Genomic DNA, 57,671 nt, shown 5'->3' with positions numbered 1-57,671 from the left:
CATTTTCTTAAAATACCTATACTTAACCTAGAAAGAAATTCACTGGATTCACGATGAACCCTGAAGAGTCGGTTCGAGTAATATTGGCAGGTGATGTCATGCTTGGCCGTTTGGTCAGGGAAGCCATTCTGCTAAAAGGCAAGGATTACCCGCTGGGAATGCTTCTGCCTCTAATGCGGCAAGGTGATTTAGTATTGGCCAATTTGGAATGCGCCATTACTAATTATTCTTGCGTTTGGTCAGGAATGCAGAAGGCCTTTTACTTTCAGGCGCCTCCAGAAGCTGCGCAAATATTGTCAAGTTGCGGCATTCGTGTAGTGAGTCTTGCCAATAATCATATTCTTGATTTTGACATTCAAGGCTTGCTTGACACGGTAGCTTACTTGGAAAAGGAAAACATTGCTTTTGCTGGCGCAGGTGAGACTCTTGCGCAAGCGAGATCCCCAGTTTATTTTGAAATCAAAAACTGCACATTTGCCATGGTTGCATTTTGCGACCATCACGCCGATTTTGCGGCCAGTAAACAACATCCAGGTATGGCCTATCTTAATTTGAGAGACAGGGATCGGGCTTTACAGCAATTGGAGGGTAGTTTATTTGAGATGCGAGATAAAGGAGTGGATTGGCCAATTTTATCTCTTCACTGGGGGCCAAATATGGTTTTCCGGCCAGCAAAAGCTTTCATTGAGCTAGCGCATGATGCGATAGAAATGGGATATAAATTAATATTCGGCCATAGTGCCCATGTATTTCAAGGCATTGAAGTGTACAAGGGTTGTCCAATTGTTTATGCTGCTGGTGATTTAGTGGACGATTATTACGTTGATCCAAAATATAAGAATGATCATCAGCTGCTTATTGAATTGGATATGTCTAAAACCCGGGTTAAAGAAATTAAAATTCATCCTATTTTTATTGCAATGGTGCAAACAAAACCCAATGATAAGCAATTTGAATACATTGCTTTACAAGTCCAAACACTGAGCGCTGAGTTAGGCACTTTGTTTGAGCGAGGCTATAAAGTACTACGCTGTTTGCTTGGCTAAGCGTTAATTCTTATGGTTGTGAGGATGTTTCGCGGGTTTCGGTGGACAATGAAATTCAGCGGTAATTTGATTGCTGCTATCCACTGCCTGAATAGAAACTGGAAATTTCCATAGGGTAAATAAATGCTTTAACACCTCATTTGTGCTTTCCCCTAAGGGAACTCGATTATTTTGCATGTATCTTAAGGTTAGGGAGCGATCGCCTTCCAAATCCACCGAGTACACTTGAATATCTGGCTCCAGATAACCAAGATTATACTGTCTTGCTAAAGCTTCACGAATGGCCTGATAACCCTGCTCATTGTGTATGGCTCCCACTAGCAAGTCAGGTTGCCTGTCGTCATCAATAATGTGAAACAATTTAAGCTCACGAATCAATCGGGGGGATAAAAATTGGGCAATGAAGCTTTCATCTTTAAAATTTCGCATGGCTGAATCAAGACTTTTTAACCAATCGGTATGGGCTAAATAAGGGAACCATTGCTCGTCTTCTGGGCTTGGTTTTTCACAAATTCGCTTAATGTCTTGCATCATGTGATAGCCTAAAGTGTAGGGATTTATGCCACTAAAATAAGGGCTATTAAAGGCAGGCTGCATGATCACATTGGTATGACTTTGCAAAATTTCGAGCATAAATTCATCGGTGACTAATCCTTCGTCATAAAGGGCATTCAAAAGGGTATAATGCCAAAAGCAAGCCCAGCCTTCGTTCATGACCTTGGTTTGGCCTTGGGGATAGAAATATTGCGCAATTTTGCGAACAATGCGAACAATTTCGCGCTGCCAAGGGTGCAGCAAGGGGGCATTTTTTTCAATGAAATAAAGTATATTTTCCTGAGGCTCCTCTGGAAAACGTTTTTTTTGGCCATGGCCATCCATTTGTTTTCTCTGGGGGATGGTGCGCCATAATTCATTCACTTGAGATTGCAGATAAATTTCCCGGTTTTGTTGGCGGATTTTTTCTTCTTGAATGGAGAGTGTGGCAGGATGTTTGTAGCGGTCTACCCCATAGTTCATCAAGGCATGGCAGGCATCAAGCACCGCTTCGACTTCATCAATGCCATAACGCTCCTCACATTCACTGATGTAATTTTTGGCAAAAACGAGATAATCAATAATGGCATCGGCCGCTGTCCACATCTTAAAGAGATAATTGTTTTTAAAGAAGGAGTTATGGCCATAACATGCATGAGCAATGACCAGCGCCTGCATGGCTATGGTATTTTCTTCCATTAAATAGGAGATGCATGGATTGGAGTTAATCACCAATTCATAAGCCAAACCCATTTGGCCGCGCTTATAGCTTTTTTCGACACCTACGAAATGTTTCCCAAAAGACCAATGATGATAACCAATAGGCATGCCAACGGCTGCATAGGCATCCATCATTTGCTCGGCAGAAATAATCTCAATTTGATTCGGGTATGTATCTAAGCCAAATTCCTTGGCAAGACGACCAATTTCTCTATCGTAATCCTTAATTAAGTCGAAGGTCCATTCAGCCCCTCTTGATAAAGGCTTTCTTTTCCTCATGTCGTCTTCCTTTTAAATAATTCACGAAAAACTGGGTAAATATCGGCCACATTATCAATATTTTCCATGGCAAAATTGGAAAAATTTCTCCGGACTTGCTGGTAAACCTCCCAAAGGCTTTGATGATGTCTCGGCATGATTTCAATATAGGCGAAATACTGCAGCAGAGGCATTATTTTTTCCTGCAACAGTTCCTGACAATAGGGGGAGTCTGCATTCCAGTTATCGCCGTCAGAGGCTTGGGCGACATATATATTCCAGGCTGAGGGTGGGAAACGCGTTTCAATGATGGTGGATAACAATTCTAATGCGCTGGAAACAACGGTACCGCCGGTTTCACGAGAATAAAAAAATTCTTCTTCATTGACTTCTTTCGCGGAAGTGTGATGGCGAATAAAAACCAATTCAATTCGCTCATAATTCTTAGTCAGGAACAGATAGAGCAAAATAAAAAAGCGTTTGGCGATGTCTTTTTTAGCTTCATCCATTGAGCCTGAGACATCCATGACACAAAACATTACAGCCTGTGTTGAGGGACTTGGCACTCGAACGCGATTATTGTAACGCAAGTCAATTGTATCGATGAAAGGGACTGCCCTGATCTTCTTTTTGAAAAATTCGATGTCTCGTTTCACACGTAAGATGTCAATTTTTTGTGCATTAGGATTCTTCTCCAATTGCTCCAACTCTTCTTCGGCCAATCGCAATCGCCGTTTGTAAGGTGAGGCTAAAGCCATTCGTCGACCTGTAGCCTGCTTCATTGAGCGAATGACATTGATGTTCGTTGGAATACCGCTGGTGGTTACGCCAGCACGAATCGTTTTGTACGTGGTCATTCTGGCCAATTCTTTTTTGACCAAATCGGGCAATTCTAAATCTTCAAAATACAAATCTAAAAATTCTTCTCGCGATAATTGGAAAACGAATTCATCTTCCCCTTCACCACTATCGCTGGCTTGGCTGCCGCCTCCGCCGGAGCCTGCGCCGCCGGATGGGCGTTTTATGCGATCACCGCTTAAAAATTGATCATTGCCAGGCAGTATGCGTTCAATGCGGCCGCCATGGCCGCGATGGAAGCGCGGTTCAGAAATGTCTCTGGCTGGTATGCTGATTTCCTCGCCCTGATCAATTTCAGTAATACTTCGTCTACCCACCGCATCGGATACGGCACGTTTGATTTGGTTTTTATAGCGACGAAGAAATCGCTGGCGGTTTACCGTGCTTTTTTTACCGGCGTTAAGTCGTCTATCAATAATTTGCGCCATAGAAACAATCCTTCTCATCGCTCATCTAAATCAGCTTAGTAAAGATCCCCAATTTTAAGACAAGCTGATACTTCATTATTGTGACTTGCGCACTCGCAAATACCATTCACACAGTAATCTGACTTGTTTACGGGTGTACCCTTTATCCACCATACGGGCAATAAACTCTTCATGTTTTTTCTTATCGTCTTCTGAAGCTTTCGCATTGAAGGAAATTACAGGAAGTAGATCCTCGGTATTGGTAAACATTTTCTTTTCAATCACTGTTTTTAGCTTCTCATAGCTGTTCCAAACCGGATTTTTCCCATGATTATTGGCTCGTGCCCGCAGAACAAAATTAACCACCTCATTACGAAAGTCTTTAGGGTTTGAAATTCCAGCGGGCTTCTCAATTTTTTCCAACTCGGCGTTTAATGAGCCTCGGTCGAAAATTTCGCCCGTATCGGGATCGCGATAATCCTGATCTTGAATCCAGAAATCGGCATAAGTAATGTAGCGGTCAAAGATATTTTGACCATACTCTGAATAGGATTCGAGATAAGCCGTTTGAATCTCCTTACCAATAAATTCGACGTATTTTGGCGTCAGGAATTCTTTTATAAAAGTTAAATACTTCTCATGCATTTCTTGAGGAAATTGCTCTTGTTCAATTTGTCGTTCCAGTACGTAAAGCAAGTGCACGGGGTTGGCCGCTATTTCGCTGTGATCAAAATTAAAGACTTTGGACAATATCTTGAAAGCAAAGCGGGTTGAAATACCACTCATCCCCTCATCAACACCAGCGAAATCGCGATATTCCTGATAAGATTTTGCTTTCGGATCCGTGTCTTTCAAACTTTCGCCATTATAAACGCGCATTTTTGAATAAATACTGGAATTTTGCGGTTCTTTCAGGCGGGTCAGAACTGAAAATTGCGCCAACATGTCCAAAGTTCCTGGTGCGCAAGGCGAATCTTTCAATGAACTGTTATCCACCAGTTTCTTGTAAATCTTGACTTCCTCAGATACTCGTAAGCAATAAGGAACTTTGACAATATTAATGCGGTCGATGAAGGCTTCATTATTTTTATTGTTGCGAAAGGTTTGCCACTCGGCTTCGTTTGAGTGAGCGAGAATAATTCCCTCAAAAGGAATGGCTGATAACCCTTCGGTGGCATTGTAATTCCCTTCCTGTGTGGCGGTCAGTAAGGGATGAAGCACCTTAATCGGTGCCTTAAACATTTCCACAAACTCAAGCAGGCCACGGTTGGCTCGACATAATCCGCCAGAGTAGCTGTAAGCATCGGGATCATCTTGCGAAAATTCTTCCAATTTTCGAATGTCTACTTTACCCACTAAAGAGGAAATATCCTGATTGTTTTCATCGCCTGGTTCTGTTTTTGCAATGGCTATTTGTTTTAAGCGAGAGGGTTTTAACTTAATCACTTTAAACTGATTGATGTCGCCGTTAAATTCGTGCAAGCGTTTAACTGCCCAGGGGGACATGACATAGCGCAAGTGGCGTGATGGTATGCCAAATCGCTCATACAGCAATTCGGCATCCTCTGCCGGATCAAATAAAGATAAGGGGGAATCAAATACGGGTGAGCCTTTAATGGCATAAAAAGGAACTTTTTGCATTAAATCTTTTAACTTCTCTGCCAAAGACGATTTACCGCCACCGACTGGACCTAGGAGATACAGTACTTGTTTGGTTTCTTCCAGCCCTTGAGCGGCGTGCTTTAGGAAGCCTACTATCTGTTCAATAGGTTCTTCCATGCCAAAAAATTCTCTAAAAACAGGGTATTGGTTAATGACCTTATTGGAAAACAAGCGGGAAAGCACAGGATCGTGCCGGGTATCAATCCGCTCGGGTTCACCGATGGCCATTAGCAACCGTTCGGCTGGATTGGCATAGGCAGAAGGATCCGTGCGGCATAATTCCAAATATTCATGCAGGGTTAATTCTTCTTCCTTATTTTCTACATAGCGTTGGGTGTAGCTGGTTAAAAAATCTTGTGTGTTCATAAAGTCATCCCCTTTTACTAATCCCCTGCCTGCTGGGAACAGCTTGTCTATACTTCAACTTATTTTGCATTTCGCCCGTAAAAGCGAGACACTATCTAAATTTAGTATAGGTCAAAACTGTTGTACTGAAGCTAAATTTTAATAGGAAATTCAAACTATTATTTAAATATTTTTTAACTGTTATCAAGAGTCGGAGCAAAGTCCATGCCAGAGACCACTGTTTATTTGAAAGATTATCAACCTCCTGTTTTTGAAGTAAAAAATGCTGAGCTAAATTTTGACTTGTACGATGACCACGCCCTGATTACAAGCCAACTTAAATTTCAGCGTCAACATCCAGGTCCGCTCTATTTGTATGGCGATGAGTTGGAACTTGTTAGTTTACACATGAATGGCGAGGAACTTAAAGACAATTATCGACTTGAGGAAGGAAATATTATCCTCGATGATTGCCCTCATGAATTCGATTTAACCATAGTGACTCTTGTACGCCCGCAGGAGAACACGCAATTATCCGGGCTTTACCGTTCCAATCATTTATTTTGCACACAATGTGAAGCCGAAGGTTTCAGGCGAATTACCTTCTTCCCAGACCGCCCAGATGTATTAGCACCTTACACCACGCGCATTACTGCAGATAAAAAACAGTATCCAGTATTGCTTTCCAACGGTAATTTAATCGGTTCTGGAGACTTGGAGCAGGGCCGTCACTGGGTGAAATGGCAGGACCCTTTTAAAAAACCCTCTTACCTGTTTGCTTTGGTTGCTGGTGATTTAGCCTGCATCAAAGATACTTTTCAGACGCAGTCCCAGCGCGAAGTTGAGTTAAGAATTTACGTTGAGCATGGTAATGAAGACAAGTGCTCACACGCCATGACCTCGCTTAAGAATGCGATGCGCTGGGATGAAGTGGAGTATGGTCGTGAATACGATTTAGATATTTTCATGATCGTTGCTGTCAGCGATTTCAACATGGGTGCCATGGAGAATAAAGGTCTAAATATCTTCAATTCCAAATACATCCTCGCTCGTCCAGATACTGCAACTGATCAGGATTTTGCTGATATTGAAGGGGTTGTGGGCCATGAATATTTTCACAATTGGACTGGGAATCGCGTCACTTGTCGAGACTGGTTTCAATTAAGTTTGAAAGAAGGTTTAACCGTATTTCGTGATCAAGAGTTTTCTCGTGACATGAATTCGAGGGATTTAAATCGCATTATCGACGTTCGTGTCCTTCGCAACAGCCAGTTTCCTGAAGATGCTGGAGCAATGGCCCATCCGGTAAGGCCTGAGTCTTACCAGGAAATCAATAATTTTTACACATCAACCATTTATAACAAGGGAGCTGAGGTCATCCGCATGCAACAGACTCTTCTTGGAAAAGAAGGTTTCCGCCGAGGCATGGATTTATATTTTCAGCGACATGATGGCCAAGCGGTAACCATAGATGATTTCGTTGCTGCCATGGAAGATGCTAATGGCGTTAACTTAAGCCAATTTAAGCGCTGGTACAGTCAGGCAGGCACACCTGAAGTTCATGTGGTTAAGAATTTTAGCGGTGATAATTTGACACTTACCATGAATCAATCTTGTCCGCCAACGCCAGAATGTCAGGATAAAAAACCCTTTCATATCCCTATCCGATTTGCATTGTTTGATAAAACAGGGGCAATGATTCCGATGGAAAATGATGTGCTCGAACTCCGCGAAGGCAAAGAATGTTTTAGTTTTACCGGATTAGCCGAAGAGCCAATTGTCTCGTTACTGCGAGATTTTTCTGCTCCTGTCAAACTGTATATGCAAAATTCCGATGAGGAATTGCTTGCCTTGTTGCGATTTGAAACGAATGGCTTTGCCAAGTGGGAAGCTGCACAGCGTCTTTCTCTGTCGTGCATCAAGGAGTGTTTGTCGGCAGCTAATAATCATTGGCAAATATCAGAACGCCTACTGACTGCTTATCAGCATGTGTTGCTGGACGACAACCTTGACCCTGCCTTGCGGGCAGAAATTTTAATTCCTCCAGCATTTGAGGATGTGGCAACAGAACTCAGCTCTGTCGATGTGGATTTGGTCGAGTCAGTAAGGGATTTTTTCAGGGCCACTCTAGGACAAGAACTGTATCAATCTCTTTATGCCACTTATGAAAAGCTGTGGCAAAACGAGGATCACAGCATGAATGCACAAGCCTACGCGCGTCGGCAATTGCGTAATACCTGCTTGTATCTGATGATGAAAGCGGATGAAGCCCGAAGTTTGCCGCTTTGTGAACAACAATTTGACCAATCAAAAACAATGACTGATCAAATTGCAAGTTTTGCTTTACTCAGCAATTGTAATCAACCTGTTTTAAGAGACAAAGCCATTGAGGGTTTTTATAAGCAATGGTCCCAGGATGATCTGGTGATGGACAAATGGTTTGCCGTTCAGGCGAGCACGGAACTGCCAGATGCCTTGAGCCGGGTGAAAATTTTACTGGAGCATCCTGCCTTTAACATCAAAAATCCAAATAAGGTTAGGGCTGTTCTCGGGGCATTTTCACAGGCTAATCCGCGTAACTTCCACAGCAAAGATGGCAGCGGTTATCGCTTTCTTGCCGAAATGATTGCCAAGCTCGATAAAATTAATCCGCAAATTACTGCTCGTCTGGCCACCCCATTTACGCGTTGGCGCCGTTATGACGTAAATCGACAGAATTTGATGAAGGCTGAATTGCGGCATTTAACCAGTCTTGATTTATCTCGCGACTTAAGGGAAGTGGTTGCTAAGAGCCTTGCTTAATCCGATTTTGCGGTCAACTGGGCGCTCGTTGCAGTGCCCTGCCTAGCCCAGGTCAGTTTGCTAATCTCTGCTTCAAGTCCTAAACTTTTAATCACCATCAGAGGAAAGGAGGCGATATGAATCAGAGGTATTTGGAGCAATGGACGAAAATAGCCAAAAATATCCAACGCCCTTTTCAAGCCATGCTTGAATTGAATCTGGAAATGATGGAGAAGGTTAAATATCTTAAGGTTGAGGATTTTATCAACATCAAAAATCCAGAAGAATTACTTGAGAAGCAAGTCAATTTTGCAATTGAGAATGGTCACAGAACCCTTGATTATTTTCAAAGGTCATTTGAAATTTTTGAGCAAGTGCTAGGTCCCATCACTGAGTCGGTTAAGCAATCGACTACCTCAACCATGGAAACAGCGAAATCCTTAAAAACTTTACTTCACCCGGCAAAATTGGGCATGGCTCCCACTAAGGCGGCAATCAATTTGGCTAAACCGTTATTGGACCCAACTCTTTCAATCAGTGATCCTATGAAAATCATGGAAGAACTGAGTAATGCAGACCTAAGCCCGAAAGAGGCAAAGAGAGAGACGCAAGCAAAATCTGGAACCAGTAAAAAGGCTAAAGCAAAAAAAGCAAAACAATTAAAATCCTAAGATAAAGGAAAAGAGCCTATTTCCTTAATAATTTGCCCTTGTGCATCGGCAATACCAATGCCAATAGCAGTGGCAATGGTGTTTACCGCAATCGACTTTTTGACGGCAAATCGCTGAATTAAGCGGTTCAATTGCGCATGCCAATAAGACTCTTGTTCATCAATGACCATTAGGGATAAGTGTGGGGAAAAATTCCTGAAAACATTCGGACTGCCATAATGTTGAAAGGATTCTACTCTGGCAGGATTTTGCAATGCCCATATAGGTATAGGCGCTTTCTTGTCTCTCAAGGACATTAATTTTAATACAAGGTGGTCACTGAGTTTTTGCAACTCTTGATTTTTCCTGATTGACAGTAAAACATAGCCGCTTGAGCTTACTTCAATGTCTTTGCTTTGCAGCCTGATTTTTTTATTTTGAGCAGCGATTAGAGGCAGGTCATGCATGATAACTGACAAGTTTCTTTGAGGATAATGCGTCAAATATAAGGTAATATGCAGAGGATGGGTCGGGAAGAATGGCGTTATTTGATATTGGCTTAAAAATCCCTGCTGATTTAGGTAAGCATTAAAGTCTCCTATCAGTTTTTCAACAGTATTATTCGGCTCCAATTTTAAATAGACATTCATAAAAAGAGATGAATTTTTTGTTGCAAAAACTTTATGCATGTACAGTGTAAACAAAACAATGAGAATGCCATGGCCGATAAGTTTGCTGTAATGGGTAATCCTATAGCCCACAGTTTGTCTCCCTTAATTCATCAGCGTTTCGCAAAACAAACAGACAGGAGTTTAATTTACGAAAAATTATGCATTGATGAAACAGCATTTGAATCCGCAGTCGCGAATTTTTTTACCGGCGGTGGTAAGGGATTGAACATCACATTACCTTTTAAACAAAAAGCATTTTCCATGGCAAAGATAAGATCTACCAGGTGCATCCAAGCCAAGGCGGCGAATACCTTATGGATGAAAGACCAGCGCCTCTGTGCAGATAATACCGATGGCATTGGTTTACTAAGGGATTTGGCAAATCTCATGGACTTAAGGGGCAAAAAAGTCTTGATTCTGGGAGCTGGAGGAGCAGCTCGTGGCATTATTGGACCTTTACTCAACTCAGAAATTTCGTCGCTTATTTTAACCAATCGGACTTTTACCAAAGCCCAAGCCTTACAAGATGAATTTAAAAATCTTCATTGCTGTGAGTTTCAGCAATTAAATGAAAGCTTTGATTTGATAATTAATGCCACCTCCACAGGCATTGCTGGTCAATCCCTCAACTTACCCCTTTCCTTACTGAAGGCGAATAGCTACTGTTATGATTTGTCTTACCAGGCGCAAGGGCTTACTCCCTTTGTTCAATGGGCTAAAAACCATGGCTGCCAAGCCAGTGATGGTTTGGGAATGTTGGTTGAACAGGCAGCCGAAGCATTTTTTATTTGGCATGGAGTGATGCCTGATGCTCAAGCGGTTTTAAGTGAATTGCGTCAATCTGCTGACTTGAACAATTAACTGAAAAATTTCTCAACATCTTCGGCAACGGATAAAGTATCTTGAAAGCCTAATTCAATCAGTTCGCGCGTAAATTCTTTCTCAAATAATAAAAAACTTAATAAGTCACCCGAATGATCTTTAGCACCAAGTACATTGAGAAGAAAACGAAGCAGTGCGGGCATATTATTATACTGTGCCTGAGCCATTTGTGAGAGGTCGACGCTGGGACGAAGATGAAGTGTGTCTATTGGCCGCCAGGGTGATCGCCTTTTCTTCCACATTGACAGCAAACGTGCAATGTCATTCATGTGGTTAACCATTTCGATGTCTCTATCCAGATTGTCAAGAAAAATCCCATTCAGCATGCCGCCAAGAATCCTCGCAAAACCAATGTCGCCATTTTTTAAGTGCTCTGGATTAGTGAAAATAGGTAATTGTCGGGTTCCTAAAATTAATATTTTTTCAACCTGGAAGCGGATTGCACCTCTTAACGGCGAGACTAGACCCATGCTGCCATCACCGTAGTGGAAACCATCAAGATGAACGGTCGGAAAGAATAGGGGGAGTGCACTGGAGGCAAGAATGTGCTCCATGCCCAAACTGGCCCTTTGACTGATATGTCGGGGATAATGCCAATCTACAAAGTCATCATTGCGGCAATGCTGATAAAAGGAAATCGTTTGCTGGGTTTCATAACATTGACTAATGACTTCCATGGTTTCGAAATGGTTGCAAGCGATGTTGATGCGAATTAAATCGAAATCAATATTATCGGTGATATATTCCCGCAGGGGTGTCGTATCAAGCAAATGTCCAGTCTGGCGCTGTTTAATAATCAGATTACTAAGATTGCGTAATACCGATTTGCTTAATTCATAATTGCTGGCGTTAAAAATCTGTTGGCAACTGATTTCAGACCACATGTTCTCCATTTTTTCAACAGCGGCGCGGAAATCGTGGGCATTTTCAGCCAAAACAGCAGCATTGATGCTGCCTACACTCACCCCGCTTATCATTTCAAAGGGGATGGTTTTAGTTTGCAGAATGTGATGAATGGCCTTTAATACTCCAGCCTGGTAAGCGCCACGCGCGCCGCCACCAGCCAAATAGACCCCTTTTTTTGCCATAAGTACTTATTTTTTTTAAAGATATAAAAATATAGTTGACTACTGCCTTCTCTGGCAAGCATAGCAGAAGAAAGTCGCTAAGGTTAACCTGAATTTGCCGAAATTGGTTGAGGATTAACTAATTGGGTTTTTTTCAAATGATAAAGGATGAAATCCAATTGTCGGGACGCAGGAGGATTAGCCTGGGAAGCTCAATGGATTCAACATTCAGTTTTTAATTGCAGACAAAGAATTGATAATAAATAAATCCCAAGACGCCTGGGTGGATTTGAAGACGAAATTTTTCAATGGAAATTTCTCATGGAGAAAGAATGCAATGCATTCAAAATTTATATGACAGGCAATTGCATGTGCAGCAAAATTGCATTGAATTCTTGTTCTACAGTCCAAACCTTTCATTGCTTTTTGCGAACGATTCAAGGTATACCACAGAATGATTGCTTTTAATGTTGGAAGACAAGGGCAGGCCCGGGGTGAAGCAAGCAATTTCAGCATGCTTGGTTTATACAGCAAAGAGGATTCAGAACTCGTTTTAGTGTGGCGAGTTGATTGCCAGAAGAAAGAAGGTAAAGCCGCTCTTCTAGAGACACAACAATCCCATTAGTCAGCATTTTTTGATACTCATTATGATGAGGGGAAACCAATAAAAAATGAAATAAATCAAAAGCAATACCCTAATTCCACTTGATTGCATTTATCTCTGAAGTATTATAGCGTGTTCTTATGTCATCCAAGGAATTCAAGGCCATGCTTGCACTGCTTCGTTCCCAACCTCGTGCCTTTCATATGATTTTTATGTTGGAAATTTGGGAAAGGTTTGGTTTCTATACCGTGCAAGGCATTTTAACTTTGTACTTCATTCGTTTCCTGGGTTTCGATGATGCGGCTGCTTATTATACCTTTGGCGCCTTTTCAGCGCTGGTGTATGGTATGGTTTCAATTGGCGGCTATTTGGGTGATAGCGTTTTAGGGACCAAACGTACAATTGTTCTTGGCTTATTCATCTTGGCTCTTGGCTATTTCTCACTGGCAATTACCGATAAAGAGCATGTTTTTTGGGCTCTTGGGTTGGTTTGCGTAGGCAATGGTTTGTTTAAGGCTAACCCATCAAGTCTTCTTGCCAAGTGTTATGAAGCAGATGACCCAAGGCTGCATTCCGGTTTTACCCTCTATTATATGGCCATCAACCTAGGATCGACCTTTGCCCTTTTTATAGGTCCTTTCCTGGCCAGTAACTATGGCTATTCCTATGCCTATTTTATGAGCTTTATAGGATTAAGCCTTGGTTTGGCCAATTACTGGTTCCAGCGTCGTCATGTCGCTCATATTCATACCTTGTCTGATCAAAGAACCATAAAATTCTGGCAATGGCTTCTGATTGCAATTGCAATTGCTGTGGTTACGGCAGTGGCCGCCTACTTATTACAAAATGTCATGATTGCCAAAAATTTAGTTTGGTTAATTACGGCAGTGGTTGTGTTGATTTATTTTTTTTATATGCGCAACGAGAATCAAATTTCTTTCATGAAGATGTTGGCCGCTTTTATTTTAATGCTAGAAGCCGTTCTATTCTTTACTTTGTATCAGCAAATGCCCACTTCTTTAAATTTATTTGCGGTTAACAACGTCGTACCCAATTTAATGGGTATTCCTATTGATCCGCAAAGTTTTCAGGCTTTAAATCCAATCTGGATTATTACCATGAGCCCTGTTTTAGCATGGACTTATAGTAAGTTCTACCAGCGCGGTATATCTTTTCCAATCCCCTATAAATTTGCCCTTGGCATGATTTGCTGTGGGTTAAGTTTTTCCCTTTTGTATTTTGCCAGATTTTTACATGATGAAAGCGGAATGGTTTCATCATGGTGGCTGGTTGTAAGTTATTTTTTTCAGAGTACTGGTGAGCTGCTGGTTTCAGCGCTTGGAGTAGCCATGATTGCTGAATTGGTTCCTGATAAAATTACCGGTTTTGTCATGGGAATGTGGTTCCTCACATCAGCCGTTTCAGGGTTCATTGGCGCGAAAGTGGCTTCATTTACTGCCTTGCCTCAGAACATTACTCCGGGAATAGGCTCCTTAATGATTTATACGCAAGTGTTTTTATACGTAGGCCTTGTGACTCTGGGCATCGGCTTAGTGATGTGGTTTGGTTCTGCAACGCTTACGCGCTACATAAGGCCGGTAGTAAGCGTGAAAAATTAATTTTATCTTAAACAAACATGTATGATCTTCGTGCAGATATGATTCACCTGGTATCTGCATGAGAATTCTCGCCAGCAGCATTTTTTTAAGATGAGTGATTCTTTGAGGCAAACATCATTTTTTTACAGAGGCCATAAAAATATGACCCCTGAATTTTTATATGAAAAAACTAAAGCCAGCCCCCAGAAAACGAATTAAAATGAAATCTGACAAGCAATGCAAGCATCAACAGTTCATGTTGTGCAGAAAAAACCCACTCCTATGCAAGTTGAGAGAAAAGCAGGCGCTCATCAAAACATAGTTTTGCGAATGGGGAAGTCTGAAGTGAAAGTTTAGAGGAGTGCTCGTTAATCACTTGCTCTTTTTCTTGGCCTCTTGCCACAACTTCATGAGCATGGATGGAGGCTGTCCCTTTAAATGCTTGAGGCCGTTTTGATAGGCATCTTCTTTTAAAGCCTGCATCCTCGCTTTAAATTTGCTAGCAATTTTAGCCATGGTATCTTCCGGGTGAAAACCTGCAAACAAGCAAAGGGATATGGCTGTATGCAGCAAATCACCCATTTCTTCTTGAATGCGCTTCTGCGACTCCCCGTTTTCCAAGGCTTCTTTGATTTCTGCACATTCGCTTAGAGCTTGATCAAGGATCATTTCCTCATTGGGCCATTCAAAACCAAAAGAACGTGCCTCTTGTTCAAGAGCAATTAATTCATCCATGGCATTGTCGAGTCTTTTTATCATGCAAACCATAGGAGGGTGGGAGCATTCAGGAATAAGGTTAATTAGGGGGGAAAATTGCTGGTTGCAATAAAAATTAAACCGCCTTAGCGCTTCTGGTCCAGCCTCAGCAGCTAAAATTTGGACAGTGATCATGCTTGCTTTTTTTTTGGCGTACTGCTCAGCTTTTTGCAATAGCAAATTCTCCAAGCCCTCACTCTGATACGGTTTAACAATCTCTAAGCAATCTATTTTGGCACTCAGTGGATAAGGAAAGGACAAACTCAAAATCCCAACTGTGCGATCATCAATAATCGCTGCGAGATGAACATTAGAATCTCCATTAAGCCCGGAAATATTATGTGTTTTCACATCGCTGTCAGAAGCATTGGGCATTAGTTTTTCAAAAAATTCTTGCGCAACGGCATTTGAAACCATTTGAATGCTAGTCATGTTTTTCGCATCAGCGGATTATTTATGCTAATGCTAAGGCTGTATGGAATATTTTGAAAGCCAATTATGAATGTATTTGTTTTTAAACTCCTATCGGATGTACAGCCAATGCTGAGCATTTCGGTATTTATTTCCTAATAGTGGTTAATACAGTATCGAATCTATGCTTTTTAATGAATTTAGGAAAAAGTTTTCCACAGATTCTGTGAATAACCTTGTGAACAATAGCGGATAAGTCGAAATGGTGCTGTCAGATACGGATGTATTCTCAATAGCTTTTCTTGAAAATGATCACTCTCTGTCACATACTCACTCATTTAAGACGAATGATTGTATAGTTATGAACACCGTAGAAAAAATTGTCTGCCCGACCTGCGCCAGCCCCAATACCTGGCAGAAGGAAAATTCCTTCAGGCCTTTTTGCTCAGAGCGCTGTAAGCTCATTGATTTAGGTGAATGGGCAAGCGAATCACGAAAAATTCCAGGGAGCTCGATGACTGATGCGCAAGCTCCAGATGTAGATTGAGCAATTCAAAAGAAAAGGACCTAGGCTACTATGTTCAGGCATAACCATCAGTAGTAGCCCCTATGCGCTTATGCCATTTATAATCGGGCTGTATAAAAAACTGGCTCTTCTGATTCTAGCTCATCTTTAGGTGGGCAACCTGAAGAAAAATCAAGGGCAAATTCAAAATTGACTGTTCCTGATAAGCCGCATTTCGGCATCTTATCAGCCATATCTGAAGCTGGAAAAAAAGGATGATTTTTGTTCCAGGGATCAATGACTACGCAAACATCACCAAATTCATCAGTAGCACTTAAGTAGTCCTCACAAGGAATATCTGCCAAAGGTTGGGGCAAACTTGCAAATTGTTTAACTTTGGATTTATCGAGCAATAGATAACTATGGCCTCCCAAACGATTTTCAACGTCCACCCGCTCAATACGCTTAAAAGGCGCGGGTTTGTTTTCTCGAATTTCATCCATTACCATCAGATACAGGTATACAAACGCTGCATTGGTTTGTTCCGTACAATTTGCCAACTTTTCTGTATTAGAGGGGTGGTGGGCATCTCGATACCACATGCTGATGTTATAACCAGTCCCTTTTCGATAGGCTTCTTGTTCAAAAAGATCTTGAGGAGACTCGAATTTTTTTCGTTTAGCGTGCAAGGTTGCGAAAATTTTTGTTAAATCCCTTTCATTCAATTTACTGCGCTTTTGTTCTAGAAGAAGCTGTTTTTCAGGATCATAAGGATTATTTGTAGCCTGCATCTGCAAAATTTTTTGTATGTAATGAACCGTGTTTTCTCCCAATTCGAGATTTTTGAGCAGGCAAGAAGCCGCTTCTAAAGTTTGCATTAGGTCGCTGTACTCTTCTGCTCTGAGTCGCCCTATTTTTTCACTATAGCGTTTTAATTTCTGGACCAAAGGGTTTTTGGTTTCGGGGGCTAAACGATTAATGCGGTTTAGCAGCAGCGTGATTTGAGGTTTGAGCTGATTTAAACTTTTCTGGTCAAAAAGCATAATTAATGCCTATTATGTGCAAAATTGGTAGAAAGATAACATTTTTTTTTTAGATCCGACAAGTAAATTAATCCTTGAATTAAACAAGCAGAAAATTATTTTAACTAAACACGATGATTCATTTATAATCAAAAGCTAATTAATAATGAGCAAATTAAAGCTCTCTAGTTTTTCAAATTGACACTGTGATTTTATTGCGAGCTGAAGTTTGATGCGAGGCAATCTCTTTCCAGCTGATCCATCACCCTGCTAATTCAAAAGGATTGGCAAGTGAATTTAAAGCGACTTGGGTTGTCATAGGAAATTCATTTTTTTTCTTGTTTCTTAATATTTGGTTAATAAATCTACAGTAAGATAGGCGATATGCCTGAATCTAGATCACTTTGGGCTTTTACCAACATCGGGGTGTAATGGAACTATGACAATTCAAATTAGTCAAGAAAGCCAGGAAATAATCTCGCAATTAAAGGATAAAAACAATGCTTTAGCGGTTCGCTTTGCTCAAGCTGCTTCTGAAGTTGAAACCGCCACTCTGCTTGGCTGGTTAACTCCCTTTGATATTGACTTAAATGAAGAAGATGCTCTCCTATTAGGCAAGTTAAATATTTCCTTGCTAAAAGACTTGTGCAATTCCAAAAGTGCCCCCCATGAAAGAAAATCGAAAAAGAAAGGGGGATGGCTTGCCAAAGCCAAATTAGGACTTTTGGCTGTAGCCGGGACCGTTTATTTTGGTTGTGAAGGTTTTGATGGCATTAGCGCCATCATGGGTATTTTCTCTTCAGTGCCCACGTTTGCTATTTTCCTGGCCGGCTCAGTCTTTGCCATTTTATCCATTGTTGTTTTTTATAGCTTTGATCTGGTTGAAATTTCAAAGAACTTAGGGGTCAAATTTAGTAATTCACCCAAGAAGCTGGACATCCTCTATTCTGAATTCAAGAAAATTAAAGCATTACGAAGTCTTTTATCCCACCCGGCAAGTAAAACCATTGAACAAGTGAATGAAGATTTACAACTTGCCAAAATGCTAATGGCGCGACATAAAGATTTGGATAAGGAGAGATTAAAGCTAATGGAAGCTTTGAACAATCCTTACTTAAGATTTGGCAAGATGTTAACGGCTGGAATTGCTGGCGTTATTTTCTTTAGCGGTGGCTTTTTCTCCGGGCAAACGGTTGCACTGGCCATTGCTGGTTTATTTATGGGGTCAGTTTCCGCAGCCTTTCCTCCCGTGCTAATCGCAAGCATTTTAGTCGGTTTAGCGGCATTTAGCGTGTATTGGTTCGTAGAACGGCCAGGCATAGAAAATCTGATCAGCCGCTGGATGCATTTGGACAAAAATAAAATCGATGCTTTATGCGATAGCGAAGCTGTGGAGCAGGAATCCAGAGAACTGGATCATTTAGTCAACATGTTGTCTGAGAACAGCTCCTTAAAAGAAACGAAGCTGAATCAAGTTGCTACTATAATCTCTCTAGAAGAGAGGGTGTCGGAAGCCGATAAAATAATCGAGCGCCAACAAAAGACCATAGCCACACTTCAAAAATTCAATCAAACGGTCGATGAGATGCCAGGATCTCTGAAGGGTTTAAAGAGGGCATCATCTGACGTTGACAAAACTTCTTCGAAAACTTCTGCAGCAAATCTTTCTTCTTATAGTTTTTATGCTGGCTCAAGAAGAAGTCGCTCCTTTGATGACTTAAGAAGTTTGGAGATCGCTAGCAACAATATGTAAGTTTAGCAGGTGATAAACCTGTTAAATATTTAAGATAGTTTTGGCAAATGGGATCGTAATTTTTCGTTGAGCGGCAAGGGATGCATTATCCAGCTGATCAAGAATCTGATGGAGATCACTCATATTGCGCGCACAGCGATTGATTAGGAATTGGCCAACACCAGTGGGTAATTCAAACCCTCGCTTTTGCGCATGTTGTTGCAAGGTTTGAATTTTCAAATCATCATTCAACTCGTAAAGTTGCACTACCAAGCCCCAGCTCAAGCGGGACTTAAGATCAGGAAGATTAATTCTGGCGGATGCAGGAGATTGGGAGCTGCTTATAATTAGCTTCGTATCTTCTTGCGCTCTTGCCTTATTATAAAGATGGAACAAGGCCTCTTCCCAAGCGGCATCCCCAGCAATAACATCAATGTCATCAATGGCAATTAAGTTTTGCTGCTCAATGGCATCAATGCTATCTGGCCCCCATTCTTTAAGAACTTTTAGAGGCAGATAAATGCTGCTTTGTTCAGAACTCAGGGCTTGGCAACAAGCCTGCAACAAATGAGATTTCCCACTTCCTACAGCCCCCCAAAGCATTAAATAGCGCTCGCCGGAACCCTCCAGCATGCGTATGACTTCTTTGCGCAATAAGTCATTTTCTCCCCAACAAAAATCATTAAAAGTGGCCTCATCATTGAGTTGAATGGCCAATGCTAATTGTTTATTCATTGTCTAGTGGGTCCCTGGTGAGGTTTTCTTGCCAGGTTTTTTACCAGCGGCATAAGCCTTTTTGCCCCAGGTCCAAACGTAATCAATGTAACTTGCTGCGGTGGTCGCTGCTGTTAGGTAAATTAAAAGTTCTCTTAAATAAGGGGCAAATGTGAAAAAAGCCAGTTCAAACAAGCAGAGACTCACCAAAGTGAGTTGCAAGGTCGTGTTAACTTTGCTGATCAGTGTGGGTTCAAATTCCATTTGTCGCTGAATAAGCCAATACCAGGCTATAACGCCTATTGAAATGGTTAAATCACGTAAAAACACCAGAGCAACCAGCCACCAGGGCAATTCTCCAATTAAGGCCAAAGAAATGAAGCTTGAGGCAACTAGCAATTTATCTGCCAAAGGGTCGATGAGTGAACCCAAACTACTCTGCCATTTGAAGTTTCTGGCAAGCCAGCCGTCTAAACCATCGGTAAAACCTGCTGTAAAAAAAATATAAAAAGACTTGTCATATTCGTGTTCGTAGAGAGATACCAAAAATGGCACAATCAACACGAGGCGAAAAAATGTCAGCAGGTTTGGAATGTATCTTAGAAACGAAAATTTAGGCATACCCTCATTGACTCGGATGTGTTTAGAGCATTGCAAATAATGTTCAAGTGTATACAATCCTTTGGTTACTGTCACGTTGTTGTGATTCATAAAGATTCAATTGTTAAGGCTATGATTGGCTTTTCTAGCGGCATGTTCGGTCTCTCTTGGTTTGAAAATCAAGAATTGCCGGAGGCTTCGATTTTATAAAGAAAGGTTGCCAGCAGGGCAAAGAAAAAGGCAGCCAGCAACACTAAACTGAACCGAAGCCAAAGGATAAAATAACTGTTTGCATAATTATGCTTGGGATGATCGGGGTGATAAATAACCGTGATGCTTTCATTTAAGTGAGGAGCGCTTGGATAAAAGCCTAACTGGCTCTGAAATTCAATAATCTGACCCTTTTGGGTCGAGAAGCGAATGACAGGATAGTGTAACACTTGAGCACGACTGAGGTTGTTTTGAGATGTTTTTGCAACAAATCCCACTATTGTTCCCGTGGTTTGCACGCTGTGATGAGTGATGTGCCAAGCCTCAATGAAGTAGTAACCAGCCAAAAGGAAGCTGGCAGCGCTTGCTAAAATTAAAAGGGAAGCAAACTGTTTCATAAATTTTAATTTTAATTACGCTGCTTAATTTATAGCACAGGATTCATAGGAAGCAGCCCGCCTCTTGATGGAAGGGGAGGGCGTTAAACCATATTGTCGCTTGCAAAACCGCATCGTTGCTGAAAAATTCTGGATGCTTATTGAATGACAGGCATTCGGAAAGGGCTTTATATAGGGATAGGGCTGATTGCGGGCATTAAGATTAGGAAAAATGCTCCCATGGATTCAACAAACGGGAGCATTCTTAAGAACGGTGATTTAGCGGCCTAACCAATTTAGGGATGTGTTGTTTGTTCCGAAGGATGTTCCTTGGTGGCTTGTTCTAAAGTTTGCTCCAGAGTGCTTAGCATTTGCGCAGTTTTAGTTTGGAAAAAGGAAAAATGTTTTCCAGTCGCAAATTTATAACCTAGGTCAGCGGCAACAAAAAGAACCCCGAAGCCAGTGATGGTAGCTGCTAGATATCGTAATATAAGTTTAAAACCACGATGATTTTCTAAGGCGGAACGAGATTCAGCAATGGCATCCTGACATTCCTGCTTAAAGAGCTTGACATTACCCCGTTTGCCGAGGGTTTCGCCATAACTTTGCATGACTTTCTGATGAAGCAGCGCGGCAGCATTAGCAGCATCATCATGACCATCTTGTCTTAAAATTGCTGCTTTCGTGGCAATTGCATCCATTTGACTTTCAAAGCTTTCCTTAAGTTCCCCTAAAGTGGCGGCCTGTATTTGCAGCAGGCTTTCTTGTTCTTCGGTTGGGGAAGAAGAAGTATTTTCGATAGCTGCTGAGCGGGCCGTTAATTCTTCAGCCAGTAATTGTTTTCGATTGGTTTGTAAAACTCGATAAGTGCCGCCTTCCCTGTGCCATAATTCTGGTCTACCCAGTGTATTTAAAAAATCCAGATTGTGGACGTATGCTTCATTCTGAAGCGGGTCATGACTATCATGCCCATGGGCATAAACCAGTTTATAGCCATTATGCTCGGCTGGGCGCTCGATTGCCACGTAGCCTCTATTCCACATGACGCCTACAAAAGGGTATGCTTTTAAATCTGAACTGAAAAAAGTGTCACTATAACCTTTGTACATGGCCTCTGCTGGGCATAATTTACCTATAGTATTCCTTCTTGCATAGTCCTGGAATTTGCGGTTGATGTTATCTATCGTTTTAGCTAATTCAACTGCTGTAGAGTCCTCATAATTCACTCCAAACTGTTGGGCTAAATCTGCAATTGTATTTAATCCGATGGGCGCATGACTAAAAATTACAATTTCCGAATCATCCTCGCTTAATGTGTAGGAAATTACTTTCAGGCTTGGTTTATAAGCGCTGTCGGTGATTTCAAATACTTCTTTAGGCGTTATAAGTTTTCTCTCTATGAGAGTTTGCATATTTTCGAGGGAGCGTGCATGGTCATGTTTTAATAATGGCGCTTTGAACGCTTTATTTTCCTGATGCATCTCACAGGCTTGCAGAAATTCTACGCTGTGATTGGACATTAATATCTCAACTGAAACCTGCTGCTCGCGTAATTTCTGTAAAATTCTAAGGGTGAAATAATCATTGCTGCCTCTGTCAGCAAGCTCATCGCCGATGAGTCTGATGGCGGCCTTATTAAATTTAATCCCATTGATTATTCTGTTGAATTCATTAAGATCCGTTTTGGTTAGACGCTCAGCGCTCTTTTCGTAAATCGTAACCAATTGGGCATAGTCTTTATCATTGAGATTGCTGGTAATGCCTTGTTTTACGAGCATGAACATTAATTTCATGGCATTGCCATGAAGATCGCCAATTGTAATTTCAAAATCGGGATCCGCGGGGTGGATGTCTTTGGGGAATTGGAAAATATTAACTTCTTCTTGAATTATGGAATGCGTCACTATCCTCTCCTTCGTGAAAATCTCAGACTAAGATTGTATATGACTTCCCTTATGAAAATCTTAATGTTAAGGTTAAAGATTATACAAAAACCTTGGGAAGAAACAGAAAATCCCCAAAAAATATAAATGGCAGTTCAATACAGTCTTAAAAGAGCCTGGCCACTGTCGGTTTACCATTAAATCCAAGAGAATAAAACAGGTCAAATTTTGCTGAATAAGTTTTCGGCTTAAGTGCTTCTGCGCCTTTCATGGCAGTAAAAACGTTGTGCAACTTGCAACCGGATCTGCCATGCCTCAGCAATACTATTGGTAGCGAGAAATGTGGATTAATTATCTTCGTTTTTTCGATAAATGACCGCAATGTTACCAATTAACTGCACCAACTCAGCGCCCAGTTCTTCACAAATTTCTGTGGCAATCTGTTGACGCTCATCGCGCTCAACACCCGCAATTTTGATTTTAATTAACTCGTGCGCCTGGAGTGCATGATTGGTTTCCTCAAGAACAGCAGCGGTTAAACCTTTGGCACCTAAAAGGATCACAGGCTTAAGATGATGGGCTTTAGCCTTTAAAGATTGTCTGAATGCAGTGTCCATTAGGACTATCCCTCTCAATAAATGGCAAATTATTGCACGTTTTGCTGGGAAAAGGTAGTAAATTTGAGTATGATTCTAAGATTCCTAAAAGAGAATATGATATGCCCCGCTCCAAAAGCAGTAAACGCTGGTTGCAAGAACATTTTGATGATGCCTTTGTAAAAAAGGCACAGGCCGAAGGCTATCGCAGCCGTGCGGTATATAAGCTCAAAGAAATTGATGATAAAGAACAGTTGTTAAAACCTGGTATTACCGTTGTTGATCTGGGAGCTGCTCCAGGTGGATGGACTCAATATGTCACAGAAAGATTACAAGGACACGGCACAATTATTGCACTGGATATCTTACCAATGGATGCATTGCCGGAAGTTACCTTCATTCAGGGTGATTTCCGCGAGGATGAGGTGTTTGAGAAATTGATGAATATCATTCCTGAACGTGGTGTGGACTTGCTTTTGTCGGATATGGCCCCAAATATGAGTGGAGCCTCCGCAATTGACATCCCGCGTGCGATGTATTTGGCAGAGCTCGCCTTTGACTTTGCGGCGAAAGTGCTTAAGCCAGGAGGGAGTTTGGTCATGAAAGTCTTTCAGGGAACGGGGTTTGATGAGTTGCTGAAAGAGGCCCGTTTAAAATTTAGTAAAGTAATTATTCGTAAGCCTGCTGCATCACGTTCTCGTTCGCGAGAAACCTATTTGCTAGCGAAGGGCTATAATTTATAGTAACGTTATCGTTCGTAGAAATACGTCACCAATCGAGGTTAATGCTTTGAACGACATGGTAAAAAATTTATTTTTGTGGCTGATAATTGCGATTGTTTTGGTCTCAGTGTTCAGCAATTTCGGTCCACGTCATACATCCTCTGAGAAAATTTCCTACAGCAAGTTCCTGAAAGAAGTTGATCAAGGCATGATTAGCAATGTGACCATTGAAGACAATAAGGTCATCAAGGGTCTTACAAAAAATAATCATCGATTTGTCACTTACATGCCCATGCAGGACGATGCCTTGTTGGGTGAATTACTTAAAAATCAAGTTGATGTGAGTGGCCAGGAAAAACAACAAGAGAGCTTTTTGCTGCACTTGTTTATAAACTGGTTCCCGATGCTCCTTTTAATTGGCGTTTGGGTCTTTTTTATGCGGCAAATGCAAGGCGGCGGTGGCCGGGGAGCAATGTCGTTCGGACGTTCACGAGCACGATTGCTCGGTGAAGATCAAGTAAAAGTCACTTTCGCTGATGTCGCCGGTGTTGATGAAGCAAAAGAAGAGGTCAAAGAATTGGTGGACTTTTTGCGAGATCCTTCTAAATTCCAGAATTTGGGCGGCCGCATTCCACGAGGTGTACTGCTTGTGGGATCTCCAGGAACCGGTAAAACCTTGTTAGCCAAGGCCGTAGCTGGTGAAGCCAAAGTACCATTCTTTACTATTTCAGGTTCTGACTTCGTTGAAATGTTTGTGGGAGTCGGAGCTTCACGCGTTCGCGATATGTTTGAGCAAGCAAAAAAACATGCCCCTTGCATCATTTTTATCGATGAAATTGACGCCGTTGGACGCCATCGGGGAGCCGGTTTAGGTGGTGGCCATGATGAACGCGAACAAACACTGAATCAGTTACTGGTCGAAATGGATGGCTTTGAAGGGAACGAAGGAGTTATTGTCGTCGCCGCAACGAACCGTCCTGATGTTTTGGATCCTGCTCTCTTACGACCGGGCCGTTTTGACCGTCAAGTGGTAGTTCCCTTGCCAGATATTCGTGGACGTGAGCAGATTTTGAGAGTCCATTTACAAAAGGTACCTATTAATAAAGATGTTGAAATTTTACCGATAGCTCGTGGCACACCTGGATTTTCAGGGGCTGACTTAGCCAATTTGGTGAATGAAGCGGCTCTTTTTGCAGCGCGGGCGAACAAACGCAAAGTCGGTATGATTGAGCTCGATAAAGCAAAAGATAAAATCATGATGGGTGCAGAGAGGCGCTCCATGGTTATGGATGAAAATGAAAAGAAACTGACAGCCTATCACGAAGCCGGCCATGCAATCGTTGGCTTGTCTGTTCCTGAACACGATCCTGTGTATAAGGTCACTATTATTCCTCGTGGGCGGGCGCTCGGTGTTACGATGTTTTTGCCTGAGCAAGATCGCTACAGCCATAGCAAGCGACGGTTGGAAAGTCAGTTGTGTAGTTTGTTTGGTGGACGTATTGCCGAAGAGTTGATTTTTGGTGCCGAAAGCGTAACCACCGGTGCGTCCAATGATATCATGCGGGCAACCGAGATTTCGCGTAAAATGGTGACCACCTGGGGCTTATCTGCCCTAGGTCCACTGACCTTTGGTGAAGAGCAAGGAGAAGTTTTTCTCGGAAGAAGCGTAAGTCAGCATAAAGAAATTTCTGATAATACCGCACAGCAAATTGATGAAGAAGTTCGTCAGATTATTGATAGAAATTATCAAAGGGCGAAAGAAATTCTTTTGGCAAATATGGATAAATTGCATTTGATGGCAGAAGGCCTGATTAAATATGAAACCATTGATGCCAAACAAATCCAAGAAATCATGAGCGGCCATGAACCTTCCCCTCCAGAGGATTGGGATTCTCCCAAGCTCATTGACAAAGACAAAAAAGGTGGAGATAGCACATCGACCACAATTAACGGTAAGCCTCTTGATAAACCTGCTGGTGATCACAATTAATCTGAACTGGGGCAGCGCCTGGTCTCTATTCAGGTTAATGCCTCAGTTTAACTCAGTTAGGAAATAACCCTTGTAATTGAGAATTTGGCTGAAACAATCGTTCAGCCAAATTGATTCCATCGTCCGGTTTTATAATTCGAATTAATAATATTGACCATGAATAACCAACAATTTAAGCAGTGGTGCGAACTGTATGCACAAAGGTCATTGGCTTTTAATAAGCCTTTGATCATGGGAATCCTTAATATCACCGCGGATTCGTTTTCCGATGGTGGATTGTATCTGCAAAAAGAGGATGCTTTGAGGCAGGCGCGCACCATGGTTTCAGAAGGAGCTGATCTTATTGATGTAGGTGGCGAATCATCCCGACCCGGCGCCGTGGCTATAAGTCTTGATGAGGAGCTTGCCCGGGTAATTCCCGTAATTGAAGCATTGCGCTCAGAAACGGATGTTTGCATTTCAATAGATACCAGCAAAGCACAAGTAATGAAGGAGGCCGTTTCGGCTGGCGCATTTTTAATCAATGACATCAGCGCTCTTAGCGGTGAGAATGCCTTAGAAACTGCTGCATCTTTAAATGTCCCTGTTTGTCTTATGCACATGCAAGGTCAACCCAGTACTATGCAACTCAACCCTTACTATAAACAAGATGTGCTTCACGAGCTTAATGATTTCTTTGAACATAAAATATCAAGCTGCTTAATGGCCGGGATATGCCCGCGCAACCTCATTTTGGACCCAGGCTTTGGCTTTGGTAAATTGCCAGAGCACAATTTGCGGATTGTAAATAATTTGGGCGAGTTCCATAAACACCGTTTACCCTTGCTTTTGGGGGCTTCGCGCAAGAGCACTTTGGGGGTGATCTTAGGCAAAGAGGTGCACGAGCGTTTGCCAGGGGGGTTGAGTATTGCCATTGTGGCAGCACTGCATGGGGTTGGTATACTGCGAACCCATGATGTAGCCGCTACTCACCAATCCCTAACAATGCTGGAGGCTATCGTCAATGAATCCTTTAATCATCGGAACAGCGAAAAAATTAATAAAGATTAATTCGCTAAAAGCCTCATTGTGATAGTATAACGGTTTTGCCAGCTGAACATTTCACTCTTATTACAGATAACAATAACTAAGGTATAGAGGATAAACAGGATGAGTCAACGAAGATATTTTGGCACTGATGGTATTCGTGGTCGAGTTGGTTTATCCAATATTAACCCCGAGTTTATCCTCAAACTGGGTTGGGCTCTGGGAAGAGTTATTGGCGGTGGTGAACGTAAAAAAGTTTTAATAGGCAAAGACACCAGAATTTCTGGTTATATGTTGGAGTCTGCCCTGGAGGCTGGTCTTTCTGCAGCAGGTATCAACGTGAGTTTATTAGGTCCAATGCCAACACCGGCAATTGCCTATCTAACGCAAACATTGCGAGCTAATGCGGGAGTGGTAATCAGCGCCTCCCATAACCCATTTGAAGACAATGGCATTAAGTTCTTCTCGGCTGAGGGCAGCAAGTTCCCAGACGATCTGGAATTGGCTATTGAAGCAGAAATGGAAAAACCGCTTGAAGTGGCACCTTCCATTCAGTTGGGTAAAGCGATTCGAATCCATGATGCCCCCGGCCGCTATATTGAATTTTGCAAGTCAACGATCCCTCCCTTAACCCGATTAACGGGCTTAAAAATTGTTGTTGATTGCGCCAATGGCGCAACTTATCACATCGCTCCCAATGTGTTTAGCGAGTTGGGCGCAGAAGTGATTACCATTGCCAATAAACCTAATGGGTTTAACATCAATGAAAAATGCGGTTCTACTGCGCCAGAGCAGCTTTGCAATCAGGTTTTGCAAACCGGGGCTGATGTGGGGGTGGCCCTCGATGGGGATGGGGATCGCCTCATTTTGGTTGACGCGAAAGGCAAGATTGTGGATGGCGATCAGATCCTTTATATCATTACCAAAGATCGCTTGCAAAAAGACAGCTTGCACGGAGGGGTTGTAGGAACTTTAATGAGTAACTATGGCTTGGAAAAAGCCATTACTGATATGGGCGTACCCTTTTTACGAACGAAAGTGGGTGATCGCTACGTATTGGAAACATTAAAGAAAAAAGACTGGAAGATTGGTGGGGAGTCCTCGGGACATATTGTTTGCCTGGATAAAACAACAACAGGGGATGGAATTGTTGCGGCTTTGCAAGTTTTAGCCTCAATGGTTAAACAGGAAAAAACCCTGCAGCAGCTGGTTGAAGGAATTGAATTGCTGCCCCAGACCTTAATCAATATTAAAACCGAAAATGCAGCTCAGCTCTCCGAACACCCTCAGGTGCTTGAGAGAGTCGCTGCATTAAGTAATGATTTGGAGGGAGAGGGGCGAGTTCTTTTGCGACCTTCGGGAACGGAGCCATTATTAAGGGTCATGGTTGAGGGTAAGGACAATAAGACTGTACAAACTCAGGCCGAACAGTTATCTGAAGAAATTCAAAAGATTGAAAAGGCTTATTTTTAGGATTTTACAAATTACTGATGCCTATTGATTCACCTTGCTAACAGCCCATAAATTTATCCATTCATTGCGCTCATTAGGTAGCGCAATGAATAATTTCTTGATTCATTTCTTCAATTAAACGTTCTGTCCGAGTGGATTTAAAAAAGAAAAATTGACGGTAGTCAACTGGGCTTTCATTCTTAAAAAGACTAATAATGGTTGCACATAATTGCCCCAACCATTCACAAATCCGATAAAATCCGCGATGTCGCTGTAAGCATTGGTAACGTGGGTCAGACATAAAATGGAAGTGTTGCAATGCGGGATGGTTATTATCATTTTCCGCTAGAATTGCAACTTGATGGATATGCTTGAGTAACTGTTTGAGCAACTCGCCCTCTCTCGGATGCTTTTTAAATAATTTTTTTTGCTGTTCATATAAAGCGCGCAATTTGCTATTAAGAGAAGGGGTGCGTAACTCAGCTAATGTTTGATCATCGGAAGAAAACATAGGTTTTAGATTAACTAACCTTTGCCAATCTTGTTTTGGTACTGGGCAAAGCTTCTGGTAAGCTCTAAGGACGAGGAAGTCCTGATCCGGGTTTTGAATTTCAAAAAACAGATCTTGCAACACATGTAAGGCTTGATGGTAGCGTAGCTCATCTCGAATGTTTGCTTGTAAGCTAATGATTAAATGCTGGTACCAGTGCTGTAAATCACTGGGCAAAGTTGAGCTTAAATTGCTGATTAAACGGTTCCAGAAATGCAAATTGTCCTGATAAATGACCGTTTTAGTGAATGAGCTACTGGATTCAGAATCAGCTAAAGTTTCGTTGGCTTTGAGGGTGAATGTTTGAAGACAATCTTGCAATTCATTAATTTGTTGAACAATTACTTGTTTCGCCTGCTCTATCTTAAGGTGATTCTGAGAATAAGCAACCGTTTTTGCCAGCTCAGAACGTTTTGCCCGCAGAGTGCTTCTGAGCGTTGAGGCCTGTTTCTTCCCATCTTTCAGTTCAAGATTAATTTCATTGATACTGGCAATTTTCTGCAGACACTGCTCACAGGATTGAATTTTTTCTGTTAGTACAGAAATCTCTTGTTGACGCGCTTCAGCAGATTCGCGAAGCTGGGCAAGCTCTGTTGTTGAAGGCATTAACTCGTCCATATCGCCTATTAGCGTGTATTTTGTGCGAAGCTCAAGGACGGTCTTATCGATTGTAATTAATTCTTCCAACAACCTCAAAACGGTTTCAAGATTATCGGTTTGCTTGCTAATAAAGCCAATCCGCTCAATCAGATCCGAGAGCAACAATAAGTTATTGTCTGCCTTTAAACTGTATTGAGGTTCAAGCTCCGCTAAAAGTTTGATAGCTCGGGCACGCAGCACCTTTGAAGCGGGTTCGATTTTAAAAGTGGAATCTCCTGCAATCATGAAATCCTGACTTCGCAAGAGTTGCTCACGCAAATGATTGGCCTGGGTCGTTAATTCATGCTCTTGATGTAAAAGATTGAGATAATGATTTTCAAGTTGCTGAGAATGAACTTTTTGCATGAAATTTGAATTTGTACTCCATTCAAACCAGGACAGTGGATTGATTACGGAATTTTGCCAGGAAAGTTCTTGTGTTTTTTCTGCAATAAATTGTTCTTTATGAGGAGCCTTGGCGTATTCACTATTAAGTCTGTGTCGCTCATCTTCAGGCAATTGACATTCTTTCAGTTGCAGCTCAAGGCTTAAAAGTTCGGCATTAATCGTTTTAATTTGCTGCTTCTTGTGCTCTATATCTTCCTTGATTTCCTGCAAGGAAATATTTTCGGCCAATTCTTGTTGGATTTGTTCCAAATCCATTTTCAACTGATTTAATGAGGCCAACTTGTTGTGTCCTATTTTAAATAGTTTAATGGAATCGAAGCTGTCATCGCTGGTAATTACGGCCATGGACTTCAGCCTACCTGAAATTTCTTTGCGTTTAATGAAAGCTTCAGCCAATTGCAGGGAAATATTCTCGTGCGTAAGCGTGCGATGCTGATGATTCAGTAACTCAAAGTAAGCAAGAAGCAAATTCTGCTGCTGTGAAAGAGTCGTTGGTGTGCTTAGAGCAATGGTTGGTTCTTTAGCCACTAGATAACTGTTATAGGCTCTTAATAGGGCGGGATAGCATTCATTCAAATGTACCTGGTATTCTTCCAGTTTGGCCTTTAAAAATTCTGCACGTTTTTTCCGGTTGATTTGCTCCTGCTCAAGCCGGTGGATTTCTTCTCTCAGTGCCATTTCGATGTTCTGCTCATTAACCAATTGTTGCCAATCAATAACCTGGCTTCGAATATTACGTAAGGCGTGCCATAAAGATGCACAAGGTTTAGGAGGAACTACCAGTGGCTGAAAAAGTTCGCGATAGCTGTGGAATACAAAAGTGAGTTGTTCGAGATTGTGGGGCTGAGCAGAACTAGTCAATTCATGAACTAAATCCATCAATTCATCTTTCATGGCCGCACCTCCTTGCGCTTAACTTTGATTCTAACTGAACTAATTTGATTGACAAGAGGCAAATTCGAACGAAAATTCGTCAGCAAAAGAGTTAAAATTCAAAAATTAAAAGTTAACTCTAGGATTTGTTTGGAGTTTAAGGTATATTCTCGCACCGTAATCCTTTGGGGGATCAATGAGGAAAAAAATTGTTGCTGGCAACTGGAAGATGAATGGCAATATCAGCCAGATCAAAATATTATTACAGCAATTGCTGGAATATTTTGACAATCAACCAGGTTCAGCAACCTGTGTGGTGTTTCCTCCAGCGATTTATTTGCCTTTGGTAAAAGAAATAATCGCAGGGCATCCAATAAAATGGGGTGCGCAAAATGTCTATCCTAAGGAATGGGGCGCATATACTGGAGAATTGTCTGCTCCAATGCTATGCGACTACGACTGCCAGTATGTTTTAGTTGGCCATTCTGAGCGGCGGCGCCTCTTCCAAGAGGATGAAAATTTTATTGCAGATAAATTCCACCATGTCAAAGAACATGGTATGATACCGGTTCTTTGCGTTGGCGAAACGTTAGAAGAACGTAAACAGGGCTTAACAGAACAAGTGTTGGCAAAGCAGCTGCTTGCAATGACTGCAAAAGGTGACCGCTGCTTTAATGAATGCATAATAGCCTATGAGCCTGTTTGGGCAATAGGAACAGGGCAAACTGCTTCACCTGAGCAAGTACAAGAAGTGCATTCTTCAATAAGAGAATTGGTGGCTGACTTTAATCTTGAAGATGCTAATGAGCTGACTATACTGTACGGTGGCAGTGTCAATGAGAAAAATGCTGGCTCATTGTTTGCGATGCCAGACGTCGACGGTGGTTTGGTAGGTGGCGCATCATTAAATGCGCGACAGTTTGTGGATATTATGAAATGTATCAATTAGTTTTAATGATTCACGTGCTGGTTGCCATAGTCCTAATTGGCTTGGTTTTAATTCAGCATGGTAAAGGTGCCGATATTGGCGCAGCTTTTGGCTCTGGTGCATCCAATACGGTGTTTGGTAGCCAAGGTACAGGAAGTTTCCTGTTCAAATTAACTGGCGGTTTGGCCTTGACTTTTTTTGTCACGAGTTTGTCTCTGTCGTACATGGTATCCTCTCAATACCAGAAGGCTGCACAGCAAGCTATACCTCAGCAAACCATCGTACCAAAAAGTAACATTCCAGTGCCGGTTGATAGCAGTAAGAGCGGAAAACAATAATTGTAATCGATTAAGTAACTACTTGATTCGCTTACCAGAAAGTTAACAATGCCGAAGTGGTGAAATTGGTAGACACGCCGTCTTGAGGGGGCGGTGGCGCAAGCCGTGCCGGTTCGAGTCCGGCCTTCGGCACCAAATCCGAGCGATGTGAAATTATGCTATCACAATACTTACCTATACTAGTTTTTATTGTTCTTGGGCTCATCCTTGGTCTGGTCATGCTTGGAGCAGGTGCTCTGCTAAGCAAACATGACCCGTACCCGGTTAAAAACGCCCCTTATGAATGCGGTTTCAATGCATTTGAAAGCTCCCATATTCCCTTTGATGTCAGATTTTATTTAGTTGCTATACTATTTATTATTTTTGATTTGGAAACGGCCTTTTTTGTCCCATGGGCCTTGGTTTTACGTAAGATTGGTTGGTTCGGTTTTTCCGCAATGATGATCTTTCTAGGCTTATTGGTTATAGGCTTTATCTACGAATGGAAACGGGGCGCTCTTGAATGGGAGTGATCTATGCATTTCCAGAGAAAACCCTGATATTATCTTACACCAATTTAATTTAGAGGCTTGCTATGGCTGTTGCTGAATTGCAGAAAACTGGCTTTGTTACAACCTCGGTCGACAAGCTGCTTGGTTGGGCCCGGAGTGGCTCAATGTGGCCAATGACTTTTGGTTTGGCTTGTTGTGCTGTCGAAATGATGCACGTAGGTGCTGCACGTTATGACTTGGACCGATTCGGCATTATTTTTAGACCCAGTCCCAGACAATCGGATGTGATGATTGTTGCTGGAACTTTATGCAATAAAATGGCTCCCCCATTGCGTCGCGTGTATGATCAAATGCCAGAACCCAGATGGGTAATTTCAATGGGTTCTTGTGCCAATGGTGGTGGCTATTATCATTATTCTTACTCAGTTGTTCGTGGTTGCGATCGTATTGTTCCAGTTGATATTTATGTTCCTGGCTGTCCCCCAACCGCGGAAGCTCTTCTGTATGGCATTATTCAACTGCAGAATAAAATCAAAAACAAATCGATAATCGAAGCTTAGATCGGGGCAATCAGAGATGACAAAACTAACGAGCTTGGCTGAAAAATTAACTGGTGAATTGAATGGCTTGATTACCTCGATTGACGTGGCCAATGACGAAATTACCTTGGAGACAGAACTGGCTTATTTAAAGTCGGCCCTGTTTCAATTAAGGGATCATGAGGCATTTGCTTTTGAGCAATTAATCGATTTATGCGCTGTCGATTATCTACTCTATGGTGATTACGATTGGGAAACTGAAGAAGCAACTGAGAATGGGTTTTCGCGAGGGGTCGAACGGCAGGAAGCAAAGGCTTATTCCTTATCTAAACCGCGCTTTGCCGTAGTTTACCATTTGCTGTCAATCAAACTAAACCAGCGGATTCGCGTCAAGGTTTTTGTTGAAGAATCTCATTTAATTGTGCCTTCTGTTCATGAAATATGGAAAGGTGCAAACTGGTTTGAACGTGAAGCTTATGACCTATTTGGAATATTGTTTGATGGGCACCCCGACTTACGGCGTATTTTGACGGATTATGGATTTATTGGTCATCCCTTCCGCAAAGACTTCCCTTTAAGCGGCCATGTCGAAATGCGCTACGATGCCCGCTTGCAAAAAGTCATTTATGAACCCGTGGATATTGAAGCTAGAATTCTCGTGCCCAAGGTAATCAGAAATGATAATCGTTATCTTGGTCCTAAAAATGCAGGGGGCGAGCAATGATTGAATTAAAAAATTACACCCTAAATTTCGGTCCGCAACACCCTGCCGCTCATGGTGTATTACGTCTGGTTATGGAGCTGGAGGGTGAAACCATTGTACGTGCAGATCCACACATCGGTCTGCTGCATCGTGCAACCGAAAAACTTGCTGAAACCAAGCCCTACCTACAAAACGTGGGTTATATGGATCGCCTCGATTATGTTTCCATGATGTGTAATGAGCATGCCTATGTGCTGGCTTTGGAAAAGCTTTTGGGTATTGAGGTTCCCATTCGTGCGCAGTACATTCGCACCATGTTTGATGAAGTTACTCGTATTTTAAATCATTTGCTCTGGCTGGGTGCCACAGCTCTTGATATCGGCGCAATGACTGTTTTTCTATACTGTTTTCGTGAACGTGAAGACTTATTCGATTGCTACGAAGCCGTTTCCGGCGCAAGAATGCATGCCAAATATTATCGGCCCGGTGGTGTGGCTCGCGATTTGCCCGATAGCATGCCTAAATACAAACCTTCACGATGGCATAATGAGCGTGAAGTTGAAAAAATGAATGAGGACAGGAGTGGAAGCCTCCTGGATTTCCTGTGGGCTTTTACCGAACGTTTTCCAAATCGCATTGATGAATATGAAGCCTTGCTAACCGATAACCGAATTTGGAAACAGCGTACAGTAGATATTGGTATTGTTTCTCCTGAAACTGCTTTGCAATGGGGCTTTAGTGGCCCAATGCTTCGTGCATCTGGAATAGCTTGGGATTTGCGTAAAAAACAACCTTATGCGGTCTACGATAAGATGGATTTTGATATTCCCGTAGGTAAAACTGGCGATTGTTACGCCAGATATCTAGTTCGAGTGGCCGAATTGCGCCAATCCAATCGCATCGTTCGCCAGTGCATCGAATGGCTACGTAACAATCCGGGTCCAATTAAAGTGGATGATCACAAAATAACGCCTCCTACCCGCGAAGCAATGAAGCATGATATGGAAGCTTTAATTCACCATTTCAAACTGTTCACCGAAGGATTTTGCTTGCCAAGAGGAGAGGTGTATAGCGCTGTAGAGGCACCAAAAGGTGAATTCGGCATCTATTTGGTTTCGGATGGTGCGAATAAGCCTTATCGAATAAAAATACGCGCTCCTGGTTTTGCCCACTTGTCTTGTTTTGATGAAATGGCTCGTGGTCATTTGCTGGCAGATGGTGTGGCTATTTTAGCAAGCCAGGATATTGTTTTTGGTGAAATTGATCGCTAAATCTAGGCAAGTATTGTCTTGCTAGTATAAATTGTAAAGGTTAGAAAGAATGTCTGAGAACTCAGCTAAATTACTTCCTCAACTCATCTCACCAGCTGGTATAGATGAAATAAATACTTGGATTGCTAAATATCCTCCTAATGAAAAGCAATCTGCGGTGATGAGGGCATTAACGGTGGTGCAAGAGGAGCATGGCTATTTAACTCCTGAACTGATGGATGCAGTAGCCGAGTATTTAGATATGCCTTCCATTGCAGTTTACGAAGTATCCACCTTTTATACCATGTATGAGCATAAGCCAATCGGTAAGCATTTAATCAATGTTTGCACGAATATATCCTGCAAGCTCTGTGGTTCTAAGGAAGTCGTAAATTATTTAGAGCAAAAGCTCGGCATCAAGCTCGGTGAAACCACTGGGGACGGCAAATATACTTTAAGGTCAGTGGAATGTTTAGGCGCTTGCGTCAATGCGCCTATGATGCAAGTGGATAAAGATTATCACGAGAACCTGACCCCTGAGAAAATTGACCAGGTATTGGAACAATACCAATGAACACTAGAGGTGGGTTGTCATGGTTGAATTAAATCAAGTCTGTTACCGAACTTTTCATTTGGATGAGCCCTGGACCCTTGATGCTTATAAAAGCGTTGGAGGCTATAGCGCACTGCAGAGAATTTTTAGAGAAAAAATTTCACCACAGCAAATTATTGAGGAATTGAAAACATCGGCTTTGCGAGGTCGGGGTGGCGCAGGCTTCCCTACAGGTCTTAAGTGGAGCTTTATGAATCGCAATGCCCCTATACAAAAATATGTGGTGTGCAATTCGGATGAAGGTGAACCAGGCACTTGTAAAGATCGGGATATTTTGAGTAAAAATCCGCATCAATTAATAGAAGGCATGATCATTGCCGGTTACACCATGGGAGCTACTGTTGGCTATAACTACATCCGTGGGGAATTCTGGCTTCCATTTGAACGCATGGAGGCAGCCCTAAAAGAAGCGTATGCAGCTGGATTCTTAGGTAAAAATATTTTGGGGTCAGGCGTTGACTTTGATCTGTACAATCATTTGGGAGCTGGAGCATACATCTGCGGCGAGGAAACAGCTCTTCTTAACTCATTGGAAGGAAAGAAAGGTCAGCCACGCTTCAAACCCCCTTTTCCTGCTAATTACGGTCTTTATGGCAAACCTACAACCATTAACAACACGGAAACTTTCGCCTCTGTGCCAGTAATTCTGGAGAAGGGGGGCGAGTGGTTTTTAAAATTGGGCAAACCTAATAATGGCGGGGCAAAGTGCTTTAGCGTCAGCGGGCACGTCAACAAGCCAGGAAATTTTGAAATTCCTCTGGGTACTCCTTTTAAAACCCTGCTTGAACTGGCAGGGGGAGTTCGTCAAGGCCGAAAAATTAAGGCGGTAATACCAGGTGGAACTTCGATGAAAGTTTTACCAGGCGACGTCATGATGACCCTTGATATGGATTATGACAGCATTCAAAAAGCTGGCTCCGGTTTAGGATCAGGAGCAGTGATAATCATGGATGAGACCACCTGCATGGTTGATGCTTTATACAGAATATCTGAATTTTATATGGATGAATCTTGTGGGCAATGCACTCCTTGCCGTGAAGGGACAGGATGGATGGTAAGGCTTATTCATCGAATTAGAGAAGGGCATGGTGAGCTGGGTGATATTGAGAAGCTTGCGAATGTAGCTGACAAAATCGAAGGGCGCACTATTTGTGCTCTAGGAGAAGCTGCGGCTTGGCCTGTACAGAGTTTTGTGAAGCATTTTTATCACGAATTTGAGTATTTCATTAAGCATAAGCGCTCGATGGTTACGGCTTAATTGGAGAGTACCATCAGCTGATGAATTAGAGGTTTGGTAACCGGTAAGTTTGAGTGCAGTTGTACAAGTTTATCCTGAAGCAGGCATAGAAAATATGCGCAATTTGAAGAGTTTTTTTCAGATAGGGCTAAAGCACAACCGTTCCAAACTGATCCATTACAATTGAGAAGGTTTGAACAATGGCTACCATTGAAATCGACGGTAAAACATTTGAAGTAGAAAACGGTAAGATGATTATTGAGGTTGCAGACGAAGCAGGAATTTATATCCCGCGTTTCTGCTACCACAAGAAATTGTCAGTGGCTGCAAATTGCCGCATGTGTCTGGTCGAAGTTGAAAATGGTCGCAAGCCGGTTCCTGCTTGTGCTACTCCAATTACCAATGGCATGAAAGTATACACAAAGTCAGAAGAAACCATTCGCTCGCAGGAAGCAGTTATGGAATTTCTTTTGATAAACCATCCCTTGGACTGCCCGATTTGCGATCAGGGTGGTGAGTGTGAGCTACAAGACATCTCCATGGGCTTTGGCTATGACTCATCTGAATATGAGGAAAGCAAACGCTCCGTTGATGATGATAACCTGGGAACCTTAATTGCAACAGAAATGACTCGCTGCATTCATTGCACACGTTGTGTCCGCTTTGGTGAGGAAATTGCTGGCATGCGTGAATTAGGTGCGACAGGGCGTGGTGAAGCCATGCAAATTGGTACTTTTGTCAATCACAGCATGCGATCAGAAGTATCCGGAAACATCATCGATCTTTGCCCAGTTGGTGCCCTCACTTCTAAACCGTTCCGCTTTAAAGCAAGGGCTTGGGAGCTTAATCAATATGACGGCGTAGCACCACACGATTGCTTAGGGTCAAACATTCATTTGCATGTTCGCCGAAACGAGTTATTGCGGGTTGTCCCCAAGGAAAATGAATCCATCAATGAGACCTGGCTCTCAGATCGCGATCGTTTCAGTTATCTGGGATTAAACCATGAGGCACGCGCTAGCCAACCTATGATTAAGCGTGATGGTCAATGGGAAGTAGTGGATTGGAGCACCGCATTAAAGTTTGCAGCGGAAGGCATTAGCCGGGTCATCAAACAATACGGTCCTGAGCAATTTGCAGCGTTTGCCTCTCCTTCATCTACGCTTGAAGAGTTGTATTTATTGCAAAAATTCATGAGAGAGTTAGGCGTTCACAATGTTGATCACCGCATTCAGCAAGCGGATTTTCGTGATCAGGCTAATTTGCCAACAATGCCAGAAAGCACGCTGCAGTATTCTGAGCTTGAAAATCAAAATAGCATTCTATTATTGGGTTGCAACATACATCGAGAAGTACCACTAGCTGGTGTGCGCGTTCGTAAAGCTTACCGTAATGGCGCTAAAATTTTTGCGATTAACCCAGTGGATTACCCATTCCATTTTGAAACCACCAGCAAAATAATCGTTTCCCCCCAGGAAATGACAATGCAACTGGCTAAGCTAGTCCTGGCTTTGAATGATGATGTTTCTGCATTACCCACAGAAGTACAGAAACTGCTATTAGGGTTGCAAGCTGACGAGACCAGTTCAGCCATGGCTGAAGTATTAAAGCAGGGCAATGCCGCAGTCGTTACTGGGGCCTTGTTTGAAAATCATCCCGATGCTTCATTATTAAGAACCCTGGTCTATTTTATAGAACAACAAGGAATACGGGTTTTAAGATTAAGCACAGGAGCCAATGCGGCCGGAGCATGGTTGGCAGGAATGGTGCCTCATCGCACACTTGCAGGCAAAACTGTTGAAAATCCAGGCATGGATGTGCAGACGGCCTTGAATGCCAAATTAAAAGGTTATTTCCTGTTAGCACTCGAGCCAGGCTACGATTTCGCCAATCCAAGCCGGGCGCGCCAATCGATGCTGGGAGCGGAATTTGTTGTTTTATTATCCGCATTCCAACATGAGTCAATGCAGGATTATGCCAATGTTATTCTCCCTATTGCGCCTTTTGCAGAAACATCAGGCACCTATATTAATGTGGACAGAGCATGGCAAACGGTAAAAGGGGCAAAAACCCCTCATGCTGAGGCAAGGCCAGCTTGGAAAATCATTAGAGTTTTGGCGAATTTGCTCCATTGCGAAGGATTTGAATATCTTTCCTCAGAAGAAGTGCTCAATGAAATTAAAACCTTAGCGGACATGCAGACTGAAACCAAATATGAACCCTATTTAGCGGAGTCGCTGCCAGCAATTAACCAACAGTTGGTACGCGTTGGGGAATGGCCTTTATATCGCTCAGATATGATTGTTCGCCATGCTCTTGCTCTGCAAAAATGTGCAGCCGCAGAAACGGCTTGCATCCGTATTCATCCATCAACTGCTGAAAGGTTGAAATTAGATGAAGTTGCTACTGTATCTCAAGGTGATATTGAGATAACATTGCCGCTTAAACGAGACGAGCGTATCGCGCCCGATGTTGTCTGGGTGGCCAATGCAATGCCAGAGACAATAGATTTGGGGCACTCTTTTGCTGCCATAACAATAAAGCGCTAAGGTAAAAATATGCTACAAGACATCGGCATTTTGCTATGGATAATTATTAAAATCTTGGTGATTGTGGTGCCACTTCTTATTGTGGTTGCCTACCTGATTTACTTTGAAAGAAAGGTAATTGGTTACATTCAGGCACGCATTGGCCCAAACCGTGTAGGTTGGCTGGGGTTGTTACAACCATTTGCAGATCTGTTTAAATTAATAACCAAAGAAATCATTATACCAAGCCGTTCCAACAGGTATTTGTTTGTCATTGCACCATTGCTCTCTTTAGCACCTGCATTGGCCGGATGGGCGGTGATCCCTTTTTCAGAAGGTGTTGTATTATCTAATATTAATGCCGGTGTGCTTTACCTGTTTGCCTTAAGTTCACTGGGAGTTTATGGGGTTCTCATTGCTGGTTGGGCCTCAAACTCCAAATACGCCATGTTTGGCTCACTCAGAAGCGCTGCACAAACGGTTTCCTATGAGATTGCAATGGGCTTTTCCATTGTAGGGGTACTACTAGCAGCAGGCAGCATGAATTTAACGGACGTAGTCAATTCTCAACGAGGGGGAATATGGCACTGGTGGTTTTTGCCGTTACTGCCGCTATTCTTTGCCTTTTGGATTTCTGGTATTGCCGAAACCAATCGTGCACCCTTTGATTTGGCCGAAGGCGAATCTGAGATTGTTGCCGGATTTCATGTGGAGTATTCAGGTATAGGTTTCGCGCTGTTTTTCTTGGCCGAATATGCGAGCATGATATTGATATCAGCAACCATCAGCGTACTGTTTTTGGGAGGATGGTTGTCGCCATTTGAAGGCATTCCTGTACTTCACAGTATTTTCTTCGTGGTTCCAGGTTTTGTCTGGCTGATGTTAAAGATAACATTCTTCCTGTTTGTTTACTTATGGATCCGTGCCACCTTCCCCCGCTATCGCTACGACCAACTGATGCGCCTGGGATGGAAAGTACTAATACCAGTGACAATCGTTTGGGTGATTGTTACAGCATTAATGGTCTTGGCGCATGTTAAGCCGTGGTTTTAACTCGTGAAATTGAGCAGAGCTAATGAAACAAGCATATCGATACATTAAACACTATGTTCGCAGTTTTCTGCTGTGGGAACTATTCAGCGGATTGGCTGTAACCGGAAAATATTTTTTTAAAAAGAAAGTCACGGTTCAGTTTCCTGAAGAGAAAACTCCGGTCTCTCCTCGTTTCAGAGGTATGTTGGCACTTAGAAGATATCCAAATGGTGAGGAGAGGTGCATCGCCTGCAAATTGTGTGAAGCCGTATGTCCAGCTTTAGCAATTACCATTGAATCTGAACCACGTGAGGATGGTTCGAGACGCACTACCAGATATGACATTGATACATTCAAATGCATATACTGCGGCTTGTGTGAAGAATCTTGTCCCGTCGATTCAATTGTTGTCACTCCCATTCAGCATTGGCATGTCAGTGAGCGTGGTCAAAACATCATGACTAAAGAAAAACTCTTGGCTGTCGGTGATTTGATGGAGAAAAAACTGGCAGCAGATCGGCAAGCTGACAAAAAATTCCGCTAATAGGATGAGAACATGCACGAAATCTTTATACAAATAGCCTTTTATGTTTTTGCTGCAGTGGCATTGTTGTCTGCATTAATGGTTATTACCCAAAATAACCCTGTCCGCTGTGTACTTTTCTTAGTGCTTACCTTTTTTGCAACGGCAGCCTTGTGGATTATAGCGGAAGCTGAGTTTCTGGCCCTGATTCTGGTACTTGTCTATGTGGGTGCGGTCATGACCTTATTCCTCTTTGTGGTTATGATGCTAAACATCGACGTCGAATCCATGAAAGCTCATTTTGTCCGGTATTTGCCTTTTGGCCTCATTTTAGTGGCTTTGCTGACAGGTTTATTGCTGGTGGCAATCCCCGAAAATACATTTAACAAAGCGGTAGAGAATAGCTCAGTTGCAAATGCATCTTCTGTGCCCTTGGAAGATGAAAATTTCATACCTTCTTTGCAACCCATTTCCAACTCAGAGCAAATAGGCCTGGTTCTTTACACCGATTACGTTTTAGCCTTTGAAATTGCTTCTGTATTACTGTTGGTTGCCATCATTTCAGCAATTACTTTGGTGCATCGGGGTGCAGCACGATCCAAACGCCAGGACATAACCAAGCAAATTATGACCCGTCAACAGGATCGAATGGAACTCGTTAAGATGCAAGCCGAAGAAAAAGTTTAGGAATAGCCAATGATCCCATTAAATAATTATTTGATATTAGCGGCAATTATGTTCGGCTTGAGTCTCATCGGCATTATGTTGAATCGCAAAAACATCATCCTGCTTCTAGTTTGCGTTGAATTAATGCTACTGGCAGTAAATACGAACTTCATTGCATTTTCTCATTTCTATGGTGGTGTTGCAGGACAAGTATTCGTCTTTTTTATATTAACTGTTGCTGCTGCAGAAGCAGCGATTGGCTTAGCTATTGTAATGTTGCTCTATCGAAACCGTGGCAATATTGATGTTGATAAGATGAATCATTTAAAAGGTTGATAACGTGAGTATACAACAACTATGTCTCGTAATTGTTCTGGCACCACTGTTTGGCTCTGTGGTTGCAGGGTTTTTTCGTAATCAGATAGGCCGGGTTGGGGCACATTCTGTGACAATATTTGGGGTTGGCTTATCGCTTCTGCTGTCAATTTATGTTGCCACCATGATTTTGAGCGGGGCGGCAGACAGTGTTAATGTGAATTTGTTTACATGGGCGAGCGGTGGAGATTTATTTCCCTATAGTTTCCAGATAGGCTTTTTAATTGACCCTTTAACCTCAATTATGCTGCTTGTGGTCACGTTTGTATCCTTTCTTGTCCATATTTATACAATTGGCTATATGGCTGATGACGATGGCTACCAAAGGTTTTTCAGCTACATCTCTCTTTTTACCTTTATGATGCTTATGCTGGTCACTGCTAATAATTTCCTACAGTTGTTTTTTGGTTGGGAAGGTGTGGGTTTGGTTTCTTATTTGCTTATCAGCTTTTGGTATTATAAAGAATCTGCAATCGAAGGCGGACTTAAAGCATTTTTGGTTAACCGGGTGGGTGATTTTGGATTTATTTTAGGGATCGGATTGGTTCTTGCCTACACGGGTAGTTTGGATTATGAAACAGTGTTTCGTAGTGCTAATTCTTTAGCAAGTCAGTCTATCGAATTATTTGCTGGCCATCCCTGGTCTGTAATTACAGTTAGCTGCCTTTTATTATTTGTTGGGGCAATGGGTAAATCGGCACAGGTCCCTTTGCACGTGTGGCTCCCTGAATCCATGGAAGGTCCTACTCCCATTTCAGCCTTGATTCATGCTGCTACAATGGTGACCGCTGGCGTATTTATGGTAGCTAGAATTTCGCCCTTGGTTGAATTGTCCAATGTTGCACTGAGCACTATTATCGTAATCGGCGCTACAGGAGCATTGTTTACTGGAATTCTGGCTTTGGTCATGAATGACATTAAGCGTGTGGTGGCTTACTCAACCTTGTCGCAATTAGGCTATATGATGGTCGCCATGGGAGCCTCGGCTTATAGTGCAGGCATATTTCATTTGCTTACCCATGCCTGTTTCAAAGCCTTGTTATTTCTCGCGGCCGGCTCAGTAATTATTGGTATGCACCATGAGCAAGATATGCGGAAAATGGGTGGTATTTGGAAGAAAATGCCCATCACATATGTGACATTTTTAATTGGAAGCTTGGCTCTCTGCGCACTGCCACCTTTCGCCGGATTTTATTCAAAAGATACCATCATTGAAGCAGCTAAATTATCAGAAATTCCTGGAAGCGGATATGCCTATTTCTGCGTCGCCGCTGGAGCGATGGTGACTGCTTTATATACTTTTCGTGCGCTATTCATGACTTTCCATGGACAGCCACGCATGGATGAGCATAGTTTCGAGCACATTCATGAATCCCCATGGGTTGTTTGGTTTCCTTTAGTGATGCTGGCCATACCCTCAGTGGTTATAGGTTACATCTTATACATGCCAATGCTTTTCAATGCGCCATCCTTGTTAGGTAAGTCTTTGTTTGTATTACCTGAACATAATGTGCTGGGCGAACTGGCTCGAGAAGTTTCTTCACCCTGGCAACAGGCACTGCACTCCATATTGTCTCCGCTATTCTGGATTACTATTGCTGGAATTGTCATTGCCTGGCTTTGTTATATTGCTGTGCCGACTCTACCAGGAAAACTCGCTCGGACATTCTCTTTGCCCTATCGAATTCTCTTGAATAAGTATGGATTTGATTCATTCAATGATTTATTCATTGTCCGCGGCTCAAAAGCACTTGGCCGCTTGTTCTACAACGTTGGTGACCAGAAGCTGATCGATGGAATGATTGTCAATGGAACTGGACGAACTGTACGGTGGTTTGCCCAAAAAGGACGTGCAATGCAGAGTGGTTATCTATATCACTATGCAACGGTGATGGTTTTCGGTTTGTTTATTTTCTTATGCTGGTTGTTACTTGGCTGATTATAAGGTGAAGGTATGCATCATTTGCTCAATTTATTGATCTGGTTACCCATCATTGGAGGAGTGTTTGTATTCCTTACGGGAGATGATGACAACCCTAATATCTCACGATATTTGTCGTTGTTTATTGTCTTACTGACTTTGGCGATGTGCATTCCTTTGCTTACAGGCTTTGATAAAAACTCAGCTGTAATGCAGTTTGTAAGCGAATATCCATGGATGCCGGCCTTAGGAATTAACTACAGCTTGGGAATAGATGGCTTATCTTTATTGCTTATCGTATTAAGCATTTTTACCAATCTTATTGTAATTCTTGCAACCTGGGATAGTATCCATAAGAGAGTTGCCCAATACATGGCTGCATTTTTAATCATGCAAGGCTTTCTTGTAGGTGTTTTTTCAGCATTGGACGCAATTGTCTTCTATATTTTCTGGGAAGCCACACTAATCCCGATGTATTTAATTATAGGGATATGGGGTTCAGATAATAGGGTCTATGCTGCAATTAAATTTTTCCTCTACACTTTTCTTGGCTCGGTATTGATGTTAGCCGCATTTTTATACATGGGATATGTGGTTGGCTCCTTTAAGATTGAAACTTTGTATGCCATTAAACTTGGAATGACTGCACAAACTTTAATTTTTATTGCTTTCTTCCTTGGTTTTGCCATAAAAATACCCATGTTCCCTGTTCATACCTGGTTGCCAGATGCACATACGGAAGCACCAGCTGGGGGCTCAATTGTTTTGGCGGCTATTCTGTTAAAGCTCGGGGCTTACGGATTTATTCGATTTGCTTTGCCCATTGTGCCTGATGCTTGTAATAAATATGCCATGGTCATTATTGTACTCTCGCTCATTGCAGTAGTTTACGTAGGTCTTGTTGCCATTATTCAAAAAGATATGAAGCGCTTAATTGCGTATTCATCCATTTCACATATGGGGTTTGTGACCCTGGGTTTCTTTGCTATTTTTGCAATCGCCCGACAATCTGGATTATCCAATGCTGCTTTGGTTCTAGAGGGTGCAATCATCATCATGATCTCCCATGCTTTTGTCTCTAGCGCGATGTTCGCCGGTGTCGGTTATATTTACGATCGCATGCACACTCGCCAAATCAAAGATTTTGGGGGTCTAGTTCATACCATGCCTGTATTTGCTTCATTTTTAATGCTGTTTGCAATGGCCAATGCCGGCTTACCGGGGACCTCAGGATTTGTTGGTGAATTTATGGTGATTTTAGGCAGTGTAAAAGCCAATTTTTGGATTGCCTTTTGGGCTGCTACTACCTTGATTATCGGTGCATCTTATACGCTTTGGATGTATAAGCGGGTTATATTTGGTCCGATTGGCAACGATAAAGTCGCCGCACTGCGAGATCTCAGTGGTTTTGAAGTTAGTGCCTATGTTCTTTTGGCCATTATGGTTGTTGGAATGGGTGTATATCCGAAACCAGTACTGGATTATGTTCATCAATCCGTAAGTCATACTTTGGCTCAAGCCAACAAATCTAAATTATAATTAGCAAGGTTATAGACATGACAGCATTACTAGAAAATCTACACATTGCTTTGCCCGAAATGATTGTGCTGGTTACGGCTGCTATTGCTTTGCTAGCAGACCTCTTTTTTCGGCATCGCTATTCATCAATTGCCTTTCTGTGTGCAGAAATAGGTCTGATTTTGGCAGCAGCAGTAAGCTTTCTTTTCCTCGGTAACTTTAAAACTACCATTTTGGGTGGCCTCTTCGTCAGTGATGATGTAGCCCAAATTATGAAATTATTTATTTACCTGAGTGGCTTTCTGTCATTTCTATACTCAAGGCACTATATTGATGAACGCCAGATTCCATCCGGTGATTATTATATCCTGGGATTGTTTTCGATATTGGGTATGATGATTCTTGTGTCCGCCCATTCTTTGCTTACAATTTATCTGGGTTTGGAATTATTGTCCTTACCGCTGTATGCTATGACAGCGATTCGACGTACTAACAGCGACGCTGCAGAAGCCGCCATGAAATACTTTATCATGGGCGCCATTGCTTCGGGCATGCTGCTTTATGGCTTGTCTTTGATCTATGGTGCTACAGGTAAATTGGATTTATTAGACATTGCAAATGCAGTGGCTGCAAACTGGCAGCAAGAAAATACGCTCTTATCCTTCGCTCTGGTCTTTATCTTAGCCGGTGTTGGATTCAAATTGGCGGCTGTTCCTTTTCACATGTGGGCGCCAGATGTCTATCAAGGTGCACCCACTTCGGTGACTTTATTCTTAAGTACGGCTCCTAAAATTGCTGCCTTAGGCATGGCATTGCGCATCTTAACTACAGCACTTCCAGATGCGGTTAGCCAATGGCAACAGGTTCTAATCATTATGACCCTGCTGTCCACGGGTATTGGTAACCTATTGGCGGTAACTCAGACCAATATAAAACGGCTTCTTGCCTATTCCGCGATTTCGCATGTCGGTTATGCATTATTTGGAATCCTGGCTGCCACTGCTGCTGGTTATGCGGCAGCGCTTTATTATATTATTGTTTATGCGTTAATGACGGTTGCTGCTTTTGGTTTATTGGTCTTGTTGTCGAAGAATGGTCTTGAAGTTGAAGCCGTTGACGATTTGCGTGGACTTAATAAGCGTAATCCCTGGATTGCCTTCATGATGTTAATCATCATGTTTTCAATGGCTGGAATTCCACCCACCGTTGGTTTTTTCACCAAATTATTGGTTCTAAAGGCTTTGGTAGACGTGCATTTAACTTGGCTGGCGGTGTTTGGTTTGGTATTTGCTGTGATAGGTGCCTATTACTATGTTCGCATTGTTAAAGTTATGTATTTTGATGAGGCGGTAGATCCAAGTGAAATAAAATTAGCACCTGCTATGAATTTGGTATTTTCGCTTAATTCTTTATCTTTGCTGTTATTAGGAATATTTCCTTCTGCACTAATCAATGCATGCTTTAATGCTTTTGCAAGCTAATCAACACACTGGGCAGGCGAAATGAAGCCTGCCTGGCATCTCATGCTGAAAACCTGATGCAATTGGCTCTCACTTGCATTCTTGACAATCGTACTCTATTTTATAAGATTAACTGCGAAGTGGCTGTGAAGTATTCATTTAGTGATGCTTTTAAAAAAAAAGCTTGATAAGTGTCAGAAGGGTTAGTATACTTGCCCTCAGTTGATGCGGGGTGGAGCAGCCTGGTAGCTCGTCGGGCTCATAACCCGAAGGTCGTAGGTTCAAATCCTGCCCCCGCTACCACTATTCAAAACCCCATTTATTGGGGTTTTTTATTATGTATAAAAAATTGGTAATGTACGGTTAAATAGTCAGTTTGGCGAAGTTACCCAAAACCTACTTCTCTGAAGGATCCTGAAAAGGCTAAAGGAGGGTTGCTAGGCGCGGCCAGGTTCATCAGATGAACTCAGATGATAATCATTTCAAATAGTGCCTGCTGATATGTAGGTCGAGTGACATATGATCAAAAACGAGATTGAACAATTATTAAAACCTCTGATTGAGGACTTAGGATATGAGCTTTGGGGATGCGAATACTTAGCACAAGGTAGGCATTCACTGCTTCGCATTTATATTGACAAAGAAGATGGTATTGGTCTTGAGGATTGCGAACGAGTCAGCAGACAAGTAAGTGCGGTCCTGGATGTTGAAGATCCTATTCCAGGAAATTACAGTTTGGAAGTATCATCACCAGGGATTCCACGGCCTCTGTTCAATCAAGAACAATATAAACGTTATGTGGGAGAGGAAGTTCGACTCAAACTATTTAAGCCAATAAATGGAAGTCGAACCATAACAGCTGTGATTGTATCAGCTGACGAAGACAATTTGGTGTTGAAAATAGATGACGAGCAGCTAGAAGTGCAATTTAACCAAATAGTGAAAGCAAATTTGACAAGCGAGTGAGGCGAACAATGAGCAAAGAATTGTTAATAGTTGCTGAAGTATTATCTAATGAAAAAGGTGTAAAGAAGGAAGTTGTTTTACAAGCCATTCAATCGGCCCTTGAATCCGCTACTCGCAAGCTTACTGATAAGGATATCGGAGTTAGAGTCAACCTTGATCCACGTACTGGTGATTATGAAACATATCGTTACTGGGATGTGGTTGCGGAAGAAGATTTAGAATTTCCAGAAAGGCAAATCACTTTGGCACAAGCCAGAGAACGTTCACCAGCAATTGAGATTGGCGGTCGCATTGAAGAGCCAATGCCTTCAATTGAATTTGGTAGAATTGCAGCACAGACGGCCCGACAAGTGATCATGCAAAAAGTACGTGAGGCTGAAAGGCAACAAGTTGTTGATCAATTTCAAAGTAAATTAGGACAACTTATTTATGGTACAGTTAAAAAAGTAACACGCGATAACATCATCATTGATTTAGGTGGAAAAGCTGAGGCATTTATGCCCAGAAACGAAATGCTGCCCAATGAAATGTTTCGACCAAATGATAGAGTACGCGCCTATCTTTATGATATTGTCCCTCAGGCAAGAGGCCCGCAGCTGTTTGTAAGCCGAATTCGTAATGAAATGTTGATTGAGTTATTTCGCATAGAGGTTCCTGAAATCGGCGAAAACATTATTGAAATTAAGGCTGCAGCAAGAGAGCCTGGCAACAGAGCGAAGATTGCTGTCAAAACGAACGATGGTCGAATTGATCCAGTAGGTGCTTGCGTCGGCATGCGAGGTGCACGAGTCCAGGCTGTATCGAGTGAACTGGGTGGCGAGCGTGTAGATATTATTTTATGGGACGATAACCCAGCACAATTGGTTATTAATGCAATGGCTCCCGCTGAAATCACTTCGATTGTAGTTGATGAAGACAGTCACACCATGGATCTGGCGGTGCAAAAGGATCAATTGTCTCAAGCCATTGGTAGAAGTGGACAGAATGTTCGCTTGGCTAGCCAACTCACGGGATGGACGTTGAATGTCATGACCGTCGAAGATTTCAATAACAAAAGCCAAGAAGAGTCCAGCAAACTCATCAATTTATTTACCTCAGCTCTAGAAATTGACGAGGAAATTGCCAATCTTTTAGTTGCCAATGGGTTTTCTTCATTAGAGGAAATTGCCTATGTTCCAAAGGATGAATTGTTGGCTATTGAGGAGTTTGACGAAGAGATTGTGGATGAACTTAGAAATCGGGCAAATGATATTTTGTTAACACAAGCCTTAACTTCTGGTCAGGGGCTAGCCGGTACTCCATCCGATTCCTTGCTCTCTATGGAGGGTATGACAGAAGCTTTGGCAAATAATTTGGCTGCTAAAGGCATCACCACAATGGATGATTTAGCAGAACAATCTGTTGATGAACTGCTCGAAATTGAAGGTATGACAGAAGAAAAAGCTGCTACCTTGATCATGAAAGCACGGGAACCATGGTTTCAATAGCACAGCCTATTTGACATGATTGGCTCATAATGCAGCTTGAGCAATAGCAAGGCTGAATTATGCTTGGATGAGCCAACTGAAGGTTTGAAGCATTAGAATTTTAGAGCAATTTCCTTGCAAATTGCTGAAAGGGGGTTAAATTATGGCGGATGTGACGGTTAAACAATTGGCTCAAGTCGTTGGTATCCCTGCCAAACGCCTATTAGACCATTTACAGGAAGCAGGATTATCGTTTAGCGATGATAATGAGACAGTAAATGATGACCAAAGACGCATCTTATTAAATTATTTAACGAGCAATGCGAATCGGGAAGCTCGTTCAACTCCTCAGCGCATTACTCTGAAACGTAAAAGCTTAACACAAGTAACGGTCGGCCATGACATACACAGTGGCAAAACAGTAAATGTTGAGGTTCGTAAAAAGCGTACTTACGTCAAGAGAAGCAGCTTGCTTGAGCAACAGCAGGAAGCGGAACATGAAGCTGAAATTGAACAACCTTTGCATGAAAGTGTGGTTGAAAATGAGGCGGCTTCTATAAATGGCCAAGAACAATTAAGTCCTGCAGCAGAAGAAATTCAAGCCGAAGCTCAACCTGAGCAAATTGAATCCGCCCAAGCAGTTGAAGAAGCAGTTGAAAATCCAGAAGGGCAGCCTGTTGAAGAGATCCAAACACCGGTAGCGGAGCCTGTTGCGTCGGAAGAAGCTGCAGAAGTTAGCGTAGAAGATAAGGCCGAGCGCGTAACCAAGAAAAAGCATCTCGATAAAAAAGAGATTGAGATCGAGTCTGAATTCAAGAAAGGCAAAAAGAAAGGCAAATACGTAGCACCCGAACATGACGATGAAGAGGGCATGCATGCTCGACCAAAACGCCATAAAGCCAAAAAGCGCAGAGGGAATGAAAAATCTGAAAAATACAGGGAAGCTGAAGAAGCATTGACCCATGGTTTTGCTATGCCGACAGCACCGGTAATTCATGAGGTTGCAATTCCTGAAACCATTACCGTTGCTGATTTGGCAAAACGCATGTCTGTTAAAGCAGCTGAAGTCATCAAGGTAATGATGGGTTTGGGAGCAATGGCTACCATTAATCAGGTTATCGATCAGGATACTGCCGTTATTGTTGTCGAGGAAATGGGCCATAAGCCTAAAATTCTTAAAGAAAATGCCATTGAAGATAACCTGGATGACGTTATAAGTCAGGGAAGCCATACTGCTACTCGGGCTCCAGTAGTCACGATCATGGGACACGTAGACCATGGTAAAACTTCCTTGCTGGATTACATAAGACGCACCAAAGTTGCAGCAGGTGAAGCGGGTGGAATTACTCAGCATATCGGTGCTTATCATGTCAGCACGGCAAAAGGTGAAGTTACTTTCCTTGATACTCCCGGTCACGCTGCTTTTACTGCAATGCGGGCTCGGGGTGCACAGGCAACGGATATTGTCATTCTAATTGTTGCTGCGGATGATGGTGTAAAACCTCAAACCATTGAAGCCATCCAACACGCGAAGGCCGCGAATGTTCCTATTATTGTTGCAATCAACAAAATGGATAAGCCCGATGCAGACCCTGATCGCGTCATGAATGAGTTGTCGCAATACGAAGTCATTCCTGAGTCATGGGGTGGCGATACCATGTTTGTACAAATATCAGCCAAAGCAGGGTTGGGCATTGATGAATTGCTTGATGCTATCTTGTTGCAGGCTGAAGTTCTGGAATTGAAAGCCATCACGGATGGGGCGGCAAAGGGTGTGGTTATTGAATCTCGTCTGGATAAAGGCCGGGGACCAGTAGCGACCATTTTGGTTCAGAGTGGCACACTGCATAAAGGAGATATCCTTCTTGCCGGTTTACAATACGGCCGCGTTCGTGCACTGGTCAGCGACAGTGGAAAACAAGTAGACAGCGCAGGTCCTTCTATACCTGTGGAGGTTCTGGGCCTCTCTGCTATTCCTCATGCTGGGGATGAAGCTGTTGTTGTTCCTGATGAAAAACGCGCACGTGAGGTTGCATTATTCCGTCAAGGTAAGTTCCGCGATGTGAAACTTGCCCGACGACAAAAATCCTCGCTAGAAGGTATTTTTGAGAGCATGACTTCAGCTGAAAGCAAAGTACTTAACATCGTTCTTAAAGCAGACGTCCAGGGGTCAGTCGAAGCCATCGCTGATGCCTTGGTTAAACTGTCTACGGATGAGGTCAAGGTAGACATTATTGCAAGCGGCGTGGGTGGTATTACTGAATCCGACGTTCATCTGGCGATTGCTTCAAACGCCATCTTGGTTGGATTTAATGTTAGAGCTGATGGTGGTGCTAAAAAACTGGCTGAACAAGAATCGGTCTCAATTCATTACTTCAGTGTCATTTACGATATTGTGGATCAAGTCAAAAGTGCCTTATCAGGCATGCTTGCGCCGCAATTTAAAGAGGAAATCATTGGTATCGCTGAAGTTCGCGAAGTCTTCCGCTCACCTAAACTCGGTGCAATTGCTGGATGTATGGTCGTTGAAGGTGTGATCAAAAGAAACAATCCCATTAGAGTATTGAGAAACAATGTCGTGATTTATGAAGGCACCTTAGAGTCTTTACGACGATTTAAGGATGATGTTCTTGAGGTGCGACAAGGTTTTGAATGCGGCATTGGCGTAAAGAACTATAATGATGTTAAACCCGGTGATTTGATCGAAGTATTTGAGACCATTGAAATTAAGCGAGATTTATGAGGAATGATTTCAAGCGTACAGACCGCGTTGCAGAAATGATGCAACGCAAGCTGTCGCAAATAATCCAGCAAGAAATAAAAGACCCACGCTTACCTGCTTTTGTTACCATTTCTGCAGTTAAGGTATCCGCGGATCTTGGACATGCCAAAGTGTATTTCACTATTTTAAACGGTGACATTCCCTTAACCACGTCTATTCTCAATGCTGCAGCAAGTTATTTACGCACTGCATTAGCGAGATCCATAAAGCTCAGAACTGTTCCGCAGCTGCATTTTGTTTATGATGAGTCAATTGAATACGGCCAACGATTGAGCCGATTAATTGATGAGGTGAATCCGCGGGACAATGAAGAAAACTGACTCCATCCATCCAATAAATGGCATTTTGCTGTTGAATAAACCCAAAGGCTTTTCGTCCAATGCGGTTTTGCAAAAGGCAAAACGCTTATTCCAAGCTAAAAAGGCTGGCCATACCGGGAGCCTTGATCCCTTGGCAACCGGCATGCTACCCATTTGTTTTGGGGAAGCCACCAAATTTTGTCAGTATCTGTTAGATGCTGATAAAGTTTATGAGGCAACCGGAGTGCTCGGCATTAAAACCAACACGGGTGATGCCATGGGTGAAATGGTGGAAGAGAAAAAGGATTTTATTATAACTGAGGCTGAACTACTTGCTGCGATTGCAAATCATAGAGGGCAGATCAAGCAGACTCCTTCGATGTTTTCCGCATTGAAGCATAAAGGAGTCCCACTTTATAAATTTGCTCGTGAAGGAATTGTGCTTCCGCGGGAGGGACGCTCCATCAGTATTCATGAATTGTCCTTACAGCGTTTTAATGGCCAGCAGTTTGACATTCGCGTCAATTGCAGCAAGGGAACTTATATTCGAAATTTAGTTGAAGACATTGGCGATTTCCTGGGGGTGGGTGCACATATTTCCCGGCTTCACCGATTGCACACCTCAGGTTTCGCCAATGAGAAAATGTTTGATTTTGAAGAGTTGGAGAAAAAGACTTTTTCAGAATTGTTGGACTGCCTTTTGCCGATGGATAGGGCTGTTAATCACTTACCCTCGATAACCTTGGGAGAGAGTGAGGTACAATCCCTGCGACAAGGCAAGGCATTAATGGGGTTGGGTTTAAATCATTTACTGGGCTGCGTTCGTCTTTATGATGAAGCAGCTCATTTTATTGGCTTAGGGGAGTGCTTGCCTGATAGGCTAATTGTGAAACGCTTATTGACAGATTTAGCAACTAAGACTATTTTGTAAGGGTTGTTTAAAAATTCACTAATCAACGTTTAATAATTGAAGGAAATTGCACAAATTATTAGCTAATACTTGTGTCAATGGCCTTGCCTTGATAGAATGCTTCCCTTTAAAAGAACACTGGCTATCTCTAGGAGTGAATATGTCGCTAACTAGCGCACAAAAAGCAGAAATCATTAATGAATACCAACGCGGTGACAAAGATACAGGTTCACCTGAAGTACAAGTTTCTTTGATGACTGGACGTATTAAGTATTTAACTGAGCATTTCAAAGAACACAAAAAAGATTTCCATTCTCGACGTGGTTTGCAAGAATTGGTTAACAAACGACGCAAACTGCTCAAGTATTTGAAAAAGACGGATCAAAATCGTTATCAGACTTTGATTCAAAATTTAGGTTTACGAGATTCCTATTAATAGTTTGAGCCATGTTCATGGGGACAAGCTTCAACTATCTCGTCAGAATTAAAGGCGCAGTTTTCTGCGCCTTTTTATTATTATGAATTTAAGGGGTAACTTAAGTGGCCAAAATCACTAAAGAAATAAGGTTCGGAGAACATACGCTGGTACTGGAGACGGGTGAAATTGCCCGGCAAGCCGATGCCATTTTTGCAAGCATGGGTGGAACGCAGGTACTGGTGACTGCAGTAGGAAATAAAGCAGAAGCTGCTAGCGGTGGTTTTTTCCCTCTGACAGTAAATTATCAAGAAAAAGCATTTGCTGCCGGTAAAATCCCAGGAGGGTTTAATAAACGAGAAGGGCGGCCTAGTGAGCATGAAACATTGGTTTCTCGCTTAATTGATCGGCCATTAAGACCGTTATTCCCAGACAATTTTTATAATGAAGTGCAAATTATTGCAACGGTACTTTCACTCAACCCCGATGTGCCGGCTGATATTGTTTCCATGATTGCTGCTTCAGCAGCCTTAGCCATTTCTGGCATTCCTTTCCAGGGCCCTATTGGAGCGGCAAGGGTCGGTTATAAAGATGGTATTTATCTTTTGAATCCTGGCTATAAGCAAATCGCTGAATCCGAGCTGGATTTGGTCGTTGCCGGTACTGCCGACGCCATTTTGATGGTTGAATCAGAGGCTAAGGAATTGAGTGAAGAAATCATGCTTGGTGCGGTTTTATTCGGCCATGAAATGATGCAAACAGTTATTAAGGGTATTAATGAATTAGCCAGGGAAGTTGGCAAGCCAGCATGGGATTGGGCGCCAGCACCAACGGATCAAGTGTTACAAACTCATATTGCTGAGCTGGCAAGCAGCTCGGTTGCAGATGCTTATTTGATTAAAGACAAAATGCAACGTCGTCAACGTTTGCTGGAGATTAAGCAACAGGTAATGGATAGTTTATTGGCTGAGCAGCCTGAATTGAACACCACCATTGCCACAGAGATGCTTGATAACGTTGAAAGAGCCATCATTCGTAAACGCATCCTGGATGGCGAGCCTCGAATTGATGGACGTGATCACAAGACAGTTCGCCCGATTAATATACGTACGAAGTTGCTGGAAAGAACCCACGGTTCGGCACTATTTACTCGTGGTGAAACCCAGGCCTTGGTGGTTGCGACACTTGGAAATGACCGCGATGCTCAAATATTAGATTATTTGACTGGTGAAACGAGAGATCGCTTCATGTTGCATTATAACTTCCCTCCCTATTCAGTGGGTGAAACGGGACAGGTGGGAAGTCCAAAACGTCGTGAAATAGGTCATGGTCGCTTGGCGAAACGAGCATTAATGGCCGTATTACCCTCTGCGAGTGAATTTCCTTATGTCTTACGCGTAGTCTCTGAAATTACCGAATCGAATGGTTCAAGTTCAATGGCTACAGTTTGCGGCACCAGCTTGGCATTAATGGATGCGGGTGTTCCATTAAAAGCTCCCGTTGCTGGCGTGGCGATGGGCTTAATTAAAGAAGGCGAACGATTTGCTGTTTTAACAGACATTCTTGGAGATGAGGATCATTTAGGCGATATGGATTTCAAAGTGGCCGGTACTGAGAAAGGCGTGACTGCTTTGCAAATGGATATTAAGATCACTGGCATTACCAAAGAAATCATGGCGCAAGCCCTGGATCAAGCCTTGGCTGGAAGAACTCACATTCTCTCTGTTATGAACAATGCATTGTCTGAGCATCGCGATGAGTTGTCGGTTCATGCTCCCCGAATTACAACCATGAAGGTAGCTGAAGACAAAATTCGTACCATCATTGGTAAGGGTGGCGCAACCATTAAAGGTTTAAGTGAGAATACTGGTGTATCTATTGATATAGATGACAGCGGCGTGGTTCAGCTCTTTTCTCCTGATGCTGCGGCACTGGAAGAAGCTCAACGTCAAATTAAAGCATTGATTGCTGAAGTTGAAGTGGGCCAAACGTACTCAGGTAAAGTCAGTAAAATCGTAGATTTTGGCGCCTTTATTAATTTGTTACCCGGCAAAGATGGTCTTCTACATATTTCACAAATTTGCAGCGATCGCTCAGGGAAAGTTGAAGATGTCTTATCCGAAGGCCAGCAAATAGAAGTGTATGTGGCTGGAGTGGATAAACAAGGTCGAGTTAAACTGGAGTGGAAGGATAAACCCCAGCAACCAGCAAAGGCTAAAGAAGAAAATAAGCCGAATTCTGATGAGCCTCAAGCTAATGCAGCAAGTGAAGAGGAACAATCAGAGGCTACTACTCACACCGACCATTCTTCAGAAGAGGAATAGCATAAAGAGCAGTCAGAGTTTTCTCTGGCTGCTTATCTTCAATTACAATCACTTGAAAAAGGGCGGGGGTTGTCTTCTCCACCGACCAATTGCAGAAATACTTAGCGGATGAGACGTAAAAACTCAGAGCGGCTCGAAGGATTATTTCGCATTTCACCCAGCATGACGGATGTTGTCATTACTGAGCCCTGTTTTTCAACTCCTCGCATCATCATACACAGATGTTTGGCTTCCATCACTACAGCAACACCTCTGGCATTGGTGATGGATTCAATGCAATGAGCTATTTCAGTGGTTAATCTTTCTTGAATTTGCAATCTTCTGGCGAAATAATCGACAATCCTTGCCACCTTAGAGAGACCAAGAACTTTACCATCTGGTAAATATCCCACATGACACTTGCCAAGAAAGGGAAGAAGATGATGTTCGCACATCGAATACATTTCAATATCCTTGACGATGACCATTTCGCTCATGTCTGATTCGAATAAGGCTTCATTAATGATGTCATCTAAATGCTCATGATAACCTTTTGTCAAGTAACGAAAAGCATTGGCTGCGCGCTCAGGGGTGTCCCGTAAGCCTTCTCTGTTCGGATCTTCACCAATTCTTGTTAAAATTTCTTTATACAGTTCCTGCATTTATGTAAACCCTAGCCCGGTGGCCAAGTCATTGGTCGACCGCCAAGCAGATGTAAATGAATGTGGAAAACTTCCTGCCCACCACCGGAATCAACATTAAAAACTAAGCGATACCCATCATTAAGTAGCTCATTTTTCGCCATGTTTTTTGCCGTGAGAATCATTCGGCCCAGTAATTGCTCATCTTGACTATCAGCATCATTGATTGTGGCAATGTGCTTTTTAGGGATTAGCAACAGATGTGTAGGGGCTTGCGGTTTGATGTCACGAATTACAATCAGTTCTGGAGTCTCAAATACAACATCGGCCTGTATTTCTCCAGAAGCAATTTTGCAAAACAAGCAGCTCATAGTTACCCCGATGGGTTTTATTTTAACCTAGGATTATAACTCCACTTAATCAAGATAAAAAAGCCTTAGCCATAAAATAGTAAAGAAGCATGCCTTTTGAAAGCTATTTAGGTAAATTTTTGCCTTTTATAAAGGATTTGCGCATAATATCGCGTTATTTAATTACCTGGGTGGAGAATAATGAGCTTAAAGGACATAAAAAGTGGTCGAGATATCCCTAATGAAATTAATGTCATTATTGAAATTCCAATGCATGGTGAGCCCGTCAAGTATGAGGTGAACAAAGATTCTGGAGCGTTATTTGTCGATCGCTTTATGACCACAGCGATGTTTTATCCGGCAAACTATGGCTATATTCCCAATACCTTATCAGAAGATGGTGATCCTGTTGATGTTCTTGTAATCACTCCTGTTCCTTTAATAAGCGGTGCGGTCATACCTTGCCGTCCTGTGGGCATGCTTAAAATGACGGATGAAGCAGGGGTAGATGCCAAGCTGTTGGCTGTTCCCACAAGCAAACTGACCAAAATGTATGAAACGGTAAGCACCTACAGTGATCTTCCTCGTCACTTGTTATTATCATTGGAGCATTTTTTCCAGCATTACAAAGACTTGGAAGAAGGGAAATGGGTCAAACTGGATGGTTGGGAAGGCCCTGAAGCCGCTCGACAGGAAATCATGGCCAGTGTCGACCGCTTTAAAGCGGAAAATTAATGGTATTCAAACGCAAGCTTTAAAAGCTTGCGTTGCTAGGAATCCCGCTGTTTGTCCTGGTTAAGAATTCGTTCTAATTCTCCTCGCGCTTGCTGTGAAAAACTAATAAGCTCCTGTTCCTTTTCAAAAAATG

Annotated in this window: 51 protein-coding genes, 2 tRNA genes and 2 pseudogenes (1 of these 55 only partly in view); 39 read left to right on the top strand and 16 right to left on the bottom strand. The window is 42.5% G+C overall.

The genetic code is table 11. The annotated features are described in order from the left end of the window. Positions 1 to 53: 53 nt before the first annotated feature. Positions 54 to 1,046 (top strand): CapA family protein, encoded by a 993-nt coding sequence (locus tag EL203_RS13120; protein ID WP_058471790.1) that lies wholly within the window; start codon positions 54 to 56, stop codon positions 1,044 to 1,046. A 3-nt stretch (positions 1,047 to 1,049) separates the two neighbouring features. On the opposite strand, the gene EL203_RS13115 is transcribed toward EL203_RS13120, so the two are convergent. The 3 genes from EL203_RS13115 to EL203_RS13105 form a co-directional block, all read right to left on the bottom strand. Further along, the gene (locus EL203_RS13115) at positions 1,050 to 2,579 is read right to left on the bottom strand and encodes a SpoVR family protein (protein ID WP_058471791.1); all 1,530 of its coding nucleotides are present in this window, start codon (positions 2,577 to 2,579) and stop codon (positions 1,050 to 1,052) included. Continuing rightward, positions 2,576 to 3,844, bottom strand: coding sequence for a YeaH/YhbH family protein (locus tag EL203_RS13110; RefSeq protein WP_058471792.1), 1,269 nt, complete (start codon positions 3,842 to 3,844; stop codon positions 2,576 to 2,578). Before EL203_RS13110 ends, EL203_RS13115 begins: the two co-directional genes overlap by 4 nt. 75 nt (positions 3,845 to 3,919) lie before the next feature. Further along, positions 3,920 to 5,851 carry a PrkA family serine protein kinase gene (locus EL203_RS13105; protein ID WP_058471793.1) on the bottom strand — a complete coding sequence of 644 codons (1,932 nt, stop codon included), beginning with the start codon at positions 5,849 to 5,851 and terminating at the stop codon, positions 3,920 to 3,922. A 204-nt stretch (positions 5,852 to 6,055) separates the two neighbouring features. Here EL203_RS13105 and pepN point away from each other — a divergent pair, with 204 nt between their 5' ends. Together pepN and EL203_RS13095 are read left to right on the top strand one after the other, a co-directional pair. Further along, the gene (pepN, locus tag EL203_RS13100; RefSeq protein ID WP_058471794.1) at positions 6,056 to 8,632 is read left to right on the top strand and encodes an aminopeptidase N; all 2,577 of its coding nucleotides are present in this window, start codon (positions 6,056 to 6,058) and stop codon (positions 8,630 to 8,632) included. 116 nt (positions 8,633 to 8,748) lie between these two features. Then, the gene (locus tag EL203_RS13095; protein WP_064108371.1) at positions 8,749 to 9,282 is read left to right on the top strand and encodes a phasin family protein; all 534 of its coding nucleotides are present in this window, start codon (positions 8,749 to 8,751) and stop codon (positions 9,280 to 9,282) included. Here the strand turns inward: EL203_RS13095 and EL203_RS13090 are convergent. Then, positions 9,279 to 10,022, bottom strand: coding sequence for a 2'-5' RNA ligase family protein (locus tag EL203_RS13090; protein WP_058471795.1), 744 nt, complete (start codon positions 10,020 to 10,022; stop codon positions 9,279 to 9,281). The genes EL203_RS13095 and EL203_RS13090 overlap by 4 nt on opposite strands. Here EL203_RS13090 and aroE point away from each other — a divergent pair. After that, positions 9,981 to 10,793 (top strand): shikimate dehydrogenase, encoded by an 813-nt coding sequence (aroE, locus tag EL203_RS13085; protein ID WP_058471796.1) that lies wholly within the window; start codon positions 9,981 to 9,983, stop codon positions 10,791 to 10,793. The two genes, EL203_RS13090 and aroE, sit on opposite strands and share 42 nt — an antisense overlap. Here aroE and EL203_RS13080 read toward each other — a convergent pair. Next, positions 10,790 to 11,902: a patatin-like phospholipase family protein gene (locus tag EL203_RS13080; protein ID WP_058471797.1), complete on the bottom strand. Its 1,113-nt coding sequence runs from the start codon at positions 11,900 to 11,902 to the stop codon at positions 10,790 to 10,792. The genes aroE and EL203_RS13080 overlap by 4 nt on opposite strands. Positions 11,903 to 12,335: 433 nt before the next feature. On the opposite strand from EL203_RS13080, the gene EL203_RS14465 reads away from it, so the two are divergent. Together EL203_RS14465 and EL203_RS13075 are read left to right on the top strand one after the other, a co-directional pair. Beyond that, on the top strand, positions 12,336 to 12,506 hold the full coding sequence (locus tag EL203_RS14465) for a hypothetical protein (protein WP_156413831.1): 171 nt from the start codon (positions 12,336 to 12,338) through the stop codon (positions 12,504 to 12,506). A 143-nt stretch (positions 12,507 to 12,649) separates the two neighbouring features. Next, a complete protein-coding gene (locus tag EL203_RS13075; protein ID WP_082647195.1) occupies positions 12,650 to 14,104 on the top strand; it encodes an oligopeptide:H+ symporter in 1,455 nt (484 codons plus the stop codon). Between the two features lie 351 nt (positions 14,105 to 14,455). On the opposite strand, the gene EL203_RS14535 is transcribed toward EL203_RS13075, so the two are convergent. Beyond that, complete coding sequence (locus EL203_RS14535; protein ID WP_197723117.1) at positions 14,456 to 15,271, bottom strand: MazG nucleotide pyrophosphohydrolase domain-containing protein; 816 nt, start codon at positions 15,269 to 15,271, stop codon at positions 14,456 to 14,458. A gap of 340 nt (positions 15,272 to 15,611) precedes the next feature. Here EL203_RS14535 and EL203_RS13065 point away from each other — a divergent pair, with 340 nt between their 5' ends. Continuing rightward, a complete protein-coding gene (locus tag EL203_RS13065; RefSeq protein WP_058471799.1) occupies positions 15,612 to 15,797 on the top strand; it encodes a DNA gyrase inhibitor YacG in 186 nt (61 codons plus the stop codon). Positions 15,798 to 15,874: 77 nt separating this feature from the next. On the opposite strand, the gene EL203_RS13060 is transcribed toward EL203_RS13065, so the two are convergent. Next, complete coding sequence (locus EL203_RS13060) at positions 15,875 to 16,798, bottom strand: hypothetical protein (RefSeq protein ID WP_058471800.1); 924 nt, start codon at positions 16,796 to 16,798, stop codon at positions 15,875 to 15,877. 418 nt (positions 16,799 to 17,216) lie between these two features. Here EL203_RS13060 and EL203_RS13055 point away from each other — a divergent pair, with 418 nt between their 5' ends. Further along, complete coding sequence (locus tag EL203_RS13055; protein WP_058471801.1) at positions 17,217 to 18,530, top strand: hypothetical protein; 1,314 nt, start codon at positions 17,217 to 17,219, stop codon at positions 18,528 to 18,530. 21 nt (positions 18,531 to 18,551) lie between these two features. Here EL203_RS13055 and hda read toward each other — a convergent pair whose 3' ends face one another. From hda to yhbY, 5 genes are all read right to left on the bottom strand, one after another. Then, positions 18,552 to 19,244: a DnaA regulatory inactivator Hda gene (hda, locus tag EL203_RS13050; RefSeq protein WP_058471802.1), complete on the bottom strand. Its 693-nt coding sequence runs from the start codon at positions 19,242 to 19,244 to the stop codon at positions 18,552 to 18,554. Between the two features lie 3 nt (positions 19,245 to 19,247). Continuing rightward, entirely contained in the window at positions 19,248 to 19,934 is a 687-nt protein-coding gene (locus EL203_RS13045; RefSeq protein ID WP_232003962.1) for a CDP-alcohol phosphatidyltransferase family protein, read from the bottom strand. Positions 19,935 to 20,002: 68 nt separating this feature from the next. Further along, a complete protein-coding gene (locus EL203_RS13040) occupies positions 20,003 to 20,431 on the bottom strand; it encodes a DUF3592 domain-containing protein (RefSeq protein ID WP_058471803.1) in 429 nt (142 codons plus the stop codon). Between the two features lie 275 nt (positions 20,432 to 20,706). Then, positions 20,707 to 22,314, bottom strand: a complete 1,608-nt coding sequence (gene wip / locus EL203_RS13035; protein ID WP_058471804.1) for a Dot/Icm T4SS effector Wip — start codon at positions 22,312 to 22,314, stop codon at positions 20,707 to 20,709. Positions 22,315 to 22,640: 326 nt separating this feature from the next. Further along, the gene (gene yhbY, locus EL203_RS13030; protein WP_058471805.1) at positions 22,641 to 22,910 is read right to left on the bottom strand and encodes a ribosome assembly RNA-binding protein YhbY; all 270 of its coding nucleotides are present in this window, start codon (positions 22,908 to 22,910) and stop codon (positions 22,641 to 22,643) included. A gap of 101 nt (positions 22,911 to 23,011) precedes the next feature. Here yhbY and rlmE point away from each other — a divergent pair, with 101 nt between their 5' ends. From rlmE to glmM, 4 genes are all read left to right on the top strand, one after another. Continuing rightward, positions 23,012 to 23,632, top strand: a complete 621-nt coding sequence (rlmE, locus tag EL203_RS13025) for a 23S rRNA (uridine(2552)-2'-O)-methyltransferase RlmE (RefSeq protein ID WP_058472262.1) — start codon at positions 23,012 to 23,014, stop codon at positions 23,630 to 23,632. 55 nt (positions 23,633 to 23,687) lie between these two features. Next, a complete protein-coding gene (ftsH, locus tag EL203_RS13020) occupies positions 23,688 to 25,601 on the top strand; it encodes an ATP-dependent zinc metalloprotease FtsH (RefSeq protein ID WP_058471806.1) in 1,914 nt (637 codons plus the stop codon). 156 nt (positions 25,602 to 25,757) lie between these two features. Further along, on the top strand, positions 25,758 to 26,651 hold the full coding sequence (folP, locus tag EL203_RS13015; protein WP_058471807.1) for a dihydropteroate synthase: 894 nt from the start codon (positions 25,758 to 25,760) through the stop codon (positions 26,649 to 26,651). 99 nt (positions 26,652 to 26,750) lie between these two features. After that, positions 26,751 to 28,100, top strand: a complete 1,350-nt coding sequence (glmM, locus tag EL203_RS13010) for a phosphoglucosamine mutase (RefSeq protein WP_058471808.1) — start codon at positions 26,751 to 26,753, stop codon at positions 28,098 to 28,100. 73 nt (positions 28,101 to 28,173) lie between these two features. Here glmM and EL203_RS13005 read toward each other — a convergent pair whose 3' ends face one another. After that, positions 28,174 to 30,570 (bottom strand): coiled-coil domain-containing protein, encoded by a 2,397-nt coding sequence (locus EL203_RS13005; RefSeq protein ID WP_058471809.1) that lies wholly within the window; start codon positions 30,568 to 30,570, stop codon positions 28,174 to 28,176. A gap of 175 nt (positions 30,571 to 30,745) precedes the next feature. Between EL203_RS13005 and tpiA the strand changes: the two genes are divergently transcribed. The 26 genes and pseudogenes from tpiA (at position 30,746) to pnp (ending at position 55,833) form a co-directional block, all read left to right on the top strand. Continuing rightward, a complete protein-coding gene (tpiA, locus tag EL203_RS13000) occupies positions 30,746 to 31,498 on the top strand; it encodes a triose-phosphate isomerase (protein ID WP_058471810.1) in 753 nt (250 codons plus the stop codon). Then, positions 31,486 to 31,815, top strand: a complete 330-nt coding sequence (gene secG / locus EL203_RS12995; protein ID WP_058471811.1) for a preprotein translocase subunit SecG — start codon at positions 31,486 to 31,488, stop codon at positions 31,813 to 31,815. Before tpiA ends, secG begins: the two co-directional genes overlap by 13 nt. Before the next feature lie 50 nt (positions 31,816 to 31,865). Beyond that, positions 31,866 to 31,950 (top strand) — tRNA-Leu (locus tag EL203_RS12990). Between the two features lie 20 nt (positions 31,951 to 31,970). Beyond that, positions 31,971 to 32,327: an NADH-quinone oxidoreductase subunit A gene (locus EL203_RS12985; protein ID WP_058471812.1), complete on the top strand. Its 357-nt coding sequence runs from the start codon at positions 31,971 to 31,973 to the stop codon at positions 32,325 to 32,327. A 62-nt stretch (positions 32,328 to 32,389) separates the two neighbouring features. Further along, positions 32,390 to 32,866, top strand: a complete 477-nt coding sequence (locus EL203_RS12980) for a NuoB/complex I 20 kDa subunit family protein (RefSeq protein WP_058471813.1) — start codon at positions 32,390 to 32,392, stop codon at positions 32,864 to 32,866. A 16-nt stretch (positions 32,867 to 32,882) separates the two neighbouring features. Then, complete coding sequence (locus EL203_RS12975; RefSeq protein ID WP_058471814.1) at positions 32,883 to 33,569, top strand: NADH-quinone oxidoreductase subunit C; 687 nt, start codon at positions 32,883 to 32,885, stop codon at positions 33,567 to 33,569. Next, entirely contained in the window at positions 33,566 to 34,819 is a 1,254-nt protein-coding gene (locus tag EL203_RS12970; RefSeq protein ID WP_058471815.1) for an NADH-quinone oxidoreductase subunit D, read from the top strand. The genes EL203_RS12975 and EL203_RS12970 overlap by 4 nt, the downstream gene beginning before the upstream one ends. Positions 34,820 to 34,868: 49 nt before the next feature. Continuing rightward, positions 34,869 to 35,372, top strand: a complete 504-nt coding sequence (nuoE, locus tag EL203_RS12965) for an NADH-quinone oxidoreductase subunit NuoE (RefSeq protein WP_058471816.1) — start codon at positions 34,869 to 34,871, stop codon at positions 35,370 to 35,372. A 19-nt stretch (positions 35,373 to 35,391) separates the two neighbouring features. Beyond that, positions 35,392 to 36,669, top strand: coding sequence for an NADH-quinone oxidoreductase subunit NuoF (gene nuoF / locus EL203_RS12960; RefSeq protein WP_058471817.1), 1,278 nt, complete (start codon positions 35,392 to 35,394; stop codon positions 36,667 to 36,669). A gap of 179 nt (positions 36,670 to 36,848) precedes the next feature. Further along, positions 36,849 to 39,197 carry an NADH-quinone oxidoreductase subunit NuoG gene (gene nuoG, locus EL203_RS12955; RefSeq protein ID WP_058471818.1) on the top strand — a complete coding sequence of 783 codons (2,349 nt, stop codon included), beginning with the start codon at positions 36,849 to 36,851 and terminating at the stop codon, positions 39,195 to 39,197. 9 nt (positions 39,198 to 39,206) lie between these two features. Next, the gene (nuoH, locus tag EL203_RS12950; protein ID WP_058471819.1) at positions 39,207 to 40,229 is read left to right on the top strand and encodes an NADH-quinone oxidoreductase subunit NuoH; all 1,023 of its coding nucleotides are present in this window, start codon (positions 39,207 to 39,209) and stop codon (positions 40,227 to 40,229) included. A 22-nt stretch (positions 40,230 to 40,251) separates the two neighbouring features. Further along, positions 40,252 to 40,752: an NADH-quinone oxidoreductase subunit NuoI gene (gene nuoI / locus EL203_RS12945; RefSeq protein WP_058471820.1), complete on the top strand. Its 501-nt coding sequence runs from the start codon at positions 40,252 to 40,254 to the stop codon at positions 40,750 to 40,752. Between the two features lie 12 nt (positions 40,753 to 40,764). Beyond that, a complete protein-coding gene (locus EL203_RS12940) occupies positions 40,765 to 41,418 on the top strand; it encodes an NADH-quinone oxidoreductase subunit J (RefSeq protein WP_058471821.1) in 654 nt (217 codons plus the stop codon). Between the two features lie 9 nt (positions 41,419 to 41,427). Further along, entirely contained in the window at positions 41,428 to 41,733 is a 306-nt protein-coding gene (gene nuoK, locus EL203_RS12935) for an NADH-quinone oxidoreductase subunit NuoK (RefSeq protein WP_058471822.1), read from the top strand. Between the two features lie 4 nt (positions 41,734 to 41,737). Further along, positions 41,738 to 43,711, top strand: a complete 1,974-nt coding sequence (nuoL, locus tag EL203_RS12930) for an NADH-quinone oxidoreductase subunit L (RefSeq protein WP_058471823.1) — start codon at positions 41,738 to 41,740, stop codon at positions 43,709 to 43,711. A gap of 15 nt (positions 43,712 to 43,726) precedes the next feature. Further along, on the top strand, positions 43,727 to 45,232 hold the full coding sequence (locus tag EL203_RS12925; RefSeq protein WP_058471824.1) for a complex I subunit 4 family protein: 1,506 nt from the start codon (positions 43,727 to 43,729) through the stop codon (positions 45,230 to 45,232). A gap of 17 nt (positions 45,233 to 45,249) precedes the next feature. After that, complete coding sequence (gene nuoN / locus EL203_RS12920) at positions 45,250 to 46,692, top strand: NADH-quinone oxidoreductase subunit NuoN (protein WP_058471825.1); 1,443 nt, start codon at positions 45,250 to 45,252, stop codon at positions 46,690 to 46,692. Between the two features lie 205 nt (positions 46,693 to 46,897). Further along, positions 46,898 to 46,974 (top strand) — tRNA-Met (locus EL203_RS12915). Between the two features lie 216 nt (positions 46,975 to 47,190). Then, complete coding sequence (gene rimP, locus EL203_RS12910; RefSeq protein WP_058471826.1) at positions 47,191 to 47,637, top strand: ribosome maturation factor RimP; 447 nt, start codon at positions 47,191 to 47,193, stop codon at positions 47,635 to 47,637. Between the two features lie 8 nt (positions 47,638 to 47,645). Continuing rightward, positions 47,646 to 49,124, top strand: a complete 1,479-nt coding sequence (gene nusA, locus EL203_RS12905) for a transcription termination factor NusA (RefSeq protein ID WP_058471827.1) — start codon at positions 47,646 to 47,648, stop codon at positions 49,122 to 49,124. Positions 49,125 to 49,266: 142 nt separating this feature from the next. After that, a pseudogene (locus tag EL203_RS14785) lies at positions 49,267 to 49,653 on the top strand (translation initiation factor IF-2 associated domain-containing protein); the annotation flags it as partial. Positions 49,654 to 49,821: 168 nt separating this feature from the next. Next, a pseudogene (gene infB / locus EL203_RS12900) lies at positions 49,822 to 51,846 on the top strand (translation initiation factor IF-2); the annotation flags it as partial. After that, positions 51,843 to 52,205: a 30S ribosome-binding factor RbfA gene (rbfA, locus tag EL203_RS12895; protein WP_058471829.1), complete on the top strand. Its 363-nt coding sequence runs from the start codon at positions 51,843 to 51,845 to the stop codon at positions 52,203 to 52,205. The pseudogene infB and the gene rbfA, both read left to right, overlap by 4 nt. Continuing rightward, positions 52,192 to 53,115, top strand: a complete 924-nt coding sequence (gene truB / locus EL203_RS12890; protein WP_058471830.1) for a tRNA pseudouridine(55) synthase TruB — start codon at positions 52,192 to 52,194, stop codon at positions 53,113 to 53,115. Before rbfA ends, truB begins: the two co-directional genes overlap by 14 nt. Positions 53,116 to 53,254: 139 nt before the next feature. Further along, entirely contained in the window at positions 53,255 to 53,530 is a 276-nt protein-coding gene (rpsO, locus tag EL203_RS12885; RefSeq protein WP_058471831.1) for a 30S ribosomal protein S15, read from the top strand. Positions 53,531 to 53,634: 104 nt separating this feature from the next. Continuing rightward, on the top strand, positions 53,635 to 55,833 hold the full coding sequence (pnp, locus tag EL203_RS12880) for a polyribonucleotide nucleotidyltransferase (protein ID WP_058471832.1): 2,199 nt from the start codon (positions 53,635 to 53,637) through the stop codon (positions 55,831 to 55,833). A 101-nt stretch (positions 55,834 to 55,934) separates the two neighbouring features. Here the strand turns inward: pnp and folE are convergent, their stop codons facing one another. After that, entirely contained in the window at positions 55,935 to 56,474 is a 540-nt protein-coding gene (gene folE, locus EL203_RS12875) for a GTP cyclohydrolase I FolE (RefSeq protein ID WP_058471833.1), read from the bottom strand. 11 nt (positions 56,475 to 56,485) lie between these two features. Next, complete coding sequence (locus tag EL203_RS12870; protein ID WP_058471834.1) at positions 56,486 to 56,824, bottom strand: histidine triad nucleotide-binding protein; 339 nt, start codon at positions 56,822 to 56,824, stop codon at positions 56,486 to 56,488. 180 nt (positions 56,825 to 57,004) lie between these two features. On the opposite strand from EL203_RS12870, the gene ppa reads away from it, so the two are divergent. Next, positions 57,005 to 57,538 carry an inorganic diphosphatase gene (gene ppa / locus EL203_RS12865; protein ID WP_058471835.1) on the top strand — a complete coding sequence of 178 codons (534 nt, stop codon included), beginning with the start codon at positions 57,005 to 57,007 and terminating at the stop codon, positions 57,536 to 57,538. A 35-nt stretch (positions 57,539 to 57,573) separates the two neighbouring features. Here ppa and EL203_RS12860 read toward each other — a convergent pair whose 3' ends face one another. Continuing rightward, positions 57,574 to 57,671, bottom strand: partial view of a monovalent cation:proton antiporter-2 (CPA2) family protein gene (locus tag EL203_RS12860; RefSeq protein WP_058471836.1) — the end only. The gene runs 1,702 nt beyond the window's last position; the window shows 98 of its 1,800 coding nt (coding positions 1,703-1,800); its start codon lies off the right edge, out of view; the stop codon is at positions 57,574 to 57,576.

This window comes from Legionella jordanis, assembly GCF_900637635.1.
In the GTDB taxonomy this organism is placed as follows: Bacteria; Pseudomonadota; Gammaproteobacteria; order Legionellales; family Legionellaceae; genus Tatlockia; species Tatlockia jordanis.
This window is presented reverse-complemented; position numbering and strand designations above follow the sequence as displayed.

Excerpts from the sequence above, each read along its gene's own strand:
- truB (WP_058471830.1), top strand. The coding sequence starts at position 52,192 with ATGAAGAAAACTGACTCCATCCATCCAATAAATGGCATTTTGCTGTTG.
- nuoK (WP_058471822.1), top strand. The coding sequence starts at position 41,428 with ATGATCCCATTAAATAATTATTTGATATTAGCGGCAATTATGTTCGGC.
- hda (WP_058471802.1), bottom strand. The coding sequence starts at position 19,244 with ATGAATAAACAATTAGCATTGGCCATTCAACTCAATGATGAGGCCACT.
- EL203_RS13075 (WP_082647195.1), top strand. The coding sequence starts at position 12,650 with ATGCTTGCACTGCTTCGTTCCCAACCTCGTGCCTTTCATATGATTTTT.
- yhbY (WP_058471805.1), bottom strand. The coding sequence starts at position 22,910 with ATGGACACTGCATTCAGACAATCTTTAAAGGCTAAAGCCCATCATCTT.
- rpsO (WP_058471831.1), top strand. The coding sequence starts at position 53,255 with ATGTCGCTAACTAGCGCACAAAAAGCAGAAATCATTAATGAATACCAA.
- nuoF (WP_058471817.1), top strand. The coding sequence starts at position 35,392 with ATGGTTGAATTAAATCAAGTCTGTTACCGAACTTTTCATTTGGATGAG.
- nuoI (WP_058471820.1), top strand. The coding sequence starts at position 40,252 with ATGAAACAAGCATATCGATACATTAAACACTATGTTCGCAGTTTTCTG.
- EL203_RS13055 (WP_058471801.1), top strand. The coding sequence starts at position 17,217 with ATGACAATTCAAATTAGTCAAGAAAGCCAGGAAATAATCTCGCAATTA.
- nuoG (WP_058471818.1), top strand. The coding sequence starts at position 36,849 with ATGGCTACCATTGAAATCGACGGTAAAACATTTGAAGTAGAAAACGGT.
- nuoN (WP_058471825.1), top strand. The coding sequence starts at position 45,250 with ATGACAGCATTACTAGAAAATCTACACATTGCTTTGCCCGAAATGATT.
- EL203_RS13110 (WP_058471792.1), bottom strand. The coding sequence starts at position 3,844 with ATGGCGCAAATTATTGATAGACGACTTAACGCCGGTAAAAAAAGCACG.
- nuoH (WP_058471819.1), top strand. The coding sequence starts at position 39,207 with ATGCTACAAGACATCGGCATTTTGCTATGGATAATTATTAAAATCTTG.
- ftsH (WP_058471806.1), top strand. The coding sequence starts at position 23,688 with ATGGTAAAAAATTTATTTTTGTGGCTGATAATTGCGATTGTTTTGGTC.
- EL203_RS13095 (WP_064108371.1), top strand. The coding sequence starts at position 8,749 with ATGAATCAGAGGTATTTGGAGCAATGGACGAAAATAGCCAAAAATATC.
- nuoE (WP_058471816.1), top strand. The coding sequence starts at position 34,869 with ATGTCTGAGAACTCAGCTAAATTACTTCCTCAACTCATCTCACCAGCT.
- EL203_RS13060 (WP_058471800.1), bottom strand. The coding sequence starts at position 16,798 with ATGCTTTTTGACCAGAAAAGTTTAAATCAGCTCAAACCTCAAATCACG.
- EL203_RS13005 (WP_058471809.1), bottom strand. The coding sequence starts at position 30,570 with ATGAAAGATGAATTGATGGATTTAGTTCATGAATTGACTAGTTCTGCT.
- EL203_RS13065 (WP_058471799.1), top strand. The coding sequence starts at position 15,612 with ATGAACACCGTAGAAAAAATTGTCTGCCCGACCTGCGCCAGCCCCAAT.
- EL203_RS12940 (WP_058471821.1), top strand. The coding sequence starts at position 40,765 with ATGCACGAAATCTTTATACAAATAGCCTTTTATGTTTTTGCTGCAGTG.
- glmM (WP_058471808.1), top strand. The coding sequence starts at position 26,751 with ATGAGTCAACGAAGATATTTTGGCACTGATGGTATTCGTGGTCGAGTT.
- EL203_RS12925 (WP_058471824.1), top strand. The coding sequence starts at position 43,727 with ATGCATCATTTGCTCAATTTATTGATCTGGTTACCCATCATTGGAGGA.
- rimP (WP_058471826.1), top strand. The coding sequence starts at position 47,191 with ATGATCAAAAACGAGATTGAACAATTATTAAAACCTCTGATTGAGGAC.
- EL203_RS12970 (WP_058471815.1), top strand. The coding sequence starts at position 33,566 with ATGATTGAATTAAAAAATTACACCCTAAATTTCGGTCCGCAACACCCT.
- EL203_RS12980 (WP_058471813.1), top strand. The coding sequence starts at position 32,390 with ATGGCTGTTGCTGAATTGCAGAAAACTGGCTTTGTTACAACCTCGGTC.
- tpiA (WP_058471810.1), top strand. The coding sequence starts at position 30,746 with ATGAGGAAAAAAATTGTTGCTGGCAACTGGAAGATGAATGGCAATATC.
- EL203_RS13115 (WP_058471791.1), bottom strand. The coding sequence starts at position 2,579 with ATGAGGAAAAGAAAGCCTTTATCAAGAGGGGCTGAATGGACCTTCGAC.
- EL203_RS13105 (WP_058471793.1), bottom strand. The coding sequence starts at position 5,851 with ATGAACACACAAGATTTTTTAACCAGCTACACCCAACGCTATGTAGAA.
- rlmE (WP_058472262.1), top strand. The coding sequence starts at position 23,012 with ATGCCCCGCTCCAAAAGCAGTAAACGCTGGTTGCAAGAACATTTTGAT.
- rbfA (WP_058471829.1), top strand. The coding sequence starts at position 51,843 with ATGAGGAATGATTTCAAGCGTACAGACCGCGTTGCAGAAATGATGCAA.
- secG (WP_058471811.1), top strand. The coding sequence starts at position 31,486 with ATGTATCAATTAGTTTTAATGATTCACGTGCTGGTTGCCATAGTCCTA.
- EL203_RS14465 (WP_156413831.1), top strand. The coding sequence starts at position 12,336 with ATGATTGCTTTTAATGTTGGAAGACAAGGGCAGGCCCGGGGTGAAGCA.
- pepN (WP_058471794.1), top strand. The coding sequence starts at position 6,056 with ATGCCAGAGACCACTGTTTATTTGAAAGATTATCAACCTCCTGTTTTT.
- nusA (WP_058471827.1), top strand. The coding sequence starts at position 47,646 with ATGAGCAAAGAATTGTTAATAGTTGCTGAAGTATTATCTAATGAAAAA.
- folE (WP_058471833.1), bottom strand. The coding sequence starts at position 56,474 with ATGCAGGAACTGTATAAAGAAATTTTAACAAGAATTGGTGAAGATCCG.
- EL203_RS12975 (WP_058471814.1), top strand. The coding sequence starts at position 32,883 with ATGACAAAACTAACGAGCTTGGCTGAAAAATTAACTGGTGAATTGAAT.
- EL203_RS13120 (WP_058471790.1), top strand. The coding sequence starts at position 54 with ATGAACCCTGAAGAGTCGGTTCGAGTAATATTGGCAGGTGATGTCATG.
- EL203_RS13045 (WP_232003962.1), bottom strand. The coding sequence starts at position 19,934 with ATGAATCACAACAACGTGACAGTAACCAAAGGATTGTATACACTTGAA.
- EL203_RS13040 (WP_058471803.1), bottom strand. The coding sequence starts at position 20,431 with ATGAAACAGTTTGCTTCCCTTTTAATTTTAGCAAGCGCTGCCAGCTTC.
- folP (WP_058471807.1), top strand. The coding sequence starts at position 25,758 with ATGAATAACCAACAATTTAAGCAGTGGTGCGAACTGTATGCACAAAGG.
- aroE (WP_058471796.1), top strand. The coding sequence starts at position 9,981 with ATGGCCGATAAGTTTGCTGTAATGGGTAATCCTATAGCCCACAGTTTG.
- EL203_RS12985 (WP_058471812.1), top strand. The coding sequence starts at position 31,971 with ATGCTATCACAATACTTACCTATACTAGTTTTTATTGTTCTTGGGCTC.
- EL203_RS12870 (WP_058471834.1), bottom strand. The coding sequence starts at position 56,824 with ATGAGCTGCTTGTTTTGCAAAATTGCTTCTGGAGAAATACAGGCCGAT.
- EL203_RS13080 (WP_058471797.1), bottom strand. The coding sequence starts at position 11,902 with ATGGCAAAAAAAGGGGTCTATTTGGCTGGTGGCGGCGCGCGTGGCGCT.
- EL203_RS14535 (WP_197723117.1), bottom strand. The coding sequence starts at position 15,271 with ATGACTAGCATTCAAATGGTTTCAAATGCCGTTGCGCAAGAATTTTTT.
- ppa (WP_058471835.1), top strand. The coding sequence starts at position 57,005 with ATGAGCTTAAAGGACATAAAAAGTGGTCGAGATATCCCTAATGAAATT.